This window comes from Campylobacter coli, from assembly GCF_009730395.1.
GTDB lineage: Bacteria > Campylobacterota > Campylobacteria > Campylobacterales > Campylobacteraceae > Campylobacter_D > Campylobacter_D coli.
In genome coordinates this window covers 634388-692058 of the sequence record NZ_CP046317.1, presented here as the reverse complement: position 1 = coordinate 692058, position 57671 = coordinate 634388, and the positions used below count along the sequence as shown (strand labels likewise).

At 30.6% G+C, this 57671-nt stretch carries 59 protein-coding genes and 2 pseudogenes (2 of these 61 running past the window's edge); 37 read left to right on the top strand and 24 right to left on the bottom strand.

From position 1 onward, the window contains the following. Positions 1–1877, bottom strand: partial view of a bifunctional aconitate hydratase 2/2-methylisocitrate dehydratase gene (locus FOC43_RS03475; protein ID WP_002776766.1) — the 5' portion only. It extends 670 nt beyond the left edge of the window; only the first 1877 of its 2547 coding nucleotides appear in the window; the start codon lies at positions 1875–1877; its stop codon lies beyond the left edge, outside the window. 54 nt (positions 1878–1931) lie between these two features. Here FOC43_RS03475 and FOC43_RS03470 point away from each other — a divergent pair, with 54 nt between their 5' ends. Then, positions 1932–2408, top strand: a complete 477-nt coding sequence (locus FOC43_RS03470; protein ID WP_002788559.1) for a methylated-DNA--[protein]-cysteine S-methyltransferase — start codon at positions 1932–1934, stop codon at positions 2406–2408. Here FOC43_RS03470 and FOC43_RS03465 read toward each other — a convergent pair. Genes FOC43_RS03465 through mobB form a run of 5 tightly spaced genes read right to left on the bottom strand, consistent with a single transcriptional unit; the run spans position 2381 to position 6754 of the window. Then, the gene (locus FOC43_RS03465) at positions 2381–3328 is read right to left on the bottom strand and encodes a hypothetical protein (RefSeq protein ID WP_002788558.1); all 948 of its coding nucleotides are present in this window, start codon (positions 3326–3328) and stop codon (positions 2381–2383) included. The genes FOC43_RS03470 and FOC43_RS03465 overlap by 28 nt on opposite strands. Position 3329: 1 nt before the next feature. Further along, entirely contained in the window at positions 3330–5216 is a 1887-nt protein-coding gene (gene metG / locus FOC43_RS03460; protein WP_002783756.1) for a methionine--tRNA ligase, read from the bottom strand. Between the two features lie 9 nt (positions 5217–5225). Further along, positions 5226–5423, bottom strand: coding sequence for a hypothetical protein (locus tag FOC43_RS03455; protein ID WP_002776770.1), 198 nt, complete (start codon positions 5421–5423; stop codon positions 5226–5228). Beyond that, positions 5416–6258: a class 1 fructose-bisphosphatase gene (locus FOC43_RS03450; protein WP_002788557.1), complete on the bottom strand. Its 843-nt coding sequence runs from the start codon at positions 6256–6258 to the stop codon at positions 5416–5418. Before FOC43_RS03450 ends, FOC43_RS03455 begins: the two co-directional genes overlap by 8 nt. Before the next feature lies 1 nt (position 6259). Continuing rightward, the gene (gene mobB, locus FOC43_RS03445) at positions 6260–6754 is read right to left on the bottom strand and encodes a molybdopterin-guanine dinucleotide biosynthesis protein B (protein WP_002788556.1); all 495 of its coding nucleotides are present in this window, start codon (positions 6752–6754) and stop codon (positions 6260–6262) included. 92 nt (positions 6755–6846) lie between these two features. On the opposite strand from mobB, the gene FOC43_RS03440 reads away from it, so the two are divergent. Further along, a complete protein-coding gene (locus FOC43_RS03440; RefSeq protein ID WP_002790406.1) occupies positions 6847–7332 on the top strand; it encodes a hypothetical protein in 486 nt (161 codons plus the stop codon). On the opposite strand, the gene FOC43_RS03435 is transcribed toward FOC43_RS03440, so the two are convergent. The 3 genes from FOC43_RS03435 to gltX are packed head-to-tail and all read right to left on the bottom strand — an operon-like array spanning position 7229 to position 10434. Further along, positions 7229–8860, bottom strand: a complete 1632-nt coding sequence (locus FOC43_RS03435) for a lytic transglycosylase domain-containing protein (protein ID WP_025431515.1) — start codon at positions 8858–8860, stop codon at positions 7229–7231. The two genes, FOC43_RS03440 and FOC43_RS03435, sit on opposite strands and share 104 nt — an antisense overlap. After that, positions 8854–9135 carry a YggT family protein gene (locus FOC43_RS03430; RefSeq protein WP_002788553.1) on the bottom strand — a complete coding sequence of 94 codons (282 nt, stop codon included), beginning with the start codon at positions 9133–9135 and terminating at the stop codon, positions 8854–8856. Before FOC43_RS03430 ends, FOC43_RS03435 begins: the two co-directional genes overlap by 7 nt. 3 nt (positions 9136–9138) lie before the next feature. Continuing rightward, positions 9139–10434, bottom strand: coding sequence for a glutamate--tRNA ligase (gene gltX, locus FOC43_RS03425; RefSeq protein ID WP_002788552.1), 1296 nt, complete (start codon positions 10432–10434; stop codon positions 9139–9141). 84 nt (positions 10435–10518) lie between these two features. On the opposite strand from gltX, the gene FOC43_RS03420 reads away from it, so the two are divergent. Both FOC43_RS03420 and FOC43_RS03415 read left to right on the top strand, forming a co-directional pair. Beyond that, positions 10519–11643 (top strand): metallophosphoesterase, encoded by a 1125-nt coding sequence (locus FOC43_RS03420; protein ID WP_002776779.1) that lies wholly within the window; start codon positions 10519–10521, stop codon positions 11641–11643. Beyond that, positions 11640–12440: a phosphatidylserine decarboxylase gene (locus FOC43_RS03415; protein WP_002776781.1), complete on the top strand. Its 801-nt coding sequence runs from the start codon at positions 11640–11642 to the stop codon at positions 12438–12440. Before FOC43_RS03420 ends, FOC43_RS03415 begins: the two co-directional genes overlap by 4 nt. On the opposite strand, the gene FOC43_RS03410 is transcribed toward FOC43_RS03415, so the two are convergent. From FOC43_RS03410 to FOC43_RS03380, 7 genes are read right to left on the bottom strand one after another with little or no spacing between them, the layout of a single operon-like run. After that, positions 12437–12718 (bottom strand): FlhB-like flagellar biosynthesis protein, encoded by a 282-nt coding sequence (locus FOC43_RS03410; RefSeq protein WP_002776788.1) that lies wholly within the window; start codon positions 12716–12718, stop codon positions 12437–12439. The genes FOC43_RS03415 and FOC43_RS03410 overlap by 4 nt on opposite strands. Further along, positions 12715–15009 (bottom strand): flagellar hook-length control protein FliK, encoded by a 2295-nt coding sequence (locus FOC43_RS03405; RefSeq protein WP_002783747.1) that lies wholly within the window; start codon positions 15007–15009, stop codon positions 12715–12717. Before FOC43_RS03405 ends, FOC43_RS03410 begins: the two co-directional genes overlap by 4 nt. Further along, complete coding sequence (locus FOC43_RS03400) at positions 15002–16189, bottom strand: MFS transporter (protein WP_002776792.1); 1188 nt, start codon at positions 16187–16189, stop codon at positions 15002–15004. Before FOC43_RS03400 ends, FOC43_RS03405 begins: the two co-directional genes overlap by 8 nt. Beyond that, a complete protein-coding gene (locus FOC43_RS03395) occupies positions 16167–16670 on the bottom strand; it encodes a hypothetical protein (protein ID WP_002776794.1) in 504 nt (167 codons plus the stop codon). The genes FOC43_RS03400 and FOC43_RS03395 overlap by 23 nt, the downstream gene beginning before the upstream one ends. Continuing rightward, positions 16660–16965: an AtpZ/AtpI family protein gene (locus FOC43_RS03390; RefSeq protein WP_002783745.1), complete on the bottom strand. Its 306-nt coding sequence runs from the start codon at positions 16963–16965 to the stop codon at positions 16660–16662. The genes FOC43_RS03395 and FOC43_RS03390 overlap by 11 nt, the downstream gene beginning before the upstream one ends. After that, a complete protein-coding gene (gene hemL / locus FOC43_RS03385; protein ID WP_002790403.1) occupies positions 16962–18236 on the bottom strand; it encodes a glutamate-1-semialdehyde 2,1-aminomutase in 1275 nt (424 codons plus the stop codon). The genes FOC43_RS03390 and hemL overlap by 4 nt, the downstream gene beginning before the upstream one ends. Next, the gene (locus FOC43_RS03380) at positions 18233–18580 is read right to left on the bottom strand and encodes a c-type cytochrome (protein ID WP_002776800.1); all 348 of its coding nucleotides are present in this window, start codon (positions 18578–18580) and stop codon (positions 18233–18235) included. Before FOC43_RS03380 ends, hemL begins: the two co-directional genes overlap by 4 nt. A 77-nt stretch (positions 18581–18657) precedes the next feature. Here FOC43_RS03380 and folD point away from each other — a divergent pair, with 77 nt between their 5' ends. Beyond that, a complete protein-coding gene (gene folD / locus FOC43_RS03375) occupies positions 18658–19515 on the top strand; it encodes a bifunctional methylenetetrahydrofolate dehydrogenase/methenyltetrahydrofolate cyclohydrolase FolD (protein WP_002776802.1) in 858 nt (285 codons plus the stop codon). Beyond that, positions 19516–20364: a signal peptidase I gene (gene lepB, locus FOC43_RS03370; protein ID WP_002776806.1), complete on the top strand. Its 849-nt coding sequence runs from the start codon at positions 19516–19518 to the stop codon at positions 20362–20364. 54 nt (positions 20365–20418) lie between these two features. Here lepB and FOC43_RS03365 read toward each other — a convergent pair whose 3' ends face one another. After that, positions 20419–20763, bottom strand: a complete 345-nt coding sequence (locus FOC43_RS03365; RefSeq protein WP_002776808.1) for a Fur family transcriptional regulator — start codon at positions 20761–20763, stop codon at positions 20419–20421. A gap of 132 nt (positions 20764–20895) precedes the next feature. On the opposite strand from FOC43_RS03365, the gene FOC43_RS03360 reads away from it, so the two are divergent. The 10 genes and pseudogenes from FOC43_RS03360 to FOC43_RS03310 all read left to right on the top strand — a co-directional run bounded on the left by FOC43_RS03360 (position 20896) and on the right by FOC43_RS03310 (position 30452). Further along, positions 20896–21765 carry a metal ABC transporter solute-binding protein, Zn/Mn family gene (locus tag FOC43_RS03360; protein ID WP_002791942.1) on the top strand — a complete coding sequence of 290 codons (870 nt, stop codon included), beginning with the start codon at positions 20896–20898 and terminating at the stop codon, positions 21763–21765. Next, positions 21762–23084: a HoxN/HupN/NixA family nickel/cobalt transporter gene (locus tag FOC43_RS03355; RefSeq protein ID WP_002776816.1), complete on the top strand. Its 1323-nt coding sequence runs from the start codon at positions 21762–21764 to the stop codon at positions 23082–23084. Before FOC43_RS03360 ends, FOC43_RS03355 begins: the two co-directional genes overlap by 4 nt. 386 nt (positions 23085–23470) lie before the next feature. Then, complete coding sequence (locus FOC43_RS08865; RefSeq protein WP_023890836.1) at positions 23471–23890, top strand: hypothetical protein; 420 nt, start codon at positions 23471–23473, stop codon at positions 23888–23890. 312 nt (positions 23891–24202) lie between these two features. Then, a pseudogene (locus FOC43_RS09125) lies at positions 24203–24925 on the top strand (hypothetical protein); the annotation flags it as partial. Between the two features lie 357 nt (positions 24926–25282). Then, on the top strand, positions 25283–25993 hold the full coding sequence (locus tag FOC43_RS03335) for a hypothetical protein (RefSeq protein ID WP_004284156.1): 711 nt from the start codon (positions 25283–25285) through the stop codon (positions 25991–25993). Between the two features lie 48 nt (positions 25994–26041). Then, a complete protein-coding gene (locus tag FOC43_RS03330) occupies positions 26042–27025 on the top strand; it encodes a hypothetical protein (RefSeq protein WP_004284155.1) in 984 nt (327 codons plus the stop codon). After that, positions 27015–27752 (top strand): hypothetical protein, encoded by a 738-nt coding sequence (locus tag FOC43_RS03325; RefSeq protein ID WP_004284154.1) that lies wholly within the window; start codon positions 27015–27017, stop codon positions 27750–27752. The genes FOC43_RS03330 and FOC43_RS03325 overlap by 11 nt, the downstream gene beginning before the upstream one ends. 9 nt (positions 27753–27761) lie before the next feature. After that, positions 27762–28346 carry a hypothetical protein gene (locus FOC43_RS03320; RefSeq protein ID WP_004284153.1) on the top strand — a complete coding sequence of 195 codons (585 nt, stop codon included), beginning with the start codon at positions 27762–27764 and terminating at the stop codon, positions 28344–28346. A 313-nt stretch (positions 28347–28659) separates the two neighbouring features. Beyond that, entirely contained in the window at positions 28660–29124 is a 465-nt protein-coding gene (locus FOC43_RS03315; protein WP_167366651.1) for a hypothetical protein, read from the top strand. A 41-nt stretch (positions 29125–29165) separates the two neighbouring features. After that, positions 29166–30452, top strand: coding sequence for a hypothetical protein (locus FOC43_RS03310; RefSeq protein ID WP_004284150.1), 1287 nt, complete (start codon positions 29166–29168; stop codon positions 30450–30452). A 4-nt stretch (positions 30453–30456) separates the two neighbouring features. Here FOC43_RS03310 and FOC43_RS09170 read toward each other — a convergent pair. Further along, positions 30457–30567, bottom strand: a pseudogene (locus FOC43_RS09170) (FHA domain-containing protein); the annotation flags it as partial. Between the two features lie 160 nt (positions 30568–30727). Between FOC43_RS09170 and FOC43_RS03305 the strand changes: the two are divergent. After that, entirely contained in the window at positions 30728–31102 is a 375-nt protein-coding gene (locus FOC43_RS03305; protein WP_002776830.1) for a YbgC/FadM family acyl-CoA thioesterase, read from the top strand. Here the strand turns inward: FOC43_RS03305 and FOC43_RS03300 are convergent. From FOC43_RS03300 to FOC43_RS03295, 3 genes are read right to left on the bottom strand one after another with little or no spacing between them, the layout of a single operon-like run. Next, complete coding sequence (locus FOC43_RS03300; protein WP_002776831.1) at positions 31094–32290, bottom strand: hypothetical protein; 1197 nt, start codon at positions 32288–32290, stop codon at positions 31094–31096. The two genes, FOC43_RS03305 and FOC43_RS03300, sit on opposite strands and share 9 nt — an antisense overlap. Next, positions 32287–32895 (bottom strand): uracil-DNA glycosylase family protein, encoded by a 609-nt coding sequence (locus FOC43_RS08860; protein WP_002776832.1) that lies wholly within the window; start codon positions 32893–32895, stop codon positions 32287–32289. The genes FOC43_RS03300 and FOC43_RS08860 overlap by 4 nt, the downstream gene beginning before the upstream one ends. Next, positions 32892–33371, bottom strand: coding sequence for a GNAT family N-acetyltransferase (locus FOC43_RS03295; protein ID WP_004284149.1), 480 nt, complete (start codon positions 33369–33371; stop codon positions 32892–32894). The genes FOC43_RS08860 and FOC43_RS03295 overlap by 4 nt, the downstream gene beginning before the upstream one ends. Positions 33372–33509: 138 nt before the next feature. On the opposite strand from FOC43_RS03295, the gene rpmH reads away from it, so the two are divergent. The 14 genes from rpmH to FOC43_RS03225 all read left to right on the top strand — a co-directional run bounded on the left by rpmH (position 33510) and on the right by FOC43_RS03225 (position 47650). Then, positions 33510–33644, top strand: coding sequence for a 50S ribosomal protein L34 (gene rpmH / locus FOC43_RS03290; protein WP_002776864.1), 135 nt, complete (start codon positions 33510–33512; stop codon positions 33642–33644). Beyond that, a complete protein-coding gene (gene rnpA, locus FOC43_RS03285; RefSeq protein WP_002776865.1) occupies positions 33641–33967 on the top strand; it encodes a ribonuclease P protein component in 327 nt (108 codons plus the stop codon). Before rpmH ends, rnpA begins: the two co-directional genes overlap by 4 nt. Beyond that, positions 33964–34308: a membrane protein insertion efficiency factor YidD gene (gene yidD, locus FOC43_RS03280; RefSeq protein ID WP_072212086.1), complete on the top strand. Its 345-nt coding sequence runs from the start codon at positions 33964–33966 to the stop codon at positions 34306–34308. The genes rnpA and yidD overlap by 4 nt, the downstream gene beginning before the upstream one ends. Next, positions 34305–35900: a membrane protein insertase YidC gene (yidC, locus tag FOC43_RS03275; RefSeq protein WP_002830278.1), complete on the top strand. Its 1596-nt coding sequence runs from the start codon at positions 34305–34307 to the stop codon at positions 35898–35900. The genes yidD and yidC overlap by 4 nt, the downstream gene beginning before the upstream one ends. A 4-nt stretch (positions 35901–35904) precedes the next feature. Beyond that, positions 35905–36756, top strand: a complete 852-nt coding sequence (locus tag FOC43_RS03270; protein ID WP_002793731.1) for a Jag N-terminal domain-containing protein — start codon at positions 35905–35907, stop codon at positions 36754–36756. Further along, the gene (gene mnmE / locus FOC43_RS03265; protein WP_002776871.1) at positions 36749–38077 is read left to right on the top strand and encodes a tRNA uridine-5-carboxymethylaminomethyl(34) synthesis GTPase MnmE; all 1329 of its coding nucleotides are present in this window, start codon (positions 36749–36751) and stop codon (positions 38075–38077) included. Before FOC43_RS03270 ends, mnmE begins: the two co-directional genes overlap by 8 nt. 10 nt (positions 38078–38087) lie before the next feature. Then, positions 38088–40274, top strand: coding sequence for a phosphoribosylformylglycinamidine synthase subunit PurL (purL, locus tag FOC43_RS03260; protein WP_002792825.1), 2187 nt, complete (start codon positions 38088–38090; stop codon positions 40272–40274). Beyond that, positions 40271–41041: a DnaJ domain-containing protein gene (locus tag FOC43_RS03255; RefSeq protein ID WP_002786199.1), complete on the top strand. Its 771-nt coding sequence runs from the start codon at positions 40271–40273 to the stop codon at positions 41039–41041. The genes purL and FOC43_RS03255 overlap by 4 nt, the downstream gene beginning before the upstream one ends. Positions 41042–41156: 115 nt before the next feature. After that, positions 41157–42689: a bifunctional phosphoribosylaminoimidazolecarboxamide formyltransferase/IMP cyclohydrolase gene (purH, locus tag FOC43_RS03250; protein ID WP_004284125.1), complete on the top strand. Its 1533-nt coding sequence runs from the start codon at positions 41157–41159 to the stop codon at positions 42687–42689. Positions 42690–42783: 94 nt separating this feature from the next. Continuing rightward, on the top strand, positions 42784–44376 hold the full coding sequence (locus tag FOC43_RS03245; RefSeq protein WP_004284123.1) for a methyl-accepting chemotaxis protein: 1593 nt from the start codon (positions 42784–42786) through the stop codon (positions 44374–44376). Between the two features lie 9 nt (positions 44377–44385). Next, positions 44386–44823 (top strand): META domain-containing protein, encoded by a 438-nt coding sequence (locus FOC43_RS03240; protein ID WP_002776884.1) that lies wholly within the window; start codon positions 44386–44388, stop codon positions 44821–44823. A gap of 96 nt (positions 44824–44919) precedes the next feature. Continuing rightward, entirely contained in the window at positions 44920–45897 is a 978-nt protein-coding gene (locus FOC43_RS03235; RefSeq protein WP_002786186.1) for an agmatine deiminase family protein, read from the top strand. Then, positions 45894–46781, top strand: a complete 888-nt coding sequence (locus FOC43_RS03230) for a cation diffusion facilitator family transporter (protein WP_002784760.1) — start codon at positions 45894–45896, stop codon at positions 46779–46781. Before FOC43_RS03235 ends, FOC43_RS03230 begins: the two co-directional genes overlap by 4 nt. Continuing rightward, positions 46778–47650 carry an N-carbamoylputrescine amidohydrolase gene (locus FOC43_RS03225; protein ID WP_002782288.1) on the top strand — a complete coding sequence of 291 codons (873 nt, stop codon included), beginning with the start codon at positions 46778–46780 and terminating at the stop codon, positions 47648–47650. Before FOC43_RS03230 ends, FOC43_RS03225 begins: the two co-directional genes overlap by 4 nt. 36 nt (positions 47651–47686) lie before the next feature. Here the strand turns inward: FOC43_RS03225 and FOC43_RS03220 are convergent, their stop codons facing one another. Then, positions 47687–49051 (bottom strand): SH3 domain-containing C40 family peptidase, encoded by a 1365-nt coding sequence (locus tag FOC43_RS03220; RefSeq protein ID WP_002795388.1) that lies wholly within the window; start codon positions 49049–49051, stop codon positions 47687–47689. A gap of 48 nt (positions 49052–49099) precedes the next feature. On the opposite strand from FOC43_RS03220, the gene FOC43_RS03215 reads away from it, so the two are divergent. Together FOC43_RS03215 and FOC43_RS03210 are read left to right on the top strand one after the other, a co-directional pair. Then, on the top strand, positions 49100–50443 hold the full coding sequence (locus tag FOC43_RS03215) for an ATP-dependent DNA helicase (protein WP_002786184.1): 1344 nt from the start codon (positions 49100–49102) through the stop codon (positions 50441–50443). Between the two features lie 10 nt (positions 50444–50453). Next, the gene (locus FOC43_RS03210; protein WP_002776904.1) at positions 50454–51152 is read left to right on the top strand and encodes a hypothetical protein; all 699 of its coding nucleotides are present in this window, start codon (positions 50454–50456) and stop codon (positions 51150–51152) included. A gap of 2 nt (positions 51153–51154) precedes the next feature. On the opposite strand, the gene lolA is transcribed toward FOC43_RS03210, so the two are convergent. Further along, positions 51155–51664 carry a LolA-like outer membrane lipoprotein chaperone gene (gene lolA, locus FOC43_RS03205; RefSeq protein WP_002782292.1) on the bottom strand — a complete coding sequence of 170 codons (510 nt, stop codon included), beginning with the start codon at positions 51662–51664 and terminating at the stop codon, positions 51155–51157. Between the two features lie 108 nt (positions 51665–51772). Between lolA and secA the strand changes: the two genes are divergently transcribed. Genes secA through FOC43_RS03190 form a run of 3 tightly spaced genes read left to right on the top strand, consistent with a single transcriptional unit; the run spans position 51773 to position 56691 of the window. Further along, positions 51773–54361: a preprotein translocase subunit SecA gene (secA, locus tag FOC43_RS03200; RefSeq protein WP_004284114.1), complete on the top strand. Its 2589-nt coding sequence runs from the start codon at positions 51773–51775 to the stop codon at positions 54359–54361. After that, positions 54358–55563 (top strand): ABC transporter permease, encoded by a 1206-nt coding sequence (locus tag FOC43_RS03195; RefSeq protein WP_002823121.1) that lies wholly within the window; start codon positions 54358–54360, stop codon positions 55561–55563. The genes secA and FOC43_RS03195 overlap by 4 nt, the downstream gene beginning before the upstream one ends. A 9-nt stretch (positions 55564–55572) precedes the next feature. Beyond that, positions 55573–56691, top strand: a complete 1119-nt coding sequence (locus FOC43_RS03190; protein WP_004284111.1) for an inner membrane CreD family protein — start codon at positions 55573–55575, stop codon at positions 56689–56691. Between the two features lie 8 nt (positions 56692–56699). Here FOC43_RS03190 and FOC43_RS03185 read toward each other — a convergent pair whose 3' ends face one another. Continuing rightward, positions 56700–57077, bottom strand: coding sequence for a hypothetical protein (locus FOC43_RS03185; RefSeq protein ID WP_002776914.1), 378 nt, complete (start codon positions 57075–57077; stop codon positions 56700–56702). A gap of 123 nt (positions 57078–57200) precedes the next feature. On the opposite strand from FOC43_RS03185, the gene FOC43_RS03180 reads away from it, so the two are divergent. Beyond that, positions 57201–57671: the 5' portion of an amino acid ABC transporter permease gene (locus FOC43_RS03180; RefSeq protein ID WP_002811266.1), read on the top strand. 315 nt of this gene lie beyond the right edge of the window; only the first 471 of its 786 coding nucleotides appear in the window; its start codon is at positions 57201–57203; its stop codon lies off the right edge, out of view.

The window sequence follows — 57671 nt, the reverse complement described above, 5'->3', positions numbered from 1 at the left end:
GTGGCTTTATCTTCATATCCTGCTTCTATCATTGCTTCTATAAGTGAAATATTTGATTTGATATATTCGCTTACACTTTCTATGCTTAAATCTACACTACAAGCAGCTGCAGATCTTTCAGCACTTGCATCACTGAGTTCAAAAGCTTGTTCTACTTTTAAGTTTGGCAAGCCTTCTATTTCTAAAATTTTTCCTGCAAAAATGTTCTTTTTATTTTTCTTTTCAACAGTAAGTTGTCCTTGTTTGATTGCATAATAAGGTATAGCATTTACAAGATCTCTTAAGGTAACTCCAGCTTGCAATTCTCCGCTAAAACGCACCAAAACACTTTCAGGTACATTCAAAGGCATAGAGCCAGTTACTGCAGCAAAAGCTACAAGTCCACTTCCTGCAGGAAATGAAATTCCTATAGGAAAACGAGTGTGAGAATCTCCACCTGTTCCTACTGTATCAGGTAAAACAAAACGATTAAGCCAAGAGTGGATTACCCCATCGCCTGGTTTTAAGCTTACTCCACCACGACTTGTCATGAAATTAGGTAAAGTTTTGTGCAAATTTGAGTCACTAACCTTTGGATAAGCAGCAGTATGACAAAAACTTTGCATTACAAAATCCGCATTAAATCCTAAGCTTGCAAGCTCTTTAATCTCATCTCTTGTCATAGGACCTGTAGTATCTTGAGAACCTACAGTAAGTGTGCGAGGCTCTATATACATACCTGGACGCACACCTTCAACTCCACAGGCACGCCCTAGCATTTTTTGAGCTAAAGTATATCCACCGCTTGAAGCTTCAGGTTGTTCTGGCTTAGTAAAGATATTTTCATTTTCCATTCCTAAGAATTCTCTAGCTTTAGCACAAAGTCCACGACCTATGATAAGTGGAATTCTTCCTCCTGCTCTAACTTCATCTAAGATGGTATTTGGGCTGAGTTTAAACTCTGCAACAACAGAACCATTTTTTACAATCTTTCCTTCATAAGGGTGAATTTCAAACTCATCTCCCATTTCTAGATTGGACACATCGCAAATAATAGGTAAAGCACCGCTATCTTGAGCTGTGTTAAAGAAAATCGGAGCTATGGTTGAGCCCATTACTATACCACCACTGTGTTTGTTTGGCACACCATCAATTTCTTTTCCTAAATGCCATTGTATGGAGTTAATCGCAGATTTTCTACTTGAACCTGTACCTACGACATCGCCCACATATACGACTTCACGACCACTTTTTTTGAGTTCTTTGATTTTTTCTAGAGAACCTGTTTGTCTTACTTTTAGCATAGCATTAGCATGTAAAGGGATATCGCTTCTTGTAAAAGCATCACCAGCAGGGCTTAAATCATCTGTATTGGTTTCTCCTGCTACTTTAAAAACTACACATTGAATCACTTGAGGTAATTTTTCTTTTTTATTAAACCAATCTGCATTTGCCCAACTTTCCAAAACAGCTTTAGCATGATTATTGCTTTTGCTAAGTTCTGCTACGGTATGGAAATTATCATGTACAAAGATGATATTTTTAAGTACTTCTGCTGCATCGCTAGCTATACTTTCATCTTTTAATGCATCGATTAAAACTTTTACATTATAACCACCTAGCATTGTTTCAAGCATTTTTAAAGCGAGTTTTTTATCTATGGCTGGAGCTTGAAATTTATTTTTTAAAATTCCATCTAGAAATTCACATTTTATCAAGGCTGCATCGTCAACGCCTGGATTGACACGATTTTGCAATAAAGATACCAATTTTTCATCATTTTGGGTTTTTAAAAGTTCACAAAGTTCTTTAGTTTGTTCTGCATTTAAAGGAAGGGGTGGGATACCCAAAGCTGCTCTTTCTTCAACAAGCTTATTGTAATCTTGCATAAAAGACATTTTTTACTCCTTAAATATTTTTTAGTATAATTTTAACTATTTAAAGGATAAAATATGTTTAAAGTTTATTATAAAATACCATTTTGTTACTTATCTCTACATAGCAATGGAGATTTCTTAACAAAAATCGATTTTTGCGATCGTTTGGATATTGAAAATACTTGTCCCCTGCTTGAATTTGCCAAAGAAGAACTCAGACTTTATTTTGCTAAAAAGCTTCAAAAATTTCAAACACCTTTATGGATACAAGGGGGTGATTTTGAACAAAAAGTATATAAAGAATTGATAAATATCCCTTATGCAAAGCTTGTTACTTACAAAGAAATAGCTATAAATATCAACCATCCCAAAGCTTTTCGCGCAGTGGGTAATGCAAACTCTAAAAATTTAATTCCTATTTTTATTCCTTGTCATAGGGTTATAGCTAGTAATGGCTTGGGTGGATATAATGGCGGTCTTGCTATAAAAAGATTTTTGTTAGAATGTGAGGGGGTTGATTTAAGTCAGTTTAAAAATAAGCTTGGAGATTGATTTTCTTCATTTTTAAATTCACGCTCAAAAGCTTCATAATCTTCTAAAAGCAGGCAGTATTTAAAATTTTTTAAGTTTTTAAAATCTAAAAGTTTGTCGTATGAAAAATCGCAGAATAATGAATTATGCAAAGCGGTTTTAAAACCCTTTATATTTTTAAAATTTTCTTGCCAAAAATCAAAGGTATTTTGATTGCTTACGATGATAAATGCTCTTGCACTTGAGCCAAATTCAGAAATATTAAAATTTTCATCCATGAAATAAATTTTAAAATCATCTATTTTATTAAAATCAAAACTCATTTTTGTATTTTTTTCTTTAAGATAAAACATAATTTTTGCAAAAATTTTGGCATAAATAAAGGGAAGATTTAAGTTTTTAAAATACAAATTATCACAAACTAGAGTCGTAAAAAAAAAGCTAGAGCGAGAAAGTAGGGTAAAATTTGCTTCTTTTAGGATTGTTAAAGATGCGCAAAGTTGAAGTAAGTAATTCTCATCGCTAAAACAAAAAATTTCACCCTTTTTAGCCTTGATAAGTGAGTTAAAATCTACAAATATATTTCCTTTTAAAATGTTTAAAGAAAATGCTTTGCAAATTCCTAGCTCATAAGCTTGAAGTGCTATAAATTCACACTCTTTTTCTTCGCATAAAAAACGCAAGAGTTTAATTAAGGCTGATTCTAGATTATCCACCTGAAGATAATAAATTTCTTTATCATCAATACAAAGCTCATGCTCTGAAATAATAGCAAATGCGCCTTTTTGCACTGCTTGGATTATCTCTTTTTTATTATTGCTAAAAAAAGCGAAGCCATTTTTAAGCTCATGAAGACTTAATGCAAAGCCTGTAACGCTTAAAACACTGCCTTCATTAAGCATATTTGCATGAATGAGTTCGCTTAGATTGCTAATATTCATCCTAGCCTACTAAAGAGCCGTTTTCTACAAGTTGTTCAGGGCTTATGAGCACAAGTTTATCCCCGCTTTTTGCAGAAAGTATCATACCATCGCTTTCATGTCCAAAAATCTTAGCTTTTTTAAGATTGCTTATAACACAAACTTGCTTTCCTATCAAATCGCTTGCTTTATAATACTTAGCAATACCTGAAAGCACTTGACGAATTTCTTTATTGTCAAGTTCGAGTTTAAATTTTAAAAGTTTTTCACTGCCTTCTATATTTTGACAATCAATCACCTTGGCTACCTTAATCTCTATTTTTGCAAAATCATCGATTTTGATTTTAGGCTTTTCTTCTTTTTTGACTTCTTGTTTTTCTTCTTGAGATAAGAGAGGTTTTTCTATTTTTGGAAATAAAGCTTCACAGGCGCTAGCCTTAAAATCTAAAAGTTCATTTTGTAAGATAAGTTTTTGATAGTTTGTAGGAGAAATTTCAAAATTTAAAGCCAAACCTACTTTTTGACAAGATTTTGGCAAAGTAGGGCTTAATAAAAGACTTGTTTTAGCTAAGATATTTGCACAAAGTCCTATAAGAGCATTGGCTTCTTTGATTTTATTTGCTTTGATTAAATTCCAAGGTTCGTATTTGCTAATGGCTAAATTTGCAACACTTAAGGCTTTAAAAAGCTCTTCTAGATAGCGATTACATTGTAGGTTTTCTAAAAAGTTTATAGCGTTATCTAAGTGCTCTTTAGCCGTATCAAGTTCGTTTTTATAAAATTCTAAAACGCCTTCTTGAGAAATATTACCTTGATTATATTTTATACTCATTCCTATGATGCGGTTGAGTAAATTGCCAAATTCATTGCCTAGTTCTGTATTGATTCTATTAATCAAAACACTTTCGCTAAAATCACCATCATTCCCAAAAGGAACTTCTCTTAGCAGAAAGTATCTAAAAGCCTCTAAGCCATAAGCATCTACCACTTCTTTAGGTTTTACGACATTACCTTTAGACTTGCTCATTTTTTCACCCTCTTTAGTCCACCAACCGTGCGCGCCGATAAATTTAGGCAAAGGTAAATCCACGCTCATTAAAAAGGCTGGCCAATAAATCGCATGAAAACGCAAGATGTCTTTGCCTACTAAGTGTATGTGGGCTGGCCAAAATTTAGCATTTTCTCCTTGGCTTTGATAATCAAGCGAGCTTATATAAATAAAAAGCGCATCAAGCCATACATAAATAATGTGTTTATCGTCTTTAATTTCTTCTGGGATTTCAATACCCCAATCAAAGCTTGTTCGAGTAATAGAAAGATCTTTAAGTCCACTTTGGACAAAATTAATCAATTCATTTTTTTTATTTTTAGGCAAGATAGGATCTTCTTTATCATACCATTGAAGAATCTTATCTTGATATTTTGAAAGCTTAAAAAAATAACTTTCTTCTTTTAATAAAGAAGTATCTTTGCCACAATCAGGACATCCACATTCGTTTATAAGTTGACTTTTTGCAAAAAAACTTTCACATGAAATACAATAATGTCCCTCATATTCATCCTTATAAATATCTCCTTTTTGCCACATTTTTAAAAACATAGCTTTAACAAATTCAACATGCCTAGTATCGGTTGTTCTTGCATATATATCATAAGTGATTTCAAACTCATCCCAAAGTTTTTTAAATTCAGAACTGATTTTATCAGCGTATTCTTTTGGGGTTGAGTTTCTTATTTTTGCTGCTTGTTCTATTTTTTGTCCGTGTTCATCAGTACCTGTTAACAATCTAGTCTCATGCCCTTGCAAACGATAAAATCTAGCTAAAGTGTCCGCAATGATAGTGGTATAAGCATGTCCTAAGTGAGGCACATCATTTACATAATAAATTGGAGTTGTAAGATAACGCATTTTATTCCTTTAAAAATCAAATCCGCCTTCGGTTTTACCCTTAGACATACTATTGTAAACTGCATCTACATAATCTTTTCTTGTAGAGCAATTAAAAATTTCATCGCAATTATAGCAAGACTTTAAGCCTTTTGAGCTTTGGCAAGAGCTTAAAATTTCTTTTTTTTTATCTAAGTCTTGCTCAAACTCATCTCTTATTTCACTCATTATAAGCCTTTAAAAGCTCTGAAATTTCATATTTTGAGCCAAAAAAGCAAGGTGTGGTTGCGTGAATTTCATCAAAATCAAGTTCTAACAAGGAATGATTTTTTCCATTTGTGGTTTTACCTCCTGCTTTTTCTATAATAAAAGCTAAAGGAAATACTTCAAAAAAAGCGCGCAATTTACCCTTAGGCGCATCACTAGTTGCTGGATAGCTAAAAAGTCCACCACCTTTGAGCAAAATTTGATTGATATCACTTACCATAGCTCCTGAATATCTTAGGCGATAACCCTCATCGAATAATTTTTTGATAAACTTAGCATGCTTTTCTTCCCAAAATTTTTGAGTACCGCCTGTAGCATTGATTTTACCTTTTTCTTGCATTTGAAGGTCTTTTACAAAAACAAATTTGTTGTTTTTATCAAGACGGTAGAGTTTTGGCTTATCTTCGCAAATAACAAGTTCCAAGCGAGCTCCATACATGCTATAAAGCGCAGCTTTTAAATTTTTAGCACTTGCTTTTTCTTCATAAATAGCAAAAATAGAACCTATAGTAAAATTAACATCCATTAAACTTGAGCCATCAAGCGGATCGTAAGCGACGATAAATTTCGCATTTTCATTGATATTTAAAATCTCATCTTTTTCTTCGCTGATAATAGCTTTAATGCTAGGGCACTGACTTAAAGTATTTGTGATAATCTCATCACTTAAAACATCAAATTTAAGTTGAGTATCGCCTGTGGAGTTTTGGTTTTGACTATAGCTTGTATCGGGAAATTTTAAAGCATTTGAAATTTCAATTACTGCTTTTTGTATGTAGGAAATAAGTTCTTGCATTTTATAATTCTCCTTGTAAATTTTTCGCATTTTTTAAAATATAATTGCAAATTCTTTGCACGTCATTTAAATCAAGCCAAGTTAAATTCGGATAAGAATCAATTTTTTCATAGCTTGCAATAGCATTAGAAAAAGCAAAATAACTTTCATCAATTTCTTTATAAAAAACACTTATGCGTGGTAAATCTAAGGTTTTTAATCCTTCAACCAAACATAAATCAAAATCAGGCGCTATTTTTAACGCGCTTAAAATATCTCTTTTTTCATGAGAGAAAAAAGTCGTGCGAGTAGGACTTAAAACCATCACTTCAGCACCACTTTGAAAAAACTTAAAACTATCCTTGCCATTGACATCAAATTGAGCTTTATCTGCAGGATCGTGTTTGATAATCAAAACTTTTAGGTTTTGTTTTATAAATTCATTTGCAATTTTTGTGATCAGTGTTGTTTTGCCTGAATTTGAGGGACCGCTAAAAGCTATGATTGATTTTTTCATTACCATTTTCCTAAAATAAAATGTAAATTATAGTATTTTAAACCAAAAAATAGAGTTAAAAGGTTAAAATATAGAAAAAAATTAGGAAAAATATGAAGATTTATACCTTAGCCCTTGCAGCGTTAATTTTTGGTGCTTGTTCTTTAAAGGAAGAAGCGGTTGTGGATGCGAATTTGAAAACTCAAACTTTAATGTTTGCTCAAAAATATAAAATTACTCAAGATAAAATGAATGCTATAATTACCCTGTCTTATTTAAATCCTATTTTAGATAAAGCTAGCGAGGAGGATATTTTTGCTTTGACTATCACTCCTGATACTTTGAAGATAGAAAATTTAGAAATTTTTATCAATGAAAGAAAGGCTAATATAGAAGAACTTGATGAAGAGTTTTTTAAATACTTGATACAAAATCGTTATACCCGTTATCTAAAAATAACTCTTCCAAGCGTAAAAAAAGAAGACAAAATTATCGCTAAGATTTGTTTAAATCACCTGCCTTGTTTTGAGTTAAATTTTCAAAAATATCCGAAATCTTTATACTATCGTTCAGAAGACGTCGATACACAATATAATTAGCCAATACTTTTTTTCCATAAATTCGACTTTCTTGATAAGGGACAAATTCCATAGATAAGAAAGGTTCGAATTTGCCTTGTTTAAACATATCATCTCTTGCAAGCATACGATTGGTAAAGCCTATGCCTCCATTATAAGCATAAGCAATAAAAAGAGGAGATTTTAAATGTTTTTCTAAATAATTTAAATGATGATTTCCAAAATAATAGGCATTTTTTGGCTCAAACATAAAATCTTGATCAAAATTTGGAATTTTTAATTCTTTCTCGCCGATATGATTGGCTAAAAATGGCATAAATTGCATCATACCTAAAGCATAAGAAACCGATATCGCAGTAGGGATAAAACGACTTTCTTGTCTAGCAATGGCTAAGATAAGCGCTTGTCTTGGGGCGCTATAATTTTTAATGTATTCATAATAAGGCATTATAAAATAATGGTTTTTAAATTTTGATTTTCTTTCTAAGATATAAGCATAGATAGGCAGAGTTTCTTTTGAGTCAAATTCTTTAGCCAATCTATCAAGTTCGCTTGCATTAGCTTCGCGAATTTGTTTGTTGAGTTTTTGCCATGCAAAAGGATCTTGCATATTGAAATTGTTTTTTTTCTTATTTGTAGAATCTATGACTTCAATTTTAAGAAATTCAGAATTTGTTAATTCTTTAGCGTAAAGACTATAGATATTTAAAGAAGAGCTTTTGGCTAAAGTTTGCAAATCTTTATCATCTTTTTTAATCATCCACATCCAAAATATAGCATTGTCTTTGTTGCTTTGCATTTTAAAAGTTTGTGCTGCTTTGGCAAAGAAATTGTAAGCCAGTTCCTCTTTATTATAGGCTAAGGCATTAATGCCTAAATAAAAAGCAGAATCCTCATTTACAAATGTTGGATCTATTTTTAGCATTGAAGCCCTAAATTTGGGATTTTCTTTTTTTATGATAATATTTTGTGCAAAATTCTTAAACCCTACATGAGTGGGTAGCTTATTGGCAAAACTAGCATTTAAATCAAAATCATATTTTTTAGAATAATTACGAAGTCTAAAAAAACCATTAACATCTTCTTTTTGAATGATATAAGCCATAGGTTCGGGAGTGTTAAAAGCTAAAAGTAAATTAGCCAAATCGTCTCTTTGATGACTAAGTTTTTGAGCTAAGGCACTTCGGCTAGCATTATCAAGGCTTGCTATAAAGGCTATTGAGTTTAATCTTACACTTTGGCAAGTTTGATTTGCATCAAGTATATTAGCTTTGGTGTAGTTGTAGCATGGAGCGTATTTAGGATCGATGAAAATTTTTACAGGAATTATTTTTTCAAGTTCGGATTTGATTTTACCTACATAGCGGAAGATATGAGAATTTAAGCCTTCAGCCTCTTTTTTACTTATTGTTTTTTTTTCTAAAAGACGATAGATATAATAATCTTTAGCTATGGAATTTTCCTCTTGTTTTAATCTTTCTAAATTATAGGGGCTAGCATTTAAAAATACCAAGCTTAAGCTAAGTAAGATAAGTATTTTTCTCACAATAAGCTCCTTAGGATATTTCCAAGAAAAATACTAAGAAATTGTAAGGCTAAAACGATAATCAAAGGCGCAAGATCTATGCTTCCTATGCGTGTTGGAATTTTTCTCACTAAAGCATAAGCAGGAGAGCTTAGCTTATATAAAATTTGAACGATAGGATTGTAAGGATCAGGATTTACCCAACTTAAAAGTGCTGTGATGATGATAATCCAAGTGTAAATATTGATAATAATTTGAATCACTTGAAAAATAGAAATAATCAAAGAATCTACAACCATTATTTATATCCTTGCTAATTCGTTAATATAATTTTTTATATAAGGGTAAAGATCATTTAATTCAGGGCCATGAGTATTTCCAGTTAGGATAATTCTTAGAGGCATAAAAAATTTTTTACCCTTTAGTTGACTTTTTTCTAAGAGATAGCTTTTAAACTCTTCATAACTCTCAAAAGGTTCGATTTGACTTAAAAGATCTTTTAAAATTTTACATTCTGGTTCAAATTCGTTAAAATCTTTAGCACCAAAGATAGCTTCTAGTTTTTCTTTGATTTCTTTGATGGTGCTTGCTTCTTGGGTATAAAATTTGGCAAGTTGTGCTAGATCTTTATTTAAATTTAAAGCAGTATTGAGTTCATTATCTGCCATCATTTTTATATGTTCGCGATTGATTTGCAAAAGTTTTTTAAGATCAAATCTCGCTGGAGCTTTAGAAATTTTGCTAATATCAAACCACTCAATCGCTTCTTCTAAGGTAAAAATTTCACAAGGAGTTTTATTGCCTAGCATGATAAGATAATTTGCGATCGCACTAGGTAAAATTCCACTCTCAAGTAACCATTTTACTGAAGAATGAGCCTCTCTTTTGCTCATTTTTACACCCTCTTCATTTAAGATAATAGGTAAATGTGCATAAGTCATAGCTTTATCATAACCTAAACTTGCACGAATATGTTCTTGTTTTGGGGTATTTGAAACATGATCTTCACCGCGTATGATGCAACTTACATTTTCAAGCATATCATCTACCGCACAAGCAAAATTGTAAGTAGGGGTTTTATCTGTTCGCATAATCACAAAAGAATCGATATTTTCAGGCTCAAAACTTAACTCCCCTTTGATAAAATCTGTAAATTTCATAGTGTGAGTAGGTTTTTTAAGGCGAATTACAAAGGGTTTTTCACATTTTAAAACATCAATATCTGCTAAATTCTGACAAGTGCCATCGTAGCGATAGGCCTTGCCTTGCTTTTTGGCGAGTTCTTTTTTTGCTTCAAGCTCTTCTTCGGTGCAAAAACAAGCAAAAGCTTTTTTTTCACTTACAAGCTTTAAAGCCATTTGACGATGAAATTTTAAATTTTCACTTTGTACATAATAATGCTGCCATGAAATGCCAAAAAGATGCAAAATTTCTTTAATCTCTTCTTCTTTTCCTGTTATATTTCTAGCCTTATCGGTGTCTTCGATACGCAAAATGAAATCCATATTTTTTTGTCTAGCGCATATATAATTAAATAAAGCCGCGCGTAAATTTCCTATATGCATATCGCCTGTTGGAGAAGGTGCAAAACGATACATTTGATAACCTTTGATTTTATTAAAAGCTTATTATAACAGAAAAATTTATATGGATATTTAATTTGCTTTGCTATAATTAGGATTATGATATTTTTTATTTTTTCTTTCGTTACGTTATTGATTTTTGGTTTGGCAAATATTTATATTTATAAAAGATTGATTAAGAAAATTTTTATCTTTAAGTATCTTTATAAAATTTTTGCCTTTGTTTTTACTCTGCTTTTTCTAGCTCAAGCGATATTTTTAATCTTTCGCAGAAATGAATACCTAAGCGATACTTGGTACGAATTTTTGGCTGCATTGTATGCACCGACTTATTGTTTATTTTTTATAACTTTGGGGCTTGATTTTATAAGGCTTATTTTAATGTTAATGGGTAAGATGCATAAAAAATATAGTCTTGCCCTGCGCTCGGTTTTTGATTTAACTATCATAAGCTTAGCAGTAGTATTGATTTATACAAGTATAAATAACGCTATAAGAGTGCCTGAAATTCAAAGTACGGATATCTATCTTGCCAAACTTGATCGCGACTTAAAAATAGCTATGCTTACAGATATACATTTGGGTAAAAATTTGCATAAGGATTTTTTGGATAGGCTCATCGTTGAAGTAAATTTGCAAAAGCCTGATATGGTGGTTATAGTGGGGGATTTAGTAGATACAAATCCTAAAGAATTGCAAAATTATATTTCAAGGCTTAATGATTTAAAATCCACCTATGGAACTTTTTATGCTTTGGGTAATCATGAGTATTATCATGGAGTAGATGAAGTTTTAAATTTACTTAAAGAATACACCAATATGAAAATTTTACTTAACCAAAATTTAGACCTAGGTTTTATAAATATCGCAGGACTTGGAGATTTAGCAGGGCTTAGTAAGGGTTTGTACGCTCCTGATTTAGCAAGGGTTAAGGTAGATTTAAACACAAGTAAAGCTAGTATTTTGCTTGCTCATCAGCCTAAAACAGCCTTGCTCTATAATTTAAGTGATTTTGATCTTATTTTAAGTGGTCATACGCATGGGGGACAAATTTTCCCTTTTATGTTTTTAGTAAAGCTTCATCAAGGTTTTATACGTGGGCTTTATGATTTAGGAGAAAATACCAAACTTTTTGTTAGCAGTGGGGCAGGTTTTTGGGGGCCTAGTTTAAGAGTTTTTGCTCCCAATGAAATTGTAATTTTAAATTTGAAAGGTGAAAAATGAGTTTTTCTAATGAGAGTTCAAGAATTTTTGGACTTATAGCAGGGGTTGAATTTCCTAGTTTTATACAAAAAATAATCAATGAAAAATATGTCAATTATTTTAAGATCGATATGAGCGAATTTAAAGCTCCTTGTGAATATGAAAGCTTAAATGCACTTTTTACAAGATCTTTGCAAATTCCAAGAGAGATAAATGAGGGTTTTATAAGTCCAAGTGATGGGAAAATTTTAGAGTGCGGAAGTGCTTTTTTAGCAGATAATGCACTCTTTGCTTTTTCGATTAAAGGGCATACTTATAGCATAGAAGAGCTTTTAAAGGATAGTTTTAAAAAAGAAGAATTGGAAAATGGGCTTGATTATGTTAATATCTATCTTTCTCCAAGAGATTATCACCGCTATCATAGTCCTTGCAATATGCAAATTTTAAGTGCAACTTATACAAGCGGGGCACTTTATAGTGTTAATGAAAAGCATTTAGAGCGTATTAGTAATTTATATGTAAAAAATGAAAGAGTGAGTTTAAAATGTCAAAATGAAAAGGGTATTTTTTGGCTTGTGTTTGTAGGAGCTCAAAATGTAGGAAAAATGCGTTTTAAATTTGATACAAGCATACAAACTAATGCAAAATTTTCTCATAATTTTACTAGAAAATATGAAAATTTAGAGCTTAAAAAAGGTGAAGAATTGGGAAATTTTGAATTAGGTTCTACCATAGTTTTAATTGCTCAAAAAGGACTTTTAGATATCAAGCTTAAAGCAGGGCAGAATGTTAAATTTGGAGAAAAAATAGCAGATTAATTTTTAGGTGTTTTATTTGCCATTTGATAAATAAAAGCAAAAACTTCAGCCACAGCTTTATACATATTGGGTGGAATTTCATCTCCTAAGTCTAATTTACTTAAAATTTCTATCAAATCCTCATCTTCTTTGATAGGAACTCCGTGTTCTTTAGCTAAAGAGATAATTTTAGCAGCACTTTCTCCTTTGCCGCTAGCAAGAACTTTAGGTGCTGAATTTTTTTCTTTTTGATAGCCTAGAGCGACAGCTTTTTTGATTGATTTTTTTATCTTGCTCATACTTTTTTATCCATACCCATTTCAAGATCTAAATTTTTGACATTTCTTGTATCAAATTTGCTTCTTATGATATCTCCTACAAAGAAATTTGCACTTAAAAGTCCCGCTTTATTGATATTTCTTTTAAGTTCGTGAGCATTTTCATAGATGGTTTTTCTAAATTCAACATTTTCTGCCATGATATTAATATCTATGTATTTATCATTGTTTAAAGAGATAAGAATTTCCAAATCGCCAAGCTTGGCAAATTCAAGTTTGATTTGAGCAAAAAATTTATCCTTTTTTCCGCGCCTAAACATGATCTTAGAATCATCTAAATCCTCCCAAGAAAAGGGCAGATAGGTATTGATAGAATCATTAGCTAAAGACATGAGTTGATTGAGTTCAATTTGCGCTAAAAGACGATTGGCTTGATTGTATACAGCTTCGTTACCTTCATTTTTGGCTAAATTTGAAATTTGCAAAAGGGTTGATTTTACATCATGATGTAAAGATTCGGCTATATCCTGCTCGGTTTTTGGTTTAATTTGTGCTAAATCTTTTATGGATAAATTTAATTTATGTTCTAAGGTTTTTAATTCTGCTTGATTGAGTTTGGCATTTTGAGTATGGGGTTCGAGTTCTTTTAGGCTTTCATTGACTTTTCTTGAAAGATTGCTTAAGCTTTTGCTTAAATCCTGCACTTGCTCTAAGTCCAAATTTTCTACGCTAAAGGCCAAATTCTTTACAATATTTTGTTTTATAAATTCTTGATTTTTTATGATATTTTGGGCGGTTTGATTGTTTAATTGTTGTGTATTTTGAGTATTGTTTGGATTATGAGTGTTTGCTGAAGTTTTGTTTTCTGTTTTTGTTTCGTAAAATTTAGGATTTTCTTTGGTTATATTTTCTTTAATTTTTTCTTGTTTTTCATCTTTGATTTTATCCTGGTTTGAGGTGGAATTTTTTGTATTGTTTTCTGCTTGATTTTCTTCTGTTTTATTTTTTGAATCTTGAGTATTGTCTTTACGATTTTCCGTTTTAGAATCCAAATTTTGATCCTCTTTTGGATGAAAATCTTCTTGAGATTCTAAATTTTCTTCTTTTTTGATATCTTGTTTTATATCCGCATCATTATCATCTAATGAATTTTCTTTTTTTGGTACTTGAGGGGATTTTTCTTCACTTTCTTCTTGTTTGATGCTAGAGTCGGGGCTTTCATCTTTGGTATATTCATCATTCTTGTTAATGTCTTCGTTTTGAGCTTTTATATCTTCTTTGATATTTTCGTTTTTAATATTTTCATTTTTAATGTTTTCTTTATGATTTAAAAGACTTTCTAAAATACTTTCTTTTTGGGGTGTTTTAGGAAAATGATCACCTAGGATATTTTTTAAGGTATTTTCTAATTTTTCAAAAGCTTTTGCACTTTGTTTTAAAAGCTCGGTATCTTTTATCATTAAATTTTCTGGTCTGTTTAAAGCTTTAAAAAAATCATTTTTTATCGCATTTAATTCTTTTGCAATTTTACTAGCTATAGGAAGAATTTTTTCTTGAGTATGGCTTGGATTTTTAGCGATATAGTTTTTAAAATTCTCTAGTTTTGAGCTTAAATTTAAAAGAGCTTTAAAAGAGCTTTGATTTAAAATTTGCTTATTTTCATTTTTATTAGAATAAATAATATTTCTTAATTCTTTTAAGGTGTCTTTAGGACTTAAATTTGCATTTGCAAGCTGTGCAATTTGCGCACCAATCTTTTCACTGCTAAGACTTTTAATCATGCTTATAAGAGAATGAAAACTTTTGGGTAATAATTCCTCGTTTAAAGCGTCTTTTAATTTCGCTTCAAAAAAGATACCCGAATTTTTTAACAATGGCGCTAAATTACTATTTTTTATTTCACTTGCGGGTTTTAAAATTTGGTTTAATTTATCCAAAACTTGAGTAAAGGTATCGCTTTTTGCAAGTTCTGTGCTTAAGACTTTTAATTCATTGGCAAAATTAGGAGCTAAATTTAGATTTTTTCCTTGTTTAAGCATAGGTGAGTCAGGATTTTTTTGTGCATTGATTTGATCTAAGAGCTTATTGACAAGTTCTTTTAATTTTGCGCTTGTTTCATTTTGAACAAAACGAGTTAAAACTTCTTCATCGCTTGCATTTTTACTTAGTCCCAAATTTTGTTTTAAGGCTTGAGAAAGTGCTTCTTTAGGATTATCTTTAGAATTTAATTTATCTTTACTTATCCCACTATCGGTTTTTATGTCATTTTTTTGTGCATTTGCAATTTGGCTTGTAAGTTGAGTATTAATCATCAAGCATCACCATATTTCCTGGTTTTTTCTTAAATTTTTTATTTAAAATATTGGGTTTATTAACTGCAAAAAGGATAAGAAATCCAAGAGAGGCTATATAAAACCAAACAAAACCATCTGTATTAAAATATTGTATTAAAAATCCTAAAATTAAAGGACCAAACAAAGAGCCTAAAGAATAACAAAATAAAACCCCACGACCCAGTTCAACGCCTTGATTTTTGTTTGTTAGCATATCATTAGCCCTTGCAAGAGCTAGAGCATAAAGACAAAAAACTCCTATACCAAGTAAAATGCCTAAAAAATATTGCATATACAAATGAAGTTTAAAAAAAGCAAAGATAAGCATGGTAAAAAAACCTATGCTTGAGCAAGTGATGATTGCGAATTTTCGTCCCATTTTATCAGAAATACTTCCTACTACAATTTGGGCTAAAAATCCACCCAGCACCCCACAAAACATAAAATAAGAAACTTCTTGAGCTCCAAAGCCTTGTAAAAGTATAAACAAAGACGCCATAGAAAAAAACCCATTAATAAGCATTCCAGCTATAAAACTTGTAACAATAGCTAAAGGAGCTATATCAAAAATTTTAGGTATAGAAATAGGACTTGGTGCGGGCAAGACGGGTTCTTTGATCTTGATTAAATTTAAAGGCAATGATGAAAGCAAGATAAGTGCTGCACTTAAAATAAATATATTATGCTTGTTTAAATCTAAAGCAATAATCAAAATCCCAATACCAAACGCAAGATAAAATACGATTTCATAAAAACCTAAAATTCTAGAACGAACGGCGTTTTTGCTTTTTTCATTAAGCCATGATTCTATTACCATTAAAAGCCCATAATAGCAAATTCCTATAAAAAATCTTAAAATCGCCCAAAAAACAAGATTTTCACTAAGGGTATGAAGCATAGCAGAAATTCCAAACACCGCACCAAATAAACCAAAAGATCTTATATGTCCTATGCGAGAGATGATTTTATGTGCTCCGATGGTGCCTATAAGGGCTCCTATAAAAAAGCAAGAGCTTAGCACTCCAACAGCCAAGGAGCTTTCTTTATTTTCTTTTAAAATAACACCTATGGAGCTTACGATCAAGGCATTGCCTGCAAACAAAAATGTCATACTGGCAAAAAGTGCTGTCATGGATCTAATGATTTTTTTTGGACTCATATCTTCTTATATACAGCATAAAAATAAAAACACATACTAGCAAGGATGAAATTCCACATATATAGGATAAAATATCTAATTTATCTTGACGATGTAAAAATAAAAATCCCGCAACTAAAACCCCATAGGCTATCAATTTAAATAAGGCAAAAAACAAAGTAAAAAAGCGTAACCTATCTTTAAAATTTAGAGATAAATCGTCTTTAATGGAAATAAATTTAACAATTCTAGGTAACTTTTCTATCTTTTTTATATAAAATAAACTCGGATAAATGAAATCTTTTTGATGGTTTTTTGCTTGAGCTAGGATAAATTTCTTATAATTAGAATAAGAAGTAAAAACGATCAATAAAATGCTAAAAAAAGCAAATTCATAGCTTAAAATTATATTTAAATTTATCCATTTAAAAATAACAAGAATGCAATAAAACAAGACGTGAATTAAGCACAAGATAATAAAAAAAGCTTTTTTATTTTCCATTATCTTGTTCTTTTTGGCGAATTTTCTCTTTTATAAACTCGTCTCTTTGTTGAAATTCTCCATAGCTTTTAACTTGTGATTTATAGGTTTTATAAACATTAAGTATTGCTGCTGCAACACCCCAAAATACACCCAGCCAAAAAAGCCAAGGGTAGGGTGTAAATTTTTTTAACAAATACCCCACGCCAATCCCGATTAAAATAGCAACGACCATGGAAATTCCAAGACTAAGCCCATCTGCGGCTTCTATAGTCTTGCGAATGATTTTTTGTCTTTTATTAGAATTCTCACTCATAGTTTCTTAAAGCTTTCATGTGTACTTTGTAGGGTTTTATCGATATGCTCTTTATTCATTTTAGCGCAGATAAATCCTGTTTCAAATTGAGAAGGAGCTAGATAAATTCCATTTTTAAGCATATTTTGATGAAATTTAGAAAAGAGTTTAAGATCAGATTTTAGAGCATCTTTATAATTATACACTGGATCTTGTGTGAAAAAATATCCAAACATAGAGCCTATATAGCAAGTTTGTAAAGCAACACCTCTTTCATTTGCAAGTTCTTTCATTCCCTTAGTAAGCCTTTTGGCTAATTTTCCAAGTTTAGTATAAAGATCTTTTTTCTTTTTGGCTTTAGATAAACTAGCAATTCCTGCAGCCATTGCCAAAGGATTTCCACTGAGTGTTCCTGCTTGATAAACTCCTCCTAATGGACTTAAAATATCCATGATTTCTGCTCTAGCTGCAAAAGCTGCTGCAGGTAAGCCTCCACCTATAACCTTGCCAAAAGTAACGATATCTGCTTGTATGTGATTGATACCATAAGAGCCAAGATATGAAGCTCTGTATCCACTCATCACTTCATCAAAGATGAGCAAGGTATCGTTTTCTTTGCAAATTTTGACAAGCTCTTCTAAGAAATCTTGCTTGCCAGGAACTAATCCCATATTTCCTGCAATAGGTTCGATAATAACACAAGCAATGTCTTTATTTTTCTCAAAAAGCTCTTTTACGCTTTCTATATCGTTATAAGTTGCTACTAGAGTATGCTTTGCTACATCTGCTAAAACCCCTAAAGAGCTCGGTGAATTAAAAGTAGCAGCGCCACTTCCAGCACTTACAAGTAAAGAATCTGAATGCCCGTGATAGCAACCTTCAAATTTTAGAATTTTATCTTTTTTGGTAAAACCGCGAGCAAGGCGTATGGCACTCATGGTCGCTTCTGTACCACTGCTTACAAAGCGAATTTTATCTAAATGCGGAAAGTCTTCTAAAACAAGCTCGGCCAGTTGTGTTTCTAGCAAAGTCGGCGCACCAAAGCTTGAACCCTTTTTTAAAGCCTCATTGCAAGCTTTTAATATATCTTTATCGCAATGCCCAAAAAGCAAAGGTCCCCAACTTTGCATATAATCAATATAGCTATTGCCTTCTATATCAAAAATATGAGCTCCCTTTCCATGGGATATAAATCTAGGCTCACTTTGCACATTGGCAAAAGCACGAACAGGAGAATTTACACCTCCTGCAATAAGACTGCAAGCTATTTTAAAAGCTTTTTTGTTTGTCATTTTTGCTCCTTTTTAGATTGCTTGATGTAATTATATAAGGTTATAATTTCATCATTGGTTAATGAGTAATTTGGCATGATCGATTTTGCATCTTTGTCTTGATTAAGAGAATTTTGAAATTCTTCAAAACTAAGATTTTGAATACTTGGGACTTTATAGGCTGTTTTAACTCCATTTTTCATATAAAAACCTAGAGTTTGTTCGCTTCCATCGTTACCATGGCATTTTTTACAACTAATACCCCTTGGGTTTTCATAGAGCATTTTCGAATACTCTTTAAGTGTTATGAAATCAGAAGCAAAAAGATTTAAAATGGCTCCTAGAAATATTAAAACAGCTTTCAAAATTTCACCTTGTTAATGAAGTTTTAATATGATACAATTTTTACTTTAAAAAAGTGATAAATTTATAAAGGAAAAGAATGACTTTGCTTGATGGTAAAGCTTTAAGCGCCAAGATTAAACAAGAACTTAAAGAAAAAAACAAAATGTTAAAAGAAAATGGAGTAGAAACTTGCCTTGCGGTAATTTTAGTAGGTAATGATCCAGCAAGTCAAACTTATGTCAATTCTAAAGCTAAAGCTTGCGAAGAATGTGATATAAAATCTTTGGTTTATCGTTTGGATGAAAATACAACTCAAAATGAGCTTTTAGCTCTTATTAATACCTTAAATCACGATGATAGTGTCCACGGAATTTTAGTTCAGCTTCCTTTACCAAAACATATCAGCAAGGATTTAATTTTAGAAAGTATCATCAGTAGTAAGGATGTGGATGGCTTTCATCCTATTAATGTGGGTTATTTAAATTTAGGTTTGGAAAGTGGATTTTTACCTTGCACTCCACTTGGCGTTATGAAGCTTTTAAAAGCTTATGATATCAATCTTGAAGGACTAGATAGCGTTGTAATCGGTGCTTCAAATATAGTAGGTCGTCCTATGGCTACCATGCTTTTAAATGCGGGTTGTACGGTAAGTATTTGTCATATAAAAACAAAAGATTTGAGCGCTTATACTCAAAAAGCAGATTTGATTATAGTAGCAGCAGGATGTGTTAATTTGCTTCGTGCAGATATGGTTAAAGAGGGTGCTATTATAATTGATGTAGGAATTAATCGCCTTGAAAATGGCAAAATAGTAGGCGATGTGGATTTTGAAGAGGTTTCAAAAAAAGCCAGTTTTATAACCCCTGTTCCAGGCGGTGTAGGCCCTATGACTATAGCGATGCTTTTGGAAAACACAGTAAAATCAGCTAAAAATAGTTTAAAATCAGGAATATAAATGAATTTTTTAAAAAAACTTTATAAATTTTCACAATCATGGACAGGAACGGTTATCATCGTTCTTTTAGTAATCTTTTTCTTTATACAAGCCTTTGTTATACCTTCAGGTTCGATGAAAAATACCTTGCTTGTAGGTGATTTTTTATTTGTTAAAAAATTCAGCTATGGAATTCCAACTCCACATATTCCGTGGCTTGAAATTCCAGTTTTACCGGATTTTGATAAAGATGGACATTTAATCAAAGGGCAAAGCCCCCAAAGAGGCGATATAGTGGTTTTTAGAAACCCTAAAAATGAAAAAGAGCATTTTGTAAAACGCTGTGTAGGAGTGGGCGGAGATAGAATCGTTTATGCCAATAAAACACTTTATGTAAGAATGCATGAGGGTGATGAATTTATGAAAGAACATTATCCTGATGATTTGGCAACCCTTGGAGGGCAAATTTATGTTAAAGAGCCTTATAGGCAAAAAGGGATTCATTATGATTTAAACAAAGATATAGAAAGTGATATTTTGCGTTTTCTTAGTGTGGGCAAATTTGCTATGTCGCCAACTTATTTTAAAGAACTTGGAAATAATATAGGCTTTAGTGGTGGTAATGCCTATGTTTTTGATGTGGCCGAAGAAGAATATTTTATGGTAGGGGACAATAGAGATTATTCTTATGACAGCCGTTTTTGGGGCTCTGTTCCTTATCGTTTGATAGTAGGAAAGCCTTGGTTTGTTTATTTTTCATGGGATCAAGATAAAAATGTTCGCTGGGAAAGGATAGGGCGTTTTGTTGATACTTTGGAAAATGAAGAAGAATACATTCATGATCATGATGATGAGGATAAATTGAGTTGATTTTGTTTTCTGTATAAGCAGTAAATAAAATCACTTTCTTAAATTTGGCTTATTTTATTTTTCACAATCACTACAAATGCCTTTTATAAGCACACTTTTAATCGTACCTTTTACTTTTGGCATTTGAACATCGCTAATTTTATGGCATTTATCACAAACAAAATGTGCCTTAGCGTGATCTGCTAATTCATAAAAACTTTTGCGGTTTAACTCACTTTTACTAACAATACCCTTTTTTTCAAAAAGTTCCATATTACGATAAAAACTGGTTTTATTGGCTTTGATATCAAAATGATCGTAACTTAATGGAGTCTTTGCAAGGGATAAAATTTGTAGTAATTCTACGCGTAGGTCTGTTATAGCTATATCGTGTTTTTTTAATAATTCAAGAGCTTCCATAAGATTTACCTTTAAAATATAAATTATATTTTATTGTAGCATAAAAAAGCTTTATGTTTGCAACTTTATGTTTAAGTTGCAACTAAGTTGCATTTTGTATAATTTCAAAATATTTTATTATAAGGAAAATCTATGTTGAGAATTTTATTATTAAGTGTATTATGTGTTTTTGCTTTTGGAAAGCCCATAATTAGTGTCAGCATTCCACCTCAAGCTTTTTTTGTGAAAAAAATAGCTAAAGACAGCGTTGAAATAAATATACTCATACCACCAAATTCAGATGAGCATACTATGGAGTTTAAGCCTCAAGCATTGAAAAAATTAGAGCAAAGTGAAATTTATTTCTTAGCAGATTTAGAGCTTGAAAAAATTTTGGAAAAAAAATTTAAAAGTGTATTAAAAAATGTAAAAATTGTTAATATTAATGAAGGTATTCATCTTCTTGAAGGAGGGCATGATCATGAGCATGAACACGATCATGATCACGATAGACATCACGCAGAAGAGCATGATGAGCATAATGACCCTCATGTTTGGCTTGATCCTATTTTGGTTAAAAAATTGGCACAAAATATTACCCAAGCTTTAGTGCAAAGTTTTCCAAACAATAAAGAATTTTATGAAGCAAATTTGGCTAACTTTTTAAAAGAGCTTGATCAAATGGATGCTCAAATCGCAGAGAAACTTAAAAATATTAAAAGAAATGAATTTATAGTTTATCATCCAAGTTGGGCTTATTTGGCTAAAAGATACAATCTTGTGCAAATTCCTGTAGAAATTGATGGTAAAGAGCCTAAAAGTAAAGATTTGCAAAATCTTATCAAGCTTGCAAAAGAAAAAGATATACGCGTTATCTTTGTTCAGCCTGGCTTTCCAGAAAATTCTGCAAAAGTGTTAGCTAAAGAATTAAATGCTCAAATTGTTTCTATTAATCATTTGGCTAGAAATTGGGATGAGGAGCTTCTAAAAAGTATCCAAGCTTTAAGTTCGGCCTTGCAATGAGAGCGATTTTTGTTTTAATATTTCTAGCTTTAAGCAACTTATATTCTTGCGCCTTGTGCGCAACTTACACCCCAAATGTAGATGTAAATTTAGATTTTAATATGAGCAATGAAAAAATCAAACAAGTAGATATAAGCTGGGAATTTTCAGAAGAATTTTTTAATGTTTTGCTTGAAAATTATGACTTTAATTATAATGATAAATTTGATCCTGATGAACTTGAAATTGTAAAATACACACTTTTAGACTACATAAAACCTAAGCATTTTTTAACTCAATTTAGCTTTAATGGCTTGGAAGAAAATATAAATATCAAGCAATTTAAAAATCCTAAATTGCAGATAAAGTCTCCTCGTTTGTTCTTTAGTTATCAAGTTGTTTTAGATATGCCCATTAAAGATTATAACACCTTTAGTATAAAAATTCACGATGATGGAGGATTTTTTAATTTTAATATAAAAAATCAAAATTCTATAAGCCTAAATTCGCAAAATTATATCATTTCTAGTATTGATTCAAGCACTGCATCTTTTGAAGTATATCAAGGGCAATTACCTCAAGATGTATATATAGATAATACTCCAAGTCCTTCTCCTTCAAAAAATTTTTTAGAAAAATTGATTGAATTTAATAATACACTTTTTGCCCATATTAAAGATATATTAAGAAAAGAATTTGATTTTAAATCCTTTTTGATTTTATTAGTGATTTCTTTTGCGTATGGTGTTTTTCATGCTAGTGCTCCAGGTCATGCTAAAATGCTGACAAGTTCGTATTTTTTAACCCATAAAAGTACACCCTTAAAGATATTGTACTTTGTATCTAGGATAGGAGTTATTCACATATTGAGTGCGTTTTTATTGGTAAGTGTTGGAGTGGTTTTACTTGAGCATTTATTAAAAGATGTCAATAATGAAGCTGGCTTTGTATTGACTAAGATTACGAGTTTGTTTATTATTTTTATTGCTTTATTTATGATTAGTAAAAAGATATTAAGCGATAAAAAGCAATGCTGCTGTGCTCATCATAAAAGCAATGAATGGGGTATTATACTTAGTGCTGCTTTAGTGCCTTGTCCCGGGGTTGTTTTACTTATAGTATTTGCCTATGAGTTTAGTTTTTGGTATGCGTTAAGCTCTGCTATTTTTATCACTTTGGGAATGTGTTTAGTATTGTTTGCTTTTGCATTAGGAGCAAATCAATTTTATAAAAGCATTTCACATACAAAAATAAGAATCTTTTTAGAATATTTTGGACTTATTGTTATGTTTTTATTTGGTTTGTTTTTGTTTATCAATATAAAAACAAATGCACTATAAAAGAAATTTCTAGATAAAATGGGTAAAATATTTTTTATCTAAATCTAGATTTTTCAAATCATACATAATTAACAAGCAAGCATGTAGTTTATAAACTATGAAAAAATGCTTAGTGTTTAAAATCAATTCATATAAAAATTATTTTATAATATGCTTATTTTAAACAAAGGAGCATTAAATGAAAATCACAATGATAATTCTAAGCTTATTTTCTTTAGTATTTTTAAGTGCATGTGCTTTTAAAGAAAAAAAGCAAGTGAAATAAAAACTCTTGCAAGTAATTATGGTGGAATTTATATCTTTGATAAAAAAATAAGAGAAGAGATATTGGAAAATGAAAGAAAGAAAGGAGAGGCAATGAAAAAAATGTCTTTAGGGGATGATTTTTGGGATCAATTAAAAGTCATAGAAAAAAATTCCCCCAAATCCTTTCTAATGGTTGTAAATATTATCGTAATGATTATAATTATAAAATAGGAGAATCAAACTTCAACTTCAAAGATAAACCCGAATTTGCATACTATGAAGATCAATTTAAAGCATATATGGGTGAAGAAAACTATAAAAAATTAAGACCTTATTTAGGTATGACAACTTATTATGTGTGTGAGGGTAAAAAATATCCTGTTGTTTTTTCTACCATGATAGATTATAAAGTAAAAAACTATGGTTTATTTGGAGATGAAGGAAGAGGATTTAGCTTTTCAAGCATAAGTCGTAAAAGTGCAGGCGGAGGATCTTTTCATTATTTTACCAATGGTAAATTTATAAAAAGTGATGAAAAATATACAGGACAAAGTTACTGATGAATCCTAAAGAACTTATCTCTCAAATCAAAGACTAAAAATATAAACTATAAAGGATAAAAATATATGAAAAAACAAGCTCTATTATTTTAATGATAAAGAAAAAGTTATACTGCTGAATATAACTTATAAACTATATCTTAATTTTAATAAAATAGAGAGTCTAAGGAGATAACCCATGACATACATATTACTTCTTATTATAATTTCTACTATTCTTTCTTATCTTATATTAAAATTTATTTATAAAATCATCTTTAAATCTACAAAAAGCGTTTCAAGGTTTTTAGTCTTTCTTGGAAGCATAGGCTTAATTATAATGCCTTAGGTATATATACAGGAAAAAACGATCACTCCATAAAACCTCTTGTTAATACTCTCTATTTTTATTCTTATCTTTTAGAATTAGATGCTAACTATAACAAAGTTAAAGATAAAAGCCTTAGTGAGTGTATAGAGTATCTTAATCATTTTATGAAAAATATTCAAATTTATACAGAAACTTTTGTGTTAAAAAATAATGCTACTAATAAAAATAGCTCTTTTGGGTTCAATAAAAACCATCCAGAAAAGATTAACCACTTTGAGTATTCTCTTTCATTAATAGCCATTATAATGCAAGAAACCAATGGTATTTTAGAAGAGCTTGGAGATAGTTATTATACAAGTTATAAAGTTCCTATTATTAGTTAAACAGAAATTATAGATTTTATTTTAAAGGTGCAAGAAAAAGAAAAATATATTTTAATTCTTGATAAAAATGATTTTAATAAATACAGAAAAGATTGTTCCTTTATTAATAATCAAGAAAATTTAGCCCATAAAATTGCCATTGGGGAATTTAGAATTTTCATTGCAGTTTATAAAGATATGAAATGTCTTGAAAATATTAACAATATAACAAAAATATATGGATATAATTCAAAAGTTTATAGGCTAAAAGATCAAATTTGGGATGAGCGGTATTTAGGTGGAGTTTGTAAAATATCGCAAGCTTTATATTTTAGTGGAAAAGCCAAAATAGGTATTATTTAGGAAAATTATGATAGGTAGAGACTTTTTATATTCTATTCATAAAGATAAAAAAGTATTTATTTATTTTGTGAAAATAAAAGCATCATTGATTGTCAAAGCATTTATGAAGAACTTTATAAATTAGAAGCAACGACAGATTTTACTTTTGAAGAACTCCAAAGCTATCAAGCTTATATCTTCCGAAACTCCACCCTCCTTACAGGCTCCACCGAACTTCCTAATAATCCTTTTTACTTTGGAGAATTAGATCAAGATAATCTTATAAAACAAGATATACCCAGTTATTATTTTTCTCCTAAAGATGAAGGCAGTGGTTTAGGAAGACTTAGTATCTTTTATAAAAATGATGAACTTTGCTTGCTTAATTATTCTATTATAGAAAATTCTTTAAATATCAAATTAGAATGCTTAAGAAAACAAAGCTTAGAATACAAAGATTTAATTTCAAACACTCTAAAAGAACAAAAAACCACACAAGTAGATAAAAAACAAAGCATAGCCAAACTTCACGCTCTTTTAGAAAATCAAAACCTAGAATGTATCCATGGAGGCAAAGTCATACTTAAATCAAACAAAGGAAAATCCTTTAAAAGTGATGGTATCCCTATAATGCTAGAAAGTGATTTATTAAACTCTAGTATAGTAGCTTGTCCTCACACTATAGCTAATGTAAGTTATCCTTGTACTAAGGTAGTGGATATTAAAGGCTCCTTATCTCAAAAGAAAGTAAATGGAGAATACGCTATATTACAAGAACTCATCTCAGCTTGTAAAACAGATAAAGGCTTTGCTTTAAAAGTAAGCTTTACCCCTACTAAGTTTAAATTTGATCACAGCTTTGATCCTGAGGAGGGCTTAGGAGAACAAAGCAAAAATCAAATAGAGTTAAAAGAAGCTAGATTAAGAATGTATTATAAAGAGCACAAATATCAAAAAGACAATCTTTTCACTAATTTATATCTAAACGATACCCTATATCAAAACGAACAAGGTTTAGATAAATTAGAATTATCTAAAAATGATTTATTCAATCTAAATGATATTAATGTACTAAATACTCTTAAATAAGACTTTAGTAAAGATTATGAATTTAAAGAGTGTGAGATTAGACTTGGTATGCATTTGTTAAAATTAATCTTTGTTATCCCCAAAAACATTGCCAAAGTTTATAAAAGTGCTTATAAAGAATTTAAAAACAAAGATCTAGGAGTAGGGTATTTTACACAGCTACATGAATATGATAAAGATTATAGAGAAAATGAAAACATCATCCATCATAGAGTTTTTTTAGCTCCTGCTAAAATGCAAAAGATTGGTTTTGAAATTGCAAAAGGTTTAGATGAGTGGCTTGATAATGAAAATGTGTGTCGCTTTAATGTTTATACTAAGGATTATTTTAACGCAAATGATAAAGATATGCTTATAAGTGATAATATAAAAGATGATACAAATACCACACAAGCTCACACCAATGAAAACTATAACAATACTCAAGAAATCATCCCTGATAATGTTATAAGAATACAAACACAAGATGGTAGTGGAGAGTTTATTGAGATAATATTTGATGAATTTAAAGAATGGGAAAAATCATCAAGCGGAGCTATAAAGCCTTTATTTACCCCATTAGAAGGTATAGTGGAAGATATTTCAAATTCACTTGAAAATGTCAGCATTATCGGTGATGCCTTAGCAATGCTTGGTGCAGTGAAAAATCCTAAAAATGCAAAAAATATTATTAAGAAAAAATCCAAATATGCCACTAAACAAGAAGTGATAGAGGTGTTAAAAAATAAATACAATCTTAAGACTTCTAAAGAATTAGGACTTGGTAGAAGCAAGAATGTTTTCTGGGTTAAGGATAATAAACAAATAAAAGAAATTTGGGAAGAGATTACAGATGGGGCAGACATATTAAAAGATATAAATCAAGATAAACTTGGAGGTACTATAAAAATGAGAAAATTAGATGATCAAACTATTATACAATATAAAAAAGCTTCTAAAAGTGGAGGTGAGACCATAGAGGTAATTTCTAATAAACCAAGAGGAAATCTTAGAACAATACATATAGAAAATGGGGTGAAAAATGAAGTATAATTATATCAAATGGAATAAAGAAGAAAAATGTGCTATATTTTTTCCTGATATAGATTATAGCTTATGGAAGAAAACACAATTAAAAGAAAATGCCTACAATAATCCCTCTTTAATTATATCTTCTTGCCTGATAACAAAAATGGATATTTTAGAGTTATTTGAGTATTATATTTTATTTATTTGTGGAAAAAGCATGGGCGTATCAAGATGGGAATGTAATAATTTAATTTTATTGGGTACTTGTAACATTGATAATCTTAGCAACCCTTTCTCTTTAAATACACCCAAACCTACCTATATAAGTGAATATATAAACATCTTAGGACAACTATTCTTAGCAGGATATATAGACTTTGGTTCTTATTGCGATGAAGAAGATAGAAATAAAATAGACTATCCCTCAAACTTATCTTATTATAAAGAAGATAAATACCAAGCTTGGATATATTTTAGAGATAATTTCTTTTATCAAGACAAATTTATTAGAGATTTGGACGATCCTGAAACATTAGACGAGGGTGGATATAGTCTTATTTTAAATGATGTTTCTTGGGATACACCACAATATTGGTCACAATACAATATCTGGGTAGCAACAACCCCCAAAGGCACAAAATACTTTAATGAAATTTTAGCTCCTAAATTTTACAACAAATACAAAGATTTAGAAGTAGAGATTGATGATAAGGGTAATATACTTAGGTGGATTGGAGAGATTAATAGATGAAAGATAAAAATGGCGATTGGCAAAGTAATTCATAAATACGGCTCATTTTTTCCTGATTTTGATGAGATATTTTATAAAATAAAATATGAGATTTATCGTGGTGATTGGGAAATGCTCTTTTTTCTACAAATTCCAAATATTAAAAAAACCGATATTTTAGAATATTTTGAAGATCATTTTTTAGGATCAACTCTGCAAGATGGGTGCGAATTTAATGATACATGTTTTCCTTTGTTTTTTACAGAAGATGAAAACTTAAAAAACTCCATAAAACCGAATTACAATAGCGAGTATGTAAGCATTATAGGACAACTTTTCCTAGCAGGTTATATAGAATTTGGTATGTGTGGTTTGCAAAATAAGGAGGAAAATTTACTTTCCAATCAAGGTGATAAATACCAAGCTTGGATTTATTTTAGAGATAATTTCTTTTATACAGAAGCTTATTGTAGGGATATAATGGAAGTTAAAGAACCCTATAAAGATATGAGTGATGATGATTATGTTTATTCTTCTTGGAATACGCCACAATATTGGGATAGATATAGATTTTGGGTAGCAAGAACAGAGAAAGGCACGAAATTTAGAACCTAGAATTTATAACAAATACAAAGATTTAGAAGTAGAAATTGATGATAAAGGTAGTGTGCTTAGGTGGATTGGAGAGATTAATAGATGAATCTAAAAATTTTAGAATCAAAAACAAAAATTCACAATTTGAGAGATTTAAGATGAAATATAAAGTATTAAATAAAGAGCATATGAATTTTTATTTTTACGAGTTAGGTAAAAAAATAAGTAAATACTATGAAATGCACCTTTTTCTACAAATTCCAAACCTTAAAAAACAGATATTTTAGAATTGTTTGAAATGACAATTTTGACAAGTTTTGATAACGAAGCAGAAATGGATGAAACAATTTTTGCTGATTATTTATTTGATTTTTCAAATTTATATAAATTAGCAAATCATTATGCGGATGATTATGTAGCCATTGTAGGACAACTTTTTTTAGATGATTATATTGATTTTTGGCGTTGCGCATACCATAAAATGGACAATGAAAATACAAAAACTCCTAATTTATCACAATACAAAAAAGAAAATAAATATGAAACTTGGAAATATTTTAGAGATAATTATATTTATTCTTATAATGATAATTTAGTAAATCATGTAACAAAAGGCGATTTTTGGGGGAATTTGGATAATTGGGATGTGTATAATATCAATTGCTTTCGCACTCAAAAAGGCACAAAATATTTTAATGAAATCTTAGCTCCTAAATTTTACAACAAATACAAAGATTTAGAAGTAGAGATTGATGATAAGGGTAATATTATAAGATGGATAGGAAAAATTAATAGATGAGTTTATTTGGATTTTACATTGGATTTTACGAAGGATAAATAATGAGCGAAACTTATGAGATTTATACACCCGATGGATTAACATTAGATGTGGAAAAAGATACCAATAAAATACTATTTAAAGAAAATATTAAACCCACAGGCAATTATACCGAAGAATATTCCAAAGCGGTTTTTAAATCTTATCATATTATGAAAAACTCCCCCTACAAAGACTATCAACCCAAGTATCTAGATCCTAACTTTTATACAGGTAAAGCTTCTACTTTACTTGAATTTACAGAATGGCAAAGCATATATTTAAAAGATCCTATCAAAGGAAGCATAGCTCCTTGGACTAAAGCAGAAAAAGCTTATTATAAATCTTTAAAAACTAAAAGAGAAAGATATAAATATCTAATTATAAGAAGTGGTATAAGAAGTACAGTTATAGATATACCCTATGATGCTTATGCTAATGTAGATGAAAAAGGATATTTAATCAATGAAGAATACGCCTATATTTATGATGAAGTTAACAATAATAAAGAAACCTTAAAATCTTCTCTTTTTAGACAAGAATGGGGTATAGCAGCAGGAATACTAGGAAAACCTGAATATTTTGTGCGTTCTAAAAATCATGGCTTTAATGCCAGAATGATACAATGTTTTATTTTATATATTCAACTCACAGGTGGAGGATATGAAGAATTAGGTATAAAAAGAGGAATTTATAATTATGCTGATAATCTTTTAGAAATAGGTATAGGTATGGCAGGGATACATAAAAATCCTTTAAGGGCTAAATTGGTAAAAGAATTAGCTAAAACTATACAGCCTAATGAATTTGGTATGCTACCTTTTATAGATGAGATTATGGGAGCAGATTGGGTGATTGATTTAAATAAATATGATTTTGCCTATGATGAAGAAGGCAGAATCATTTGGGCTTTATATAATGATATTGAAAAAGGTAAATTAAAAGATCCAAGAGATGTGGATTCTACTCCTGAAAGTAGAAATGAATTTGATGATGCTATGGATGGATATAGAAATGGGATGAAAACTAATTTTGATGTAGATATTAGAAACGAAAGAGATGAAAGATCTGCTAAACTGACTATGGATACCCTAATATTAAGTGCCAAACTCGCAGCCCTCACTCCTCCTCAAGGCTATCCTAATGCCCCTTATTATTTTACGCCTGAAAGATTGGAATGGATTTATAAAAGAGGATATTTAGACAAACTCCTTGATCCAAGAATCCCTGCTATTTATAGATATAATTTCCCAAAGGAGCTTAGAGCTAAGATACTAAAATTTGGTGAAGAAAATGGCATTAAAGATTAAAAAATCACTCAAAATCTTTAATATACTTTTCCAATGCTTTTAGGGTAAGATTCTCAAAAAGAATCTTATCTTCTTTAATATTGTTTTGTATGGCAGCTTCAAGATATCTTAAAAAGTAAAACTGCATTTTAATTTTAATTTTTATAATAATGTAAAGCTTGATTACTTTTTAAATATGGATAAAATTTCATTTAGATATGTTTAAAATTAGAAAAATTTAACATATTTTTTGATACATTAGTTTTTGATTGAATTTTTGACAAAAGGATTCTAAAATGAAAATACGCATATATTATGAAGATACAGATGCTGGAGGAGTAGTGTATCATAGTAATTATTTAAAATTTTGTGAAAGAGCAAGAAGTGAAATTTTTTTTGCTAAAAATGCACCGATTTTTGATGCTAATAAGGGACATTTTTTATTAACAAAAGCAAATTGTTTTTTTATAAAGTCAGCTAAACTTGGTGATATTATAGAGGTTAAAACAAAGCTTTTAAAAATAAAAAATGCTTCAGTTGATATTGCGCAAGAGATTTATAGAGATGAGATTTTGCTTTTTAAGGTTGAACTTACCCTTGCGTATATTCAAAATGAGAAGCCTGCTAAGATAGATGCGGGAATTAAAAAGCTTTTTGAAGAATTATTTTAATTCTTCAAAACTAGCTTTAGATCCTTTCATGAGGCGAACTTTATATAAAATTTGAGAATTTTGAATTTTTTCATCAAAAAGGCTATCGCTTTTGGTATTTAAAAATTGAGTGTAAAAATAATCTGTTCCTATGCTCGTAGCATATGCTATCCAGTTGTAATCTATGCTTTGATTAAAAATTTCGTTTAGATATGATAGATTATCATCGTGATTATCAATAGAATTTGCAAGAATAAAATTTTTACGGTCCCCTTCTTGAGTAAGACTTAAAAATGTAGAATTATAATTGATTTGAGTTGATAAGAGCACAAAAGGTTGGATGTTATATACGCGTAATTGAGAGCTTATAAGTGCTGTTTTGATTAAAGGAGTGTTGAGAAATATTGAAGCATTATTTAAACTGCCTTGCGAGCGTAAGAGTCTATAAAAATCAAGTTTTTCTCCCTCAACACGATAAAATCTTGTATTTGCATTTTGTTCAAGTACGCGAGAATTTAAATTACTCGAAAGCATAGATCCATCGCTAAAGGCTGCTATATCGGAATTTGCCTTGTTTAAAAGTGCTAACACTTGAGCATCATAATCTATGCTTCCAAAGATTATATTTTTGTTTAAATTTGAAAAAGAAACATTATTTTTATGAAGAGTAGGGATGAAAATTTTCATATCTCCTGAATAATCTTTTAATTGATTCACGCCTTTAAGCGTTAGTGCAGCAATAGCGTATTGATAGCCTTGAGCTTGAACTTGCTCGAGTGTTGAACGAATTTTATCATTGTCTTCTGTGCCGGTTAAAAAAACTTTAACTTTAATTTCGGCCCTTTGGCTTAAAAGATAGGCAATGCTTGAGTTGATTATGGTATTAGAATAACTTTTTATAGTTTTTTCAGGTATGATGATGGCAAGCTTTACAGAAGTGATTTTTTGTAAATTTTTGTCAAAATCCGTAATAGAATTTAAAAGTTTGGCATAAATATTTGATAAAAATTGATCATGTTGATCAACAAATTCGCTCAAAAAACTAAGATAAAGCCTTGCTTCTAAAAGTTCTAGTAGGCAGTTTGAGTCACATTCTTGTGTGCTTATTTTTGGATAAAAATTTTCAGCAGGTTTAACATCGACTAATTTTTGCTCCTTGGCAAAAACAAAGCCAAAGCATAAACATAAGATTAAAAATATTTTCTTCATAAAAATCCTTTAATTTTTTTTAGATCTTGTATAAAAATTTTTTCACAGCTTGGATTTTTTTCTATAAATTCAAGCTCAAAACTTGCCATTATAAAGAAATTTTTATAAGCAAAGATTTCTCCTCTAAGAGCGTTAAAGTCTGAAAAACCCAAGCTTTTAAAAGGATACTCACCTAAACAAAGAATCATTTTAGGCTGGACAAGTTCTAACTCATTCCAAAAAAATGGTAAGCAAGATTGTAGCGAAAAATCATCAAATTTTCCATTAGAAAAACATTTAAAAAGATAAGAAAAATAAAATTCTTTCTCGCAAAGTCCTAAAATTTCTTTGAGATAAAATTTTAATCTTTCTCCTTTTTTTGAATTTAACAAAACTCCTTTTTCATTTTCATTTTTATGCGCTAGTGTATCAACGATCATAAGAGAGGCATTTTTTATCTCATTTTCCATAAGCGTAAAGCAGCGTGATTTGGAAAAATGACACAGAGTACATTCTTGAATGTTTTTTCTTAAATCTTTAAAATTTTCTATTTTTGAATGGAGTTTTAAATTTTCATCCGTAAAATCATAACCCATGGCCTTTAGATAATGTAAAGTTCTTATCATAGCTCACAAAGTTTTTCTAAATTTTCTCCACTTAAACGATAGTTACGCCATTGTTTTAAATGCTGCGCTTTCAAACCCTCATAAAAATTTATACCTAAAATATTTTCATTTAAACACACCCAATCAAGTCTTTTTAAATTCTCTTTTTTGCATATTTGTCCCAAAAATTTAAAAACTGCTCGCCCATAACCTTTCTTGCGAAAATTTTTTCTTATGTAAATATCTTCTAAATAAATTCCACCATTTCCCAAAAAGGATGAAAAAGTATAAAAATAAATCATATATCCTATGATATTTTCATCTTCTTTAAGTAAAAATGCTCGGGCAAATTGATTATCAAATAAAGAAGTTTCAAGTTTTTCTTTTGAACATTGTAAAGAATCTTCCATCTCTTCGTATTGCGCAAATTCTTTAATCATTTCAAGCAAAATATCCAATTCTTCACGCTCGAGTGTTGTAATTTCAAATTTTGGCATTTTTTAAATATTCCTTTGTTGATTTGATTTTGCAAATTTATCAAAATAAAATAAAAAATACTCTTAATTAAAAGCAATTTATAAGTAAGATTAAGATAAAATACAAGCTTATTTTATATTTTTTTAAGGAAAATTGAAATGAAAAGAACTTATCAGCCACATGGTACTCCAAGAAAACGCACTCATGGTTTTCGCGTTCGTATGAAGACTAAAAATGGTCGCAAGGTGATCAACGCAAGACGCGCTAAAGGTAGAAAAAGACTCGCTGTGTGAAAACTTTTGGTAAATTCAGCGAAAACGAAGAATTTTCAGCCGTATATAAAACAGGTAAAAAGTGGTATTGCGATGGCATTATCATCTTTTATCTTAAAAATGATGAGCAAAAAATGGCAGTTGTTGCTAGTAAAAAAGTTGGAAAAGCAGTGATTAGAAATCGCTCAAAACGTATTTTAAGAGCTTTATTTACTCAATTTGAAAACAAACTTCAAAATGGAAAATATATTTTTGTTGCCAAAAGTGAAATCACTCAATTTCCTTTTTCTAGATTAGAAAAAAATCTAAAATGGGGATTAAAAAAACTAGAATGTTTAAAATAGTGTGTTTAAAAACTCTTCGCTTTTATCAAAAATTTTTAAGCCCTTTAAAACCCCCTGTTTGTAGATATTATCCCACATGTTCAGAATACGCCTTTTGGCAATTTCAAAAAAGAAATTGTATTCTTGCATTTTTTTCAAGTTTTTTTAGAATTTTAAAATGCAATCCTTTTTTTAAAGGGGGATTTGACTATCCAAAAATTACTAAAAATATTACTTCTTGTAATCTATGTTTTAAGCCTATTTTTTTGGCGCAAAAACAGCTTTATTTTTTATATATACCCCACCATCAGGATAAAAGTTTTTATCTTGTTAAAATTATCTTTCAAAGGACAAATAAGTGAATAATTCGAATAATATTTTTCAGCAAAAACGCATTCTTTTAGCTGTAGTTATTTCTTTTTTATTTTTTGTTGTGTATGATTATTTTTTTATACCTAAGCAACAAATAAAATTAGAGCAAAACATTACTACTACACAAGCTGATTCTCAAAACGCAACCAATATCAATGCTCCACAACAAAATCCACAAGCGAATTTAAATGTAGCTGCAACTAGCAATACAATACCTCAAGATAAAATCATTGCCGATATTAAAAGCGAGCATTTTGAAGCGCAGATTGACTCTTTAGGCAGAATTGTAAATTTTTATCTTCAAGATAAAAAATACCAAAATGAAAAAGGCGAAGCTATCAATCTTATAAGCAAAGGAAATTTGCCTTATCCTTTAGAGATGCGTTTTAGCGATCCTGCTATCAATACGCAAGCCTTTAGCGTGCCTTATGCTGCGGATATGAGTGAAGTTTTTATCGATGAAAATGGCAGTAAGACACTAAAACTTACCCAACAGCTTTCAGATTTAATTGTTGAAAAGAAAATCACTTTTTATTCTAAGGGTAATTACGATATTGAAGTTAAATTAAGTAAAAATATAAATTATTTCATAAGTCCAGGTTATCGTCCAAGCATAGCAGTAGATAGCTATACAGTTCATGGAGCTTTGGTTATGGATGATCAAGAAACCATCCATACTTATGAAGATGGCGATATGGACAAGGATGAGAATATTAAAAATGCTTGGATGACTTCGGCTTTTGATAGATATTATGCTGCCTTCTTTTATAATTTTGAAAAACCTTTAAATGTAACTATCAGTAAAGATGCTCAAAATAATCCTTTGGTATTTGTGATGAGTGATAATGAATTTAAAGCCGGTGGTTATATGGGCCCTAAAGAACATGTGATTTTAAGATCTATAGATCCGCGTCTTGAAGCTGTTGTAGAGTATGGTTGGTTTACTTTTATAGCTAAGCCTATGTTTGAATTTTTAAATTTTTTACATAATCATATAGGAAATTGGGGTTGGGCTATTGTTATAATGGTTTTAATTATTCGTATAATTTTATTCCCATTAACCTATAAATCTATGATTTCCATGAATAAACTTAAAGACTTAGCACCTAAAATGAAAGAATTAAGAGAGCGCTATAAAGGCGATCCTCAAAAAATGAATATGCATATGATGGAGCTTTATAAAAAACATGGTGCAAATCCTATGAGCGGATGTTTGCCTATACTTTTACAAATTCCTATTTTCTTTGCTATTTATCGCGTATTACTCAATGCTATAGAGCTAAAAGCTGCCCCTTGGGCGTTTTGGATACACGACTTATCAGTAATGGATCCTTATTTTATTTTACCTATTTTAATGGGTGTAACAATGTTTATACAGCAATTAATCACCCCTATGACCATACAAGATCCTATGCAAGCAAAAATTATGAAATTCTTGCCTATCATTTTTACCTTTTTCTTTATTACTTTTCCAGCGGGTCTTACTCTTTATTGGTTTGTTAATAATCTTTGTTCTTTGGTACAACAATGGGTAATCAATAAAATGTTTGCAAAAGAACATCATAAAAAACAAGCGGAGTGAAAAAATGAGAATTGAAGCAAAAGATCTTCAAAGTGCATTAACAGAAGCTTCAAAAAGCCTTGAATGCTCGGTTATAGATTTAGAATATGAAATCATTCAGTATTCCAAAAATGGATTTTTAGGCTTTTGGCGCAAAAATACTATCATCGAAGCTAGAGCTAAAAAACAGCCTTATAGTAAAAAAAATTCTAGAAAAGATTTTAATGCGTCCAAAAATGATGTTCATAGAAATTATGAAAAACCTTACCGCAAATTCGATGATAGAAGTAAAATAGACAATAAAAAAGAATTTGAAGTAGAGGCTAGAGAAGTTAAACCTAAAGAGAAATATGTTGTCAAAAGCGATGGAATTTTTGATAGCTTTCACAAAGAAAGCGGAGGAACTCGCAATAAGGAAGATATTTTAGATGAAATTCGCATACAGCTAGAGAATTTATTAAAAGCAACTTGTTTTAATATCTCTTTAGTGGAGTTAAGAATGTATGATGAAGAAAGCGTTTTTATCCGTTTAGATGGTGATGATGCAGCCTTGCTAATTGGCAAAGAGGCTCATCGTTACAAGGCTATTTCTTATCTTTTGCATAATTGGATCAACCTCAAATACAATCTTTTAGTTCGTCTTGAAATTGCACAATTTTTAGAAAATCAAATTCAAGGAATGCAAATTTATCTTCAAGGTGTAATTGAAAAAGTTAAAATCAATGGAAGAGGTCAGACAAAACCTTTAGACGGAGTTTTGATTAAAATTGCTTTAGAAAAATTAAGGGCTGAATTTCCAAATAAATATGTAGGTATCAAACAAAACAACGATCAAAGATATGTTGTAATTAACGATTTTTTTAAAAAAGATGAATGATACTATAGTAGCTATTGCAACTGCCCATGGAGTGGGTTCTATCTCGATTATAAGATTAAGCGGGGAAAGAGCGCTTGAAATTGCTTTAAAATTAAGCAAAAAAAATGAACTTTGCCCCCGCTATGCAACTTTTACAAAGCTTTTTAATCAAAAAAATGAATTCCTTGATGAAGCCATAGTGATCTATTTTAAAGCCCCTTTTAGTTTTACAGGTGAAGATATAGTTGAATTTCAAGTGCATGGTGGTTTTAGTGTAAGTGAAATTTTGCTTGAAGAGTTGATAAGCTTAGGAGCAAGACTAGCAGAACCTGGAGAATTCAGTAAAAGAGCTTGTTTAAGGGGTAAAATGAGTCCCTTAAAGGCTTTAAATATACAGGATTTAATCTTAGCAAAATCTGCAAATGCAGCAAAGATTATCGCAAGAAATATGCAAGGAAGCTTGGGAGAACTTCTTGATAAAATTCGCACAGATTTGGTAAAAACTTTAGCTTTTGTGGAAACGAGTATTGATTATGCTGATGATGATTTGCCTTCTGATTTACTAGAACAAATTAGCACAATGTGTGAAGAAAATTCTAAAATTCTAAAAGAAATTTATACACTTTCAGAAAGTAAAAAAGGATTGATAGAGGGTTTTAAAATCGCTATTGTGGGTAAGCCTAATGTTGGAAAATCTTCTCTTTTAAATGCCTTGCTTTCTTATAAAAGAGCTATTGTTTCTGATATAGCTGGAACGACTCGTGATACCATAGAAGAGAGTTTTAAACTAGGTACGCATCTATTGCGTATTATTGATACTGCAGGAATTCGAGAAAGTAAAGATGAGATTGAGCAAATCGGTATAGAGCTTAGTAAAAAGAGCATTGAAGATGCAGATATTATCTTAGCTATTTTTGATAATTCAAGAAAAAAAGATGAAGAGGATGAAAATATTTTTAAGCTTTTAAGTCAAAGTGATAAAAAGATTTTTTATCTTTTAAATAAAAGTGATTTAAAAACTCAATTTGATAAACCTTGCGATATTGATTTTATAGAACTTAGTGTTCAAAACGATATTCAAATTTTAAAAGAAAAGCTTGAAAAATATTTAAATTCGCTAGATAGTGATGGATTTTTAGTTAGTTCTATCGCTCTTATTAATGCTTGTAAAATTTCAAGCGAAGCGATTTTAAGGGCTAAAGAATTACTCAGTGAAAATTCTTTAGAGTTGTTTGCCTTTGAGTTAAATTTAGCCATTGGCGAACTTGCAAAATTTACTAAAGATTTCGATAGAAATGAAATTTTAGATGAAATGTTTGGTAATTTTTGTTTAGGAAAATGAAAGGATACAAATGGACAAAGAAACAATAAAAGCACATAAAATCAGCGATGAGGAATATGAACAAATATTAGAAATTTTAGGGCGTGAGCCAAATTTACTTGAACTAGGTGTCATTTCTGCGATGTGGAGCGAGCATTGTTCTTATAAATCCAGTAAAAAATATCTCAATGGTTTTCCAACCAAAGCTCCTTGGGTGATTCAAGGGCCAGGTGAAAATGCAGGGGTTATCGATATAGGTCAAGGCATGGCAGCCGTTTTTAAAGTAGAAAGTCACAATCATCCTAGTTTTATAGAGCCTTTTGCGGGTGCGGCTACAGGAGTAGGGGGAATTTTGCGTGATGTTTTCACCATGGGTGCAAGAGTGGTTGCAGGGCTGAATTCTTTAAAATTTGGCGATATCCATGATGGGAAATGTGGCAAACATCAAAAATACCTTGTTAAAGGGGTTGTAAGTGGAATTTCTCATTATGGAAATTGCATGGGAGTGCCAACTATAGGTGGAGAATGTGCTTTTGATGAGTGTTTTAATGGAAATATTTTAGTCAATGCTTTTGCTTTGGGTATTTGTAAAAGTGAAGATATCTTCTATGCTAAGGCCGAAGGCATAGGAAATCCTGTGATTTATGTAGGCTCTAAAACGGGCCGAGATGGGTTAGGTGGAGCTGTAATGGCAAGTGATAGCTTCAATGAAGAAAGTAAAAGTTTAAGACCTACTGTTCAAATTGGCGATCCTTTCAGTGAAAAACTTTTAATGGAAGCTTGCTTGGAGCTTTTTAAAACAGATTATATTGTAGGTATTCAAGATATGGGTGCAGCAGGACTTACTTCAAGCTCTTTTGAAATGGCAGGAAGAAGTGGTAGCGGTATGAAGCTTTATCTTGATCAAACTCCTATGCGAGAAAGCGGTATGACGCCTTATGAATTAATGCTGAGTGAGTCTCAAGAAAGAATGTTAATTTGTGCTAAAAAAGGCTATGAAGATAAGGTTATAGAAATCTTTAAAAAATGGAATTTGGATGCTGTGGTTATGGGCGAAGTAACTGATACTGGAAAAATGGAGCTTTTTTGGCATGATGAGCTTGTAGGGCTTATACCTATTGATCCTTTGAGTGAAAAAGCGCCGATTTTGGATCGTCCTGTGAGTGAACCAAAGTATTTAAATGAAATTAAAGATTATAACTTCACGCTTAAAATGTCTCAACAAGAGCTTTTTGAAAAAATGCTAAAAAATGAAAACATTAACAACAAAGCCTTTATTTATGATCAGTTTGATTCTAGTGTGCAAACAAATACTATAAAAGCAGATGGAGCTTTAGGTGCGAGTGTGATACGCATCAAAGAAAATGGTGCAAGTGTAGCAATGGCTATAGAGTGTAATTCGCGTTTAAATTATGTAAATCCTAAAACTGGAGCCGCTTTAGCAGTCGCAGCAGCAGGTAGAAAGGTAGCTTGTACGGGCGCAAAACCTTTAGCGATTAGCGATTGTTTAAATTATGGTAATCCTCAAAATCCTGAAGTAATGTGGCAGTTTGCCCAGGGTTGTGAAGGGATTAAACAAGCTTGTAAAGAGTTAAATACCCCAGTAGTAAGCGGCAATGTTTCACTTTATAATGAAACTGAAGGTGTTAGCATATTTCCAAGTCCAACTATAGTTAATGTGGGCGTTTTAGAAGATGCAAATAAAACCCTAAAAGCAAATTTTGAAAAAGAAAATACTATCGTTTATCTTTTAGGTGAAAGTTTTGGAGAATTTGCGGCTTCAATGGCTATGAAAATACAGGATAAAAAGGTAGCAGGTAGTCTCAAAGAGCTTGATTATAAGGCTGAACTTGCACTTTGGAATTTGCTTTATAAAGCCAATCAAAATTCTTTACTTGAGTGTGCCAATAGCGTAGGAATAGGGGGTATTGCTATGACTTTAGCAAAAATGTTTGCTATTTCTAGTATGGGTGCAAATTTAAATAGTGGCTTTAGTGATGAAAAAATGATTTTTGATGAAAGTGCTAGTCGTGCTATCGTAGGCCTTGATAAAGAAAATGAAGAAGCATTTTTAAAACTAGCACATGAATTGGGTGTAAAAGCTACAAAACTAGGTTTTAGCACTAAAGAGCAAAGTTTTAAACTTGATAGTATAAATTTAAGCAAAGACGAACTTAATAAACTTTATTTTGATAGCTTTAAAGAGCAAATTCAATGATATTTGTTTTAATTATTTTAACTATCTTAGTGTTTTATTGGTATTATAAAACTTGGGGAAAGCAAGATTTTTTAAATTCAGCCACGCGAGGAGCCAAAGGTTTTGCTAAAGGCTTTGCTCGCGGAGTTATGGAAGAGAGGATAGATGAATTTAAAAGGTGTATGAATTACTATGTTATCGCACTTTTGGCAAAGATAGCAAAAAGTGATGGTAGGGTAAGCGAAAATGAAGCAGAAATGATCAGTCAAATTTTAGATGCAAACGCCAAAGACGAAAGAGAAAGGGCTTTTTTAAAAGCAAGCTTTAATGAGCATAAAGAAAATATCCACGATGCTTTTTATGTGGCAAAGGATTTTTTAAAAGAAGTTCCTTTACCGAAAAATGAACGCTTTAATGTGCTTCGCGTACTTGTATTTATGGCCTTGGTTGATGCAGATTTTAGTGCAAAAAAGCGTGAAATTTTAGAGCAGATTGCAAAAGCTTTTGATATTGCAAAAAGTGAGCTTGATAATTTTATTGCGAGTATTTCAAATTTAAAAAGTACTAAAAAAGAACTAAGCCTTGATGAGGCTTATCGTATTTTAGAGCTTTCAAATAATGCGGATTTAAACGCGGTAAAAAAACAATATAGAGCTTTAGCTAAAAAATATCACCCTGATATTTTAAATGCAAACAATGTCAGCGAAGAAGAGCTTAAAAAAGGTGTAGAAAAATTTCAAAAAATCAACGAAGCTTATGAAAAAATTAAAAAGCATTTAGAAAAATGATTTTAAAAGAAAAATATTTTCCTTTAAGAATCTTATCTAAGAATGAGTGGACTTTATCTAGTATAAATTAAATTTATAAAAATATTTCAAACGAAATTTAAAAAAAGGAGTGAATATGAGAGCGTTATTAAGTGTGAGCGATAAAGAAGGTATAGTAGAATTTGGAAAAGAACTTGAAAATCTAGGTTTTGAGCTACTTTCAACGGGCGGTACTTTTAAGCTTTTAAAAGAAAATGGAGTAAAGGTTGTAGAAGTAAGTGAATTTACAAAAAGTCCTGAGCTTTTTGAAGGGCGCGTAAAAACTTTGCATCCAAAAATTCACGGCGGAATTTTACATAAAAGAAGCGATGAAAGTCATATCAAGCAAGCAAAAGAAAATGGAATTTTAGGCATTGATTTAGTTTGTGTAAATTTATATCCTTTTAAAAAAACCACTATAATGAGCGATGATTTTGATGAAATTATAGAAAATATCGATATAGGCGGCCCTGCGATGATAAGAAGTGCGGCTAAAAATTATAAAGATGTGATGGTGCTTTGCGATCCGCTTGATTATGAAAAGACGATTGAAGCTTTAAAAAAGGGTGAAAATGATGAGAAATTTCGCCTAAATTTGATGATAAAAGCTTATGAGCATACGGCAAATTATGATGCTTATATTGCAAATTATATGAATGAAAGATTTAATAGGGGGTTTGGAGCGAGTAAATTCATAGTAGGTCAAAAAGTTTTTGATACAAAATATGGCGAAAATCCACATCAAAAAGGAGCTTTGTATGAATTTGATGCCTTTTTTAGTACCAATTTTAAGGCTCTAAAAGGCGAGGCAAGTTTTAACAATCTTACTGATATTAATGCAGCTTTAAATTTAGCAAGTAGTTTTGATAAGGCTCCTGCTATTGCTATCGTAAAACATGGCAATCCTTGCGGTTTTGCGATAAAAGAAAATTTAGTACAAAGCTATATACATGCTTTAAAATGCGATAGTATAAGTGCTTATGGAGGAGTGATTGCTGTAAATGGAACCCTTGATGAGGCTTTAGCAAATAAGATCAATGAAATTTATGTAGAAGTGATTATCGCAGCAAATGTAGATGAAAAAGCTTTGGCTGTATTTGAGGGTAAAAAGCGTATTAAAATCTTTACTCAAGAAAGTCCTTATTTGATTAGAAGTTTTGATAGCTATGATTTTAAACATATTGATGGGGGCTTTGTATATCAAAATAGCGATGAAGTGGGTGAAGACGAGCTTAAAAATGCCAAGCTTGTAAGCCAAAGAGAAGCAAGTCAAGTAGAAATTCAAGATCTTGAGATTGCTATGAAAGTTGCAGCTCTTACAAAATCAAACAATGTTGTTTATGTAAAAAATGGCGCTATGGTAGCCATAGGAATGGGTATGACAAGTAGAATCGATGCAGCAAAGGCAGCGATCGCTAAAGCTAAAGAAATGGGGCTTGATTTGCAAGGTTGCGTTTTAGCTAGTGAAGCCTTTTTTCCTTTCAGAGATAGCATAGACGAAGCAAGTAAAGTAGGGGTTAAAGCCATAGTAGAACCAGGTGGAAGCATAAGAGATGATGAAGTGATACAAGCAGCAAATGAGTATGGTATAGCGCTTTATTTTACAGGAGTGAGACATTTTTTACATTAATTGAGTGTGTTAAAATAAGATATAATTTATATTATTTAAATAATTTTAAACAAAAATAAAGTAAAATAAAATAAATTTTTAAAGAAAGAAAAAAATGTTTAGAACTATAGGTTTTAAAGTTTCTGCGGCGATTTTTGTTGTTTTGGTGTTGAGTTTTATTGCTATGCAATTGATTTTAAATTTAGACTTTAAAAATACCGCAGATAAGATGAGTAAATCTAATTTAAATACCGTTAGTTCTTCTGTCTTTCAAACCATGAGAATGGCTATGAATTTAGGTGATCCTGAAAAAATTCAAGAAGCCATTGAAGATGCTAAAACGATAGAAGGTATTAGTGATATTAAAATTTACCCTTCGAAAGAAACCATAGAACTTTTTGAGATTAAAAACCCTAAAATTTCACAAGAAAAGCTCATTATAGATCAATTTACACAGCCTAATTTAATTTCTTTAGAGCAAAAGCTTGATAATATTAATCACCTAAGGCTTATTCGTCCTTTGATCGCAGATGAGAGTTGTATAGCTTGTCATGCCAATGCAAATTTGGGTAGTGTTTTGGGTGTTATGGATGTATATCATTCTTTAGAAAACATAGAAAAAGATATTGTAAAAACGAGTAGATCTTATATAGTGATTTTTACTATAGCTTTAATTTTTACGCTTGTAGTGGTACTTTTTGTGCTTAAAATGGTTGTAGGAAATCCTATTATGGAACTTTTAAGCCATGCCAAAGAATTAGCACAAGGAAGTGGGAATTTAAGAGCTAGGATAAGGGTTAAAGGGCGTGATGAAATCGCTAAAGCATGCGAGTATATTAACCAATTTATAGAGAAAACTCAAAAAACAGTAAGCAGTGCAAGTCTTAACTCCAAAAATGTAGAAAAACAAAGCATACTTTTAAATTCTAATGCTATAGAGCTTAATGAAATTTCAACTTCTAGTCATCAAAAGATAGATTCTAGTTTTAAGCTAGGCGTTGATATAGGGGCGGATTTGGATGAAATATCTAATCTTTCTAGCGATGCAAATAAAGCAAATGATAAATCTTATCAGCTCTTAGATCAGATGATACACTCACTTCTTGAAATTGATAAAAAAGTAAGTGATTTAGTGCAAAATGAAAACAACTTGGCACTAAAAATTGAAAATATGGTCAAATATGCACAAAATATACAAAAAGCTACACAAATGATGGGCGAAATAGCAGACAAAACCAATCTTTTATCTTTAAATGCAGGTATAGAATCTGCTAGAGCGGGTAGTTATGGTAAAGGTTTTTCTGTCATTGCTGAAGATATTAGAGCTTTGGCTAATAATAGTGAGGAATTTTTACACAATGTAGAGCTTATAATCAAAGAACTCCTAGAGAGCATACAAGAGGTTACTAAGGAACTTAAGGAAAATTCTCATAGTATTTTTTCACTCAATGAAAATACCCATTTGCTTACAAGTAGTGCAAACGAAGTAAAACTTTGCAATCAAAATTCTAAAAATCTTGTGACCCAATGCACTCAGAGGATTAAAATTTCGCAAGAAAATATTCAAAATTTGCTTATACATATGCGAGAAAATGTTGAAGCAAGCGGTAAAAATGAGGAAATCTCTAAAATTCTACTTCAAGTCGCAGATGAGTTAAAAATAGTGTGTCATAATTTAGAAAGTGAATTGAGTCAATTTCAAATTTAAAGGAAAAATATGAAAAAAACTTTGCAAATTGTTTTAGCTGCAGCTTTTTTTGCTGGTTGTGCTAGCACTTCTGTAAATTCAAAGTCAACTTCTAAAATCAGCAATGAATTTATGCAAAATCAGCTTTTTGAAATAGATAAAATCGTAGTTAATGGTAAAACCTTTGATCCTAAAAATGCTGAAGAAAACCCAAATATCAGTTTTGAAAATAATAAATTTTATGGTTATGCAGGATGTAATCGTTTCTTTGGTTCTTATCAAAGTAATGAAAATACTTTAGAAATTCAAGGAGATCGTGTCGCTTCAACTCAAATGCTTTGCCATCCTTTGGATGTTATGGAATTTGAAAATGCTTTTCTTTCAAATTTTAAAGGAAGTTTTACAATTTCAAATAAAAATGGCAAATTAATCCTTAACAACGGCGAGATGGAAATATTCTTTAAATAACATGCCACACTCCTTAGTTAGGAGTGTTTTTCTTCGACTTGACAAAAAACTAAAAAATGATACAATTATAATTTTATTATCAAAAAAGGTAGTTAAATGATAAAATCAATTCCCGAATGGAGTGAGCAAGAATATTTAATGCTTTCTTTACCTCATGAAAAGAGTGATTGGAAGCCTTATTTAGGAGAGATTATACAGGCTTATAAGGATTTTGTTAAAGCAGCAAGTGAATTTCAAAAGGTTTTACTTATCGCTCCTAGTAAAAGCGACTTTGCTCCATTTGAAAATATAGCAAATGTAGATTTTTTTGTATGTGATACTAATGATACATGGATACGCGATTTTGGTGCTATTGATATTTTAGAAGACAATCGTTTAAAAGCTCTTGATTTTACTTTTAATGCTTGGGGAAATAAATTTCAAAGCGAGCTAGATAATGAAGTAAATTCTAAACTTTTTAAAGAAAAATTTAATGAAAAGCTTACAAAAATCGATTTTATTTTAGAGGGTGGAAGTATTGATTTTAATGGCGAAGGCGTAATGCTTACAAGCTCCAATTGTCTTTTAAATGAAAACAGAAATTCTCATTTAGACAAAAGCCAAATTGAAGCAAAATTAAAAGAAATTTTTGGCTTAAAACAAATTATTTGGCTAGAAAATGGTTTTATAAAAGGTGATGATACAGATCATCATATCGATACTTTAGCAAGATTTATCGATAAAAATACTATAGCGCATTCTATTTGCGAAGATGAAAAAGATGAGCATTATATACCCTTGCAAAAGATGAAAAAAGAACTTGAAGCCACAGGGTTTAATTTAGTAGAGCTACCCTTGCCAAAGCCTTTGTATTATGAAGAAAGAAGACTTGGAGCCACTTATGCAAATTTTGTTTTTGTAAATGATGCCTTGATTATGCCTTTTTATAAGGATGAAAATGATGAAATCATAAGGCAAAGATTGGCTAAGGCTTTACCTAAACGCAAGATTATAGGCGTAGATGCAAGAGTGTTTTTACGCCAAAATGGCTCTTTACACTGCTCTTGTCAAAACCGCTTCAAGGGTCTAAGATGAATTTACAAAAAAAGGCAACGCTTATAGCAAGTTTATGCGCTATAGTATTGGCTTTGATTAAATTTGTAGTGGGTATAACAAGCGGTTCAGTAGCTGTACTTTCAAGTGCGATTGATTCTTTGATGGACTTTGCAATATCGGCTTTTAACTTTTTAGCCTTAAAAAAAAGTTCTCAAAAAGCAAACGAAAATTATAATTTTGGTTTTTCTAAAATCGAAGCTTTAATGGGACTTTTAGAAGGTGTTTTCATCGTATCAGTAGGGATTTTTATTTTTTATGAAAGTATTTTAAAAATTTATTATAAAGAAGAAATTATTAATTTAAATGCAAGTATTTATGTAATGATTTTTGCTTTAATACTTACTTTTCTACTTGTACTTTTTTTAAATTATGTGGTTAAAAAAACTAAAAGCTTAATTATAGAAAGTGATGCTTTACATTATAAAACAGATTGCTTGACTAATGCTTTTACTTTAGCAGCTTTGGTTTTGATTTATTTTACAAATTTGCATATTATTGATGCGATTTTTGGCATAGTCGTGAGTCTTTATACTGCATTTTCTGCTTTTAAAATTATCAAAAAAGCTTTAGCTTTTTTAATGGATGAGGCTTTGCCTAAGGAGCAGGTTAATCAAATTTGCGCTTTAATATCTAGTAATCCTGAAGTGATTTCTTATCATGAGTTAAAAACGCGTAAAACTCCAAATTGCAATTATTTAAGCGTTCATTTGGTGTTTTGTCCTATAATTTCGCTTTTAAGCGCACATAAAGTTTCAGATGAGATAGAAAATGGTGTGCGTGAAATGTTTAATGGGGAAAAATGGGATATACAAATTCACCTAGATCCTTATGATGATGAAGAACAAGAAAGGCAAAGACAATGAAAATTGCACTAATTCAACAAAAATTTCATTTTACTAAAGAAAAAACCATAGAAAAAACTTGCGAATTTATCGAACAAGCCGCCAAGCAAGGAGCCGAGCTTGTTTGCTTAGGAGAGCTTCATCAAAGCGAGTATTTTTGCCAAAGTGAAAATGTAGATTTTTTTGATTTGGCAAATGATTATGAAAAAGATGTGCAGTTTTGGTCGAGTATAGCAAAGAAGCACGGTGTAGTTTTGCTTACTTCACTTTTTGAAAAAAGAAGCGCGGGGCTTTATCATAATACTGCTGTAGTTTTTGAAAAAGACGGAAGTATAGCAGGAAAATATCGCAAGATGCATATACCTGATGATCCTTGTTTTTATGAAAAATTCTATTTTACCCCAGGTGATTTGGGTTTTGAGCCTATAAATACAAGTTTAGGAAAGCTTGGAGTGCTTGTTTGTTGGGATCAGTGGTATCCTGAAGCAGCTAGACTTATGGCTTTAAAAGGAGCTCAAATTCTGATTTATCCTACTGCTATTGGTTGGTTTGACAAGGATGAAAAAGAAGAAAAACAAAGGCAACTTGGCGCTTGGCTAGGGGTTCAAAAAGGACATGCTATTGCTAATGGTTTATATACTATAGCAGTCAATAGAGTGGGTTTTGAAGAGGATAAAAGTGGTGTAGAAGAGGGGATAAGATTTTGGGGAAATTCTTTTGTTTTTGGACCACAAGGTGAAGAAATTTGTATTTTAGATAGTGAAAATGAATGCATAAAGCTTGTCGATATTGACTTACAAAGAAGTGAAAATGTGCGTCGTTGGTGGCCTTTTTTACGCGATAGACGCATAGAGTATTTTGGTGATTTATCGAAAAGATTTATTGATTAAAAATTTAAAAAGCTCTTTAATAAGGGCTTTTTAAAATTAGTCCGCTTTGTTTTTTAGCTTTTCTAAATAATTTGTAATTTGTTCTTTTTCTTCTTTACTCAAATAAATAAAACTTACCTCTTTAAGTCTTGAAAGCAATAAATTTTCTTTTGAAATTTCATCTTTTCCAATTTCTAAGCTAGTAATAACGCTCGAGCTTATAAGCAGTCTTTGGGTTTCGTCTTTTCTTAATCCCCATATATTGTGCACAGCGACATTTTTATCTGAAATTTTTCCTGCATAAAGCATTATGTGACCAGGCAAATAGAGTAAATTTAAATAAGCTTTTCCAAAACGATCTAAGAAATCTTTTTTTTGAGAATTATCAAGAGTGTTTATATCAAAATGCGTAAAAGAATTTTTTTGCGCAGCTGAATTTCTTGGCAAATAAAGCCCAAAAGCTGAAAAGACATCACGAGTAAGTAAAGAGCAATCTCTTTCAAAATTATAACCGCCCCAGCCATAAGGCAAATTTAAAACTTCAGAAATTTGATTTTTTAAATTTTCATCATTGAAGTTTAGAGGAAAATTACTTGCATTATCTTTAGATATCTTGTATTTTTTAGGGCCTATTTTTCCGTAAAAATAATTCTTATCTTCCTTATAATAAGGATAAAGCGCTCCGATTCTGCTTTCAAAGAAAAAATTTCCATCCTCATCTAAAATAGCTAGTTTTTCTTTTAGGGGTGTAAGAAAGTTAAGCTTTTCATAAATTTGCGCTCTATTGTTAGAGAAAAATTCCAAATCTTTGCTTTCTATAAAACCCACCCCTGCTTCGCTTAATACAAAAGCATAACGCTTATCCTTGCTAAAATGCGAAACTAAAATAGGAGTACCCGCATTTAAAATACTATCGCTTGCATAATCAAAAGGAATTCCTTCATTTTCAAGAAAAGGATTTTTTAAAATCGCTCTTTGCGTAGGGATATTTTTAATAAGGGTGTTTTGTATTACTAAAGCTTTTTTATCAAACTTGCCTAGCTCTTTAGTGTTTGCATTATCTATAGTTTTTTCAAACCATGATAAAGGAATTACTTGCTTGTTAAAGAAATAATAAGTATTTTTAGGATTTGTATATAAAGAAAATGACCAAAAAAGATTTTGATTTTTTAAAGTTTTAAAAGAGCTGTGCCATGGGCTAAAAAAAAGTTGTTTGTATTTTTGAGAATCAAAATTTATATTTTGATTCATTTTGGATAAAATGCTGATATTTTGATCAAATTCGAGTTTTGCATAGTGTGAGTCTTGCTGATCTTTAAAATTTAAAATAGTTTGAGATGGGGCTGGACTTAATTTTGTTTCTTTTATAGAACAAGCGGTAAAAAATAGTGCTGTAAGACAAGGATATAGCCAAATTTTCATAATCAACCTTTTACAAAAAGTAGTTATAATTAAAGCCAAGGAAATATAATGCTTGATAAACTAGAGAAATTTTTAGTCTATGATAATGTTTTTTTAAGTGGTGGCGCAGGCGTTGGGAAAAGTTTTTTAACCAATGAACTCATACGCTCTTACAAAAGACAAGGCAAGGTCGTTATAGCTCTTGGTTCTAGCGCACTTTCAGCATTTAATATAGCAGGGGCAACCTTGCATAGTTTTTTTTGTTTGGGTTATTGTCAAGATATGGATACGCTTAGCGTTTTTGATCGCAATCAAAAACAAAGAGAGAAGATTTTAAAGTTAAAAGAAAATCTTAAAAAAATTGATTTAATCATCATCGATGAAATTTCTATGGTAAGTGCTGATATTTTTGAGATGATAGGTTTTAGATTGAAAAATTCGCAATTTGATGGTAAAATTTTAGTTGTGGGTGATTTTTTTCAATTACCGCCCGTGATTAAAGAGAAAAAAGAAAATCTTTTTTTAAATTCTACCTATGCTTTTTCTTCCTTTTTTTGGAAAGAATTAAAATTTAAAAATATCAAATTAACTCAACCAAAAAGAACGCATAATTTAGAATTTTATGGAAATTTATCCTTGATTAGGCAAGGATTTTTAGATGATAAAATTTTAAATTTTTTTGAAAATTTATGTATCAATACAAAAGAATTAGAAGAATTAGATGATGATTATACCTTGCTTTGTAGTATAAATAAAAAGGTAAATGCTGTCAATGATGATAGATTAAGCAAGCTTGAAAGTCCGCTTGTTTGTTTTAAAGCTGAAATTTGCAAAGAATCTAAAGATATAGATGAGCACAAAATTCAAACTTGGATAAAAAGTTTAAATATTTTAGACGAGCTTAAACTCAAAATAGGCGCACGCGTTATTTTTTGTGTGAATAATTGGGATAAGGGATATTATAATGGCGAGCAAGGCATCATCGAAAGTATCACTTATGAAGAGGATAAGACTTATATTGGTATCATGAAAAACAATGGTATTAAAATTATGCTTGAACCCTATGTATTTTTTATGGAAGAGCTTGAGCAAAATAATAATGAAATGTTTATCAATGTACTTGCAAGCGTAAGTCAATTTCCTATCAAACTAGCTTATGCTATTACCATACATAAATCACAGGGTATGAGTATAGAAAAATTAGTATGCGATATTGATCATATTTTTGAAAACGGACAACTTTATGTGGCTTTATCGCGTGCTATAAATCCTGCTACTCTTAAAATTTATTTTACAAAAAGAATAAATTTTAAAGCCTATTTTGCTAGTATTTTAAAATTTGATATAAGTGTGAGAGAATTTTATCAAAATAATGATTTTTTAGATCTTGAATTGGAAAATAATATCATTTAAAAGGATGAGAATGAAAAAAATATTTTTACTTGCTTTTTTATCTTTAAGCCTTAATGCACAAAGTTTAGAGCTTGATAAAATAAGAACAGATTTATACTCAAAAAGCGGAGCAAATGTACTTAAAAAAATTGAAATTTCTTTAGAATTTGAAGGCGAGAAATTAAAAGAAAATGAAAACAAGCTTACAGATGCGGTAAATACCGTGATTTCTGGATTTTTTTATGAAGATATTTTTACAGAGCTTGGAAAAAATAATTTTAAAAAAACTTTAGAAAAATTTATAGATAAAAAATACAAAATTAAAATCAACGAGATTTATATCTTATCTCTAAGCGGAGTAGAAAAATTTGATTTAGAAGAATTTAAGCGTTTCTTGGCAAGTACTGAAGCTAAGGAAAAAAATGTAGGTAGCGAAGTTAAAAAAGCTCTTGATAATTTAGAACTTCCTCAAACTCCCGCGGTTCCAAATATTTCCAATATAGAAACTCCACAAATAGATCAACTTTTTCAAGATGATAATACACAAAATCAATATGACAATGGAGAAATCGATATCAATACTCTTAATATCCCTAAAATGACTTCAGATATAGAAGAGAAGATAAAGCGAGATTTGATTGCAAATCCACCGCAAATTTTTAAAGAAAATAATAGCTCTGAAGAAAAAGGCTTTGAGTTGAATTTGGATACAAATTCAACAATGCCTTAATCTTAGCGAACCATATCGTAATAATTAGGAAATTTGGGTTTAAAAACTTCAGGATTGATAGTAGGATTTTTGATTTGATGGTTTAGAGTGATTAAAATATCGTTTTCAAATTCATCCTTATAAGCAATACTTTGAATTTCATTATCTTTGAGCGTGATAGTATAATTTATATTTTCATATTTTGCGATCAATTGATTATCGTTTAAATGTTTTGCTTTTTTAAAAATCTCATTGAGATTAGGGATGTTATCAAGATGTGAAAAGACAACTTGTTCTAAATCATGCTCTACTAAAACAATTTGATTTTTATTGATATATATTTCTTTTTTGCTTGGAGTGTCGTAGCTCCAATAAGCTTGTTCTTGACTTAAAGTAAAATGTCCTGAATAGGAAAGCGCCGAATTTTTTGATTTTACTGACTGTGTGAAATTGCTAGAATAGGTATTAAAATTAAGATCAGTAGCTAAAATATGACTTAAAAAAAAGAAAAATAAACAAAATATTTTTTTCATACAATTGCCTTATAAATTTATTTTGGAATTTTTGTAGCATTCTAGCTAATTTTAATTAAATAATCGTTATAATCATAGCTTGAAAAAAATATCAAAAGAGGTTTAAAAATGTTTTTAAATACCTTAAAAGCCGTATTTGGGACAAAAAATGATCGTGAGGTAAAAAAATATCTTAAACGAGTAGCACAAATAAATGCTCTTGAGAGCAAATATCAAAAATTAAATGATGATGAATTAAAGGCTGAATTTGGAAAATTTAAAGAGCAAATTCTAAGCGGAGAAAAAAAAGAAAGTGATATTTTAAATGATGTTTTTGCCATAGTTAGAGAAGTGGGAAAAAGAACTTTAAATATGCGCCATTTTGATGTGCAATTAATCGGCGGTATGGTTTTGCACGATGGAAAAATCGCAGAAATGAAAACAGGGGAGGGTAAAACTCTTGTAGCAACTCTACCTGTTGTGCTAAATGCCATGAGTGGAAAAGGCGTGCATGTGGTTACAGTCAATGATTATTTGGCTAAAAGAGATGCGGAACAAATGAGTGCGATTTATAATTTTTTAGGCTTTAGCGTAGGCGTGATTCTTTCATCTCAAAATAGTGATTTAGAACATAAAAAAGCCTATGATTGTGATATTACTTATGGGACAAATAATGAATTTGGTTTTGATTATTTGCGTGATAATATGAAATTTTCAAAGGCCGAAAAGGTACAAAGAGAACATCATTTTGTTATTGTGGATGAAGTAGATAGTATTTTAATCGATGAAGCAAGAACCCCGCTTATCATCAGTGGCCCTACAAATCGTACTTTAGACGGTTATATCAAGGCAAATGAAGTAGCTAAGCAAATGCAAAGAGGGGAAGCAGTTTTACCTCCTGCTAAGCCTGAGGGTGATTTTATAGTGGATGAAAAAAATCGTAATATCTTAATCACAGAAGCAGGAATTGCCAAAGCTGAAAAATTATTTGGTGTGGAAAATTTATACAGTCTTGATAATGCTATCTTGGCTCATCAGCTTGATCAAGCTTTAAAGGCACACAATCTTTTTGAAAAAGATGTGCATTATGTTCTAAGAAATAACGAAGTAATCATCGTTGATGAATTTACGGGTCGTTTAAGCGAGGGTCGCCGATTTAGCGAAGGACTTCATCAAGCTTTAGAGGCTAAGGAAAATGTAAAAATTCAAGAAGAAAGTCAGACTTTAGCTGATATTACATTTCAAAACTATTTTAGAATGTATGAAAAATTAGCCGGTATGACAGGAACGGCACAAACAGAAGCAACTGAATTTTCCCAAATTTACAGCTTAGATGTTGTTTCTATACCTACAAATATCCCTATCAAAAGACAGGATAAGGATGATTTGATTTATAAAACTCAAAATGAAAAATTTAAAGCTGTAATCGAAGAAATCAAAAAAGCAAACGCTAAAGGACAACCTGTACTTGTAGGAACTGCGAGCATTGAAAGAAGTGAAGTTTTTCACAATATGCTTGTAAAAGAAAAAATTCCTCATCATGTTTTAAATGCTAAAAATCACGAGCAAGAAGCTTTAATTATTCAAGATGCGGGAAAAAAAGGTGCAGTGACTATCGCTACAAATATGGCAGGTCGTGGCGTGGATATAAAAATCGATGATGAGATAAGAGCTTTGGGTGGACTTTATATCATTGGTACAGAAAGACACGAAAGCCGTAGGATTGATAATCAACTTCGTGGTCGTGCCGGAAGACAGGGTGATCCAGGTATTAGCCGTTTTTATTTGAGTTTGGAAGATAATCTTTTAAGAATTTTTGGTGGAGATCGTATCAAAAATATTATGGATCGCTTAGGTATACAAGAGGGTGAACATATAGAATCAAGGATTGTAACAAGAGCGGTTGAAAATGCGCAAAAAAAAGTTGAAAGCTTACATTTTGAAAGTAGAAAGCATTTGCTCGAATATGATGATGTAGCCAATGAACAAAGAAAGACTATCTATCGTTACCGTAATGAACTTTTAGACGAAGAATATGATATCAAAACCAAAATTTCACAAAATATTGCAGAATACAGTACTTATGTCATGAATGATTTTATGATCGAAGAAAGTGGAACAGAATTAAATTTTGAAAATTTAAAAGCTAAAATTTTGGATGAATGTTCCATTGAACTTAAACAAAGTGATTTTGAAAATCTTAGCTTGATTGAAATGCAAGAAAAACTAAGCGAAATACTAGAAAAATCATACGATGAAAAAATGTCAAAATTGGATTCTAAACAGCTTCATCACATAGAGCGCATTTTATATTTGCAAGTTTTAGACAATGCTTGGCGTGAGCATTTATATCAAATGGATATTTTAAAAACAGGTATAGGACTTCGCGGATATAATCAAAAAGATCCTTTAGTAGAATACAAAAAAGAAAGTTATAATCTTTTTTTAGAGCTTGTTAATCGTATCAAATTTGATAGCATCAAATTGCTTTTTAGTGTGAAATTTAACCAAGAAGAAGCACAAAATTTAGAAGAAAAAGCAAATCAAGAAAATGAAGCTTTATTTGAAAAATCAGTAGAAATGGGTGCTAGTGAGGATAATTTAGGCGAAGCTGAATTTAAAAAAGTTCCACGCAATGCTCCTTGTCCTTGTGGAAGCGGTAAAAAATTTAAAGAATGTCATGGAAAAAGTGGGCCTAAACAAGGAATTTTAGCTTGAAAAAAAGCGTTTTAAAATATCTACTTTTTAAATACTTAAGATTTGATAAAGAGCAACCCTTTATCAATCTCTCTATGCTTTTAGCTTTTCTAGGAGTTTGTGTAGGACTTTGTGTTTTACTTGTGGCAATGGCTATCATGAATGGCTTTGATAAAGAATTTGAAAAGCGTTTTTTTGTGATGAATTATCCTATTACCATAGTGCCAAAATTTTATTCTCCTATGAATGATGATTTGGTAACAGAGCTTAAAAGAGAATTTCCTCATTTGCTTTTTAGTCCGTATATTAGCACTCAAGTTGTAGCAAAAGCAGACAATCGCTTTGAAGGAGGTGTCCTTTTTGGCGTGAATTTCAACGATGAAGTTAAGATCAATGAAGTGGTAGCTAAAGCTTTAAAAGATAAGAATTTAAGCGGCTTTGATATACTTGTGGGTTCGGTGCTTGCAGATGAACTTAATTTACATAAAAACGACAAACTTTCACTTATCTTTTCAAATCTTAGCCCCAGTGGATTTTCTTTGGTTCCACAAGCTAAACGCTTTGATGTGAAAGCGCGTTTCACTTCAGGGCTTATATTTTATGATAAAGCTTATATGTATACGGATGTAAACGCACTTCGAAAAGTACTTGGTATTAGCAATCAACAAAGTTATGATGGCGTACATGTTTATAGCGAAAATGCATTTAAGGATGTAGAAAAACTTAAATCCTACCTAAAGAGTGATTATGCTGTTGTAGGCTGGTGGGAACAAAATCAAAACTTCTTTTCTGCTCTTAAGCTTGAAAAAAGAGCGCTTTTTATTGTTTTGATGCTTATTATCTTGGTGGCAAGCTTAAATATAGTGAGTTCTTTACTGATGATAGTAATGAATCGTCGCACCGAAATCGCACTTTTACTTGCTTTAGGTGCTAGTAAATTAGAAGTTAAGAAAAGCTTTTTTGCCTTAGGCATGCTAATAGGTGGTGGCGGTATGATCATAGGAATCATACTCGCATTTTTTGCTTTGTGGCTTTTAGGAAATTTTGATATTGTCACCTTGCCCGCAGATGTTTATGGTACGAGCAAATTACCGCTTGATTTATCTGTGATGGATTTTTCTTTAACCTTGGTGGGTGCTTTGATAATCATTGCTTTATCTTCTTATTATCCTGCTAAAAAAGCAACACAAATCAATGTTTTAGATACTTTAAGAAACGAATAGGGAAAAAAGATGGAGCAAAAATTTGACGAAAATAAATTCATGCAAGAGTATGCTAGAAATCAAAGATTAAAATCTCTTACTTTAAAAGGTGTTTTGATTTTTATTATAAGCATAGTTTTACTTATTCCTTTATTGATGTTAAAAACCTTAGTAGAAGATAGAAAATATAATGCACAAAATGTTATTTCATTGATGGGAAAAGCTTGGGGTAGTGATGAGTTTTATACGCCAAGTTTAAATGAAAAAATTTTGCCTAATAAATTAGAGCTTTGGGTGGATTTAAAATATCAAGAACGCATTAAGGGTATTTATAAAATTCCGCTTTATACTGCTTTCGTGGATTTTAATGCAAGTTTTAATATGGAAAATTTAAGCAATTTTGATGAAAATTCTATCCAATTTTCAAATGGAAATTTAAAAGATTTACAATTTAATATCTTAAAAGATGTTTTATGGGTAAGTGGAACTTTACAATTAAAAGGTTATGGCTCTTTTGATGCTAATATGCAAGCTAAAGAAAATATCATACATATAAACTCAAATGCTACAAACCCTTCCTTTGAATATGCTTTGCCAAATGATTATTCTATCGATAAAAAGGGCTTTAGTGCTTTTTATGAATTTCAAAATAGCATCTCAAATGATAGGGTGGAGAAAAGAAGATTGAGTGTTGAGTTTTATCAAGGGGTGGATGAGTATCGCTTGATCGATCGTATGATAAAATATGGGTATTTGTTTATTATTTTAACTTTCTTGGTGTTGTTTTTATGCGAGCTTGCTTCAAAGAAAAATGTTATTTTACTTCAATACGCGATTTTAGGAGTAAGTTTGATAGTATTTTACCTTATGCTTTTAAGTTTTAGCGAGCGCATAGGATTTAATTTTGCTTATCTTTTTTCAAGCTTGGCTATAATTATACCTTTATCACTTTACACTTTAAGCATCATGGGGCAAAAGCGTTTTGCTATAGTAATGGCTACGATTTTATTTATTTTATATTTATGTTTGTTTATTATGTTAAAGCAAGATGAATATGCATTATTGATAGGAACCTTTATAGCTATGTTTGGAATTTATGCAGCTATGTATTTTACTAGAAATTTAAATAAAGATTATCATCAAGGATGATTTTTTTCTTAATGATAATCTTGTATTAGACTTTTTAAAATCACTCCATCAAGTCTTAATTCATAAGCTTTTTCAAGCTTATGTAAATTTTCTACTAGGAGTAAAATTTTGCTATCAAAGAGATAAAATTCCGCTACTTCAGAAGCAAAACGAGCTAAATTTTCATCATCAAAAAGTAAAAATTTAGCCCCTAAAGCATTGCTTAGAAAAATTTCATTTTTATCTTGTATCAAAACAGCAAAATCCAAATTTTCATTTTTTGCATTTTGGATGATTTCTTCATTATACAAAAAGCAAGAAATTTGATCTTTTTTTAGTTTTTTGCTTTCATCAATAAAGCAAAAATTTGAATTTTGTGTTAATAAATAGTGTCCTAAAATCAGCATTTTAGTTTCCTTATTTTGTTTTTATAATCATAGTGAAGTTTAACTTATAAAAAATTTTAAAATTAGAGCTTAATTAAATTTAATTAGACTTTGGCTAAAATATCTACAATAAAAGGAGAAAACTTGTCTTTATTTATACAAAAATGTAAAAATTTTAAATTTCAAGCACCACTTTCTAAAAAAACGATATTTTTTAATTCTTTGGTTTTAATTTTTATTTTAAGCTTATTTTTTTATTTTAGCTTTAGTGTGAGTGCTTATCATTTCAATTTTGTTTCTTTACTAGAATATAAAAATAAAATTATCTATGGTTTTTTTCAAACCCTATCTGTTAGTTTTTTTGCTTTAATATGCAGTATATTTTTGGGGATTATAATTTGCTTTTTTTCTTTAAGTAAGATTATTATTTTGAGATTTTTTGCTACTTTATATGTGGAGCTTATACGAGGAACCCCCTTGCTTGTGCAAGTGCTTTTAGTTTTTTATATCATTGCAAATAGCTTAGGATTTGATGATCGCTACATCGTAGGGATATTTATCCTTTCCATGTTTTCAGCAGCTTATTTATCTGAAATTTTTAGAGCAGGGATTTTA

Excerpts from the sequence above, each read along its gene's own strand:
- FOC43_RS03300 (WP_002776831.1), bottom strand. The coding sequence starts at position 32,290 with ATGAAGAAAATATTTTTAATCTTATGTTTATGCTTTGGCTTTGTTTTT.
- FOC43_RS03360 (WP_002791942.1), top strand. The coding sequence starts at position 20,896 with ATGTTGAGAATTTTATTATTAAGTGTATTATGTGTTTTTGCTTTTGGA.
- FOC43_RS03210 (WP_002776904.1), top strand. The coding sequence starts at position 50,454 with ATGAAAAAAATATTTTTACTTGCTTTTTTATCTTTAAGCCTTAATGCA.
- lolA (WP_002782292.1), bottom strand. The coding sequence starts at position 51,664 with ATGAAAAAAATATTTTGTTTATTTTTCTTTTTTTTAAGTCATATTTTA.
- FOC43_RS03465 (WP_002788558.1), bottom strand. The coding sequence starts at position 3,328 with ATGAATATTAGCAATCTAAGCGAACTCATTCATGCAAATATGCTTAAT.
- metG (WP_002783756.1), bottom strand. The coding sequence starts at position 5,216 with ATGCGTTATCTTACAACTCCAATTTATTATGTAAATGATGTGCCTCAC.
- FOC43_RS03405 (WP_002783747.1), bottom strand. The coding sequence starts at position 15,009 with ATGATTAATACTCAACTTACAAGCCAAATTGCAAATGCACAAAAAAAT.
- lepB (WP_002776806.1), top strand. The coding sequence starts at position 19,516 with ATGAATTTTTTAAAAAAACTTTATAAATTTTCACAATCATGGACAGGA.
- FOC43_RS03400 (WP_002776792.1), bottom strand. The coding sequence starts at position 16,189 with ATGAGTCCAAAAAAAATCATTAGATCCATGACAGCACTTTTTGCCAGT.
- FOC43_RS03190 (WP_004284111.1), top strand. The coding sequence starts at position 55,573 with ATGGAGCAAAAATTTGACGAAAATAAATTCATGCAAGAGTATGCTAGA.
- FOC43_RS03410 (WP_002776788.1), bottom strand. The coding sequence starts at position 12,718 with ATGAGCAAGATAAAAAAATCAATCAAAAAAGCTGTCGCTCTAGGCTAT.
- FOC43_RS03330 (WP_004284155.1), top strand. The coding sequence starts at position 26,042 with ATGCATTTGTTAAAATTAATCTTTGTTATCCCCAAAAACATTGCCAAA.
- FOC43_RS03430 (WP_002788553.1), bottom strand. The coding sequence starts at position 9,135 with ATGGTTGTAGATTCTTTGATTATTTCTATTTTTCAAGTGATTCAAATT.
- FOC43_RS03325 (WP_004284154.1), top strand. The coding sequence starts at position 27,015 with ATGAAGTATAATTATATCAAATGGAATAAAGAAGAAAAATGTGCTATA.
- purL (WP_002792825.1), top strand. The coding sequence starts at position 38,088 with ATGGACAAAGAAACAATAAAAGCACATAAAATCAGCGATGAGGAATAT.
- FOC43_RS03450 (WP_002788557.1), bottom strand. The coding sequence starts at position 6,258 with ATGCAAGAACTTATTTCCTACATACAAAAAGCAGTAATTGAAATTTCA.
- FOC43_RS03220 (WP_002795388.1), bottom strand. The coding sequence starts at position 49,051 with ATGAAAATTTGGCTATATCCTTGTCTTACAGCACTATTTTTTACCGCT.
- FOC43_RS03235 (WP_002786186.1), top strand. The coding sequence starts at position 44,920 with ATGATAAAATCAATTCCCGAATGGAGTGAGCAAGAATATTTAATGCTT.
- FOC43_RS03440 (WP_002790406.1), top strand. The coding sequence starts at position 6,847 with ATGAAGATTTATACCTTAGCCCTTGCAGCGTTAATTTTTGGTGCTTGT.
- rpmH (WP_002776864.1), top strand. The coding sequence starts at position 33,510 with ATGAAAAGAACTTATCAGCCACATGGTACTCCAAGAAAACGCACTCAT.
- FOC43_RS03455 (WP_002776770.1), bottom strand. The coding sequence starts at position 5,423 with ATGAGTGAAATAAGAGATGAGTTTGAGCAAGACTTAGATAAAAAAAAA.
- FOC43_RS03310 (WP_004284150.1), top strand. The coding sequence starts at position 29,166 with ATGAGCGAAACTTATGAGATTTATACACCCGATGGATTAACATTAGAT.
- mnmE (WP_002776871.1), top strand. The coding sequence starts at position 36,749 with ATGAATGATACTATAGTAGCTATTGCAACTGCCCATGGAGTGGGTTCT.
- FOC43_RS03230 (WP_002784760.1), top strand. The coding sequence starts at position 45,894 with ATGAATTTACAAAAAAAGGCAACGCTTATAGCAAGTTTATGCGCTATA.
- FOC43_RS03185 (WP_002776914.1), bottom strand. The coding sequence starts at position 57,077 with ATGCTGATTTTAGGACACTATTTATTAACACAAAATTCAAATTTTTGC.
- FOC43_RS03420 (WP_002776779.1), top strand. The coding sequence starts at position 10,519 with ATGATATTTTTTATTTTTTCTTTCGTTACGTTATTGATTTTTGGTTTG.
- FOC43_RS03470 (WP_002788559.1), top strand. The coding sequence starts at position 1,932 with ATGTTTAAAGTTTATTATAAAATACCATTTTGTTACTTATCTCTACAT.
- hemL (WP_002790403.1), bottom strand. The coding sequence starts at position 18,236 with ATGACAAACAAAAAAGCTTTTAAAATAGCTTGCAGTCTTATTGCAGGA.
- FOC43_RS03320 (WP_004284153.1), top strand. The coding sequence starts at position 27,762 with ATGGCGATTGGCAAAGTAATTCATAAATACGGCTCATTTTTTCCTGAT.
- FOC43_RS03315 (WP_167366651.1), top strand. The coding sequence starts at position 28,660 with ATGGATGAAACAATTTTTGCTGATTATTTATTTGATTTTTCAAATTTA.
- FOC43_RS08860 (WP_002776832.1), bottom strand. The coding sequence starts at position 32,895 with ATGATAAGAACTTTACATTATCTAAAGGCCATGGGTTATGATTTTACG.
- FOC43_RS03225 (WP_002782288.1), top strand. The coding sequence starts at position 46,778 with ATGAAAATTGCACTAATTCAACAAAAATTTCATTTTACTAAAGAAAAA.
- FOC43_RS03215 (WP_002786184.1), top strand. The coding sequence starts at position 49,100 with ATGCTTGATAAACTAGAGAAATTTTTAGTCTATGATAATGTTTTTTTA.
- FOC43_RS03255 (WP_002786199.1), top strand. The coding sequence starts at position 40,271 with ATGATATTTGTTTTAATTATTTTAACTATCTTAGTGTTTTATTGGTAT.
- FOC43_RS03355 (WP_002776816.1), top strand. The coding sequence starts at position 21,762 with ATGAGAGCGATTTTTGTTTTAATATTTCTAGCTTTAAGCAACTTATAT.
- FOC43_RS03270 (WP_002793731.1), top strand. The coding sequence starts at position 35,905 with ATGAGAATTGAAGCAAAAGATCTTCAAAGTGCATTAACAGAAGCTTCA.
- secA (WP_004284114.1), top strand. The coding sequence starts at position 51,773 with ATGTTTTTAAATACCTTAAAAGCCGTATTTGGGACAAAAAATGATCGT.
- gltX (WP_002788552.1), bottom strand. The coding sequence starts at position 10,434 with ATGTATCGTTTTGCACCTTCTCCAACAGGCGATATGCATATAGGAAAT.
- FOC43_RS03395 (WP_002776794.1), bottom strand. The coding sequence starts at position 16,670 with ATGGAAAATAAAAAAGCTTTTTTTATTATCTTGTGCTTAATTCACGTC.
- FOC43_RS03415 (WP_002776781.1), top strand. The coding sequence starts at position 11,640 with ATGAGTTTTTCTAATGAGAGTTCAAGAATTTTTGGACTTATAGCAGGG.
- FOC43_RS03365 (WP_002776808.1), bottom strand. The coding sequence starts at position 20,763 with ATGGAAGCTCTTGAATTATTAAAAAAACACGATATAGCTATAACAGAC.
- FOC43_RS03295 (WP_004284149.1), bottom strand. The coding sequence starts at position 33,371 with ATGCCAAAATTTGAAATTACAACACTCGAGCGTGAAGAATTGGATATT.
- FOC43_RS03390 (WP_002783745.1), bottom strand. The coding sequence starts at position 16,965 with ATGAGTGAGAATTCTAATAAAAGACAAAAAATCATTCGCAAGACTATA.
- FOC43_RS03245 (WP_004284123.1), top strand. The coding sequence starts at position 42,784 with ATGTTTAGAACTATAGGTTTTAAAGTTTCTGCGGCGATTTTTGTTGTT.
- FOC43_RS03305 (WP_002776830.1), top strand. The coding sequence starts at position 30,728 with ATGAAAATACGCATATATTATGAAGATACAGATGCTGGAGGAGTAGTG.
- FOC43_RS03240 (WP_002776884.1), top strand. The coding sequence starts at position 44,386 with ATGAAAAAAACTTTGCAAATTGTTTTAGCTGCAGCTTTTTTTGCTGGT.
- mobB (WP_002788556.1), bottom strand. The coding sequence starts at position 6,754 with ATGAAAAAATCAATCATAGCTTTTAGCGGTCCCTCAAATTCAGGCAAA.
- folD (WP_002776802.1), top strand. The coding sequence starts at position 18,658 with ATGACTTTGCTTGATGGTAAAGCTTTAAGCGCCAAGATTAAACAAGAA.
- purH (WP_004284125.1), top strand. The coding sequence starts at position 41,157 with ATGAGAGCGTTATTAAGTGTGAGCGATAAAGAAGGTATAGTAGAATTT.